The following is a 56,040-nucleotide window of genomic DNA, read 5'->3' as shown; positions in this document are numbered from 1 at the left end:
CGCCCCGGCTATTACCCATAACCCGCTGTCTGACCACCATCCAAAACTGCTGTCTAACTTCTTCGCCCAGACTGAAGCGCTGGCGTTCGGTAAATCCCGCGAGGTGGTTGAGCAGGAGTATCGCGATCAGGGTAAAGATCCGGCCACGCTGGACCACGTTGTGCCGTTCAAAGTGTTTGAAGGCAACCGCCCAACCAACTCCATCCTGCTGCGTGAAATCACCCCGTTCAGCCTGGGGGCGCTGATTGCGCTGTACGAGCACAAGATCTTTACTCAGGGTGCCATCCTGAACATCTTCACCTTTGACCAGTGGGGCGTTGAACTGGGCAAACAGCTTGCAAACCGCATTCTGCCAGAGCTGGGTGACGATAAAGCGATCACCAGCCACGACAGCTCGACCAATGGTTTGATTAACCGCTATAAAGCTTGGCGCGCGTAATTAAAACATCATGAAAATGTGCCGGCGAAATGCCGGCATTTTTTTATCGGATAATTCCTGATGTCTGTTAGTTAACTCAAATTCTGGATGTGAGTTTAATCCGAAAAAGACGGTTAACCCGTTAATTGCTGCGGTTTATTTTAAGAAAATACGTAGAAGTAAGATAATGGGCTTATATTATAAATTATTGATTTTTAGTGATTATATATTTTAATTATTTGCTTTTCATTTCGATTTTATCCATTAGTCCGAAAACCCATTCCCTATTTCCCCTCACGGTAATCCCGCTGCTTTAGTTGTGTATACTCGATTCCGCCTGAATTTCTTTTCGGGCAAATCTCCATTCATTCATTGAAGGGAAATTGTTATGAAGAAAGTACTGTATGGCATTTTTGCCATATCTGCACTTGCGGCGACATCTGTCTATGCAGCTCCGGTCCAGGTCGGGGAAGCAGCAGGGTCGGCAGCGACGTCTGCGTCTGCGGGAAGCTCTACCGCAGCCAGCACCAGCGCCGTAAGTTCAGCCGTGGGTGTCGCGCTGGCGGCAACCGGTGGCGGTGATGGCTCCAATACCGGAACCACGACCACTACGACAACCAGCACCCAGTAAGACCGGGTGTTTTAATCATAACCACACTTCGGTGTGGTTATTTCGCCCCTTCGGAGAAGAGTCGTGAAGCGACCTGCAATCATTCTGATTTGCCTGCTGTTGCAGGCGTGCTCAGCCACCACCAAAGGGCTGGGTCATTCACTGTGGGACAGCCTGTTCGGTACGCCGGGCGTGCAATTGACCGATGACGAACTTCAGAACATGCCCTACGCCAGCCAGTACATGCAGCTTAATGATGGCCCGCAACTGTTTGTGGTGCTCGCTTTCGATGAAAACGGGCAGCAGAAATGGGTGACGCAGGATCAGGCCACCATCGTGACGCAGCATGGCCGTATCGTGAAAACCCTGCTCGGGGGCGACAACCTGCTTGAGGTGAACAATATCGCGGCCGATCCGCTGATCAAGCCGAACCAGATTACCGACGGCGCTGGCTGGACGCGCACGATGGGCTGGACTGAACACAAGCAGGTGCGTTACGCCACGGCGCATTCCACCTTCCGCTGGGATGGCACCGACAGTGTGAAAGTAGGGAGCGATGAAACCCAGGTACGCGTGCTGGATGAAGAGGTAACAACCGACCAGGCCACCTGGCATAACCGCTTCTGGATCGACGAGGAAGGGCAAATCCGTCAGTCCCTGCAGTATCTCGGTGCCGGTTTCTTCCCGGTGAAAACCACGCTGATCAAGGCCGCAAAATCATGAAAACAATTATCCGCGTTGCGCTAATTGCGAGCCTTGCAACCCCTGCGGCATGGTCTGCAGGAACGGTGAAGGTCTACACGGCGGACAACGAGAAACCCAAAACGTTAACCAACGCTGAACATCTGCTCGATCTCGTCGGGCAGCCGAGGCTTGCCAACAGCTGGTGGCCGGGGGCGGTGATCGGCGAGCGTCAGGCAACGATTAAGGCAGAGCAAGAACATCTTGCACTGCTTGCCCGTCTGACAGGTCTGGCGGCGCAGGAAGACGGTGACGATGCCGCAGCAATCAATAGCATTCGCCAGCAGCTTCAGGCGCTGAAGGTGACTGGCCGCCAGAAGGTGAATCTTGATCCCGATGAAGTACGCGTCACGGAAAAGGGCAACCCAACCCTTGAAGGGGAGTACACCCTCTGGCTGCCCGTAAAACCGACGACGGTGACCGTGATGGGGCTTGTCAGCAGCCCGGGTAAAAAGCCCTTTACGCCAGGTCGCGACGTGGTGAGCTATCTCGACGAGCAAAGCCTGCTGAGCGGTGCCGATAACAGCTACGCCTGGGTCGTTTACCCTGACGGGCACACGCAAAAAGCGCCGGTAGCTTACTGGAATAAACGCCATATCGAGCCCATGCCTGGCAGCATCATTTTTGTCGGTTTTGCCGACCATTTCTGGACGAAGGCATATGACGGGCTTAACGCCGATATCCTTCACTCCCTGACACAGCGGATACCGGAAGAATGAAAAAAACCTATCTCTACAGCATGCTGGCGCTCTGTGTAAGCGCCGCCTGTCATGCAGAAACGTATCCGGCACCCATTGGCCCGTCTCAGTCAGACTTCGGCGGCGTCGGTTTACTGCAAACGCCCACCGCGCGCATGGCGCGTGAAGGGGAAATCAGTCTGAACTACCGCGATAACGACCAGTACCGCTACTATTCCGCCTCGGTACAGCTTTTCCCGTGGCTTGAAACCACGCTGCGCTACACCGATGTGCGAACGAAACAGTACAGCAGCGTCGAGGCGTTCTCTGGCGACCAGACTTACAAAGATAAAGCCTTCGACCTCAAGCTGCGCCTGTGGGAAGAGAGCTACTGGATGCCGCAGGTGTCCGTGGGGGCCAAAGATATCGGCGGGACCGGCCTGTTTGATGCGGAATACATTGTGGCCAGCAAGGCCTGGGGGCCGTTCGACTTCTCGCTTGGCCTGGGATGGGGCTATCTCGGTACCAGCGGTAACGTCAAAAACCCGTTCTGCACCTACAGCGATAAATATTGCTACCGCGATAACAGTTACCAGAAAGCGGGTTCCATCAACGGCGACCAGATGTTCCATGGCCCGGCCTCGCTGTTCGGTGGCGTGGAATACCAGACCCCCTGGCAGCCATTGCGCCTGAAGCTGGAGTACGAAGGAAACGACTACTCTCAGGATTTCGCCGGGAAGATTGAGCAGAAGAGCAAGTTTAACGTCGGCGCCATTTATCGCGTCACCGACTGGGCCGACGTTAACCTCAGCTACGAGCGCGGTAATACCGTGATGTTTGGTTTCACGCTGCGCACCAACTTTAACGACATGCGGCCACACTACAATGATAACGCGCGGCCAGCCTACCAGCCGGAGCCGCAGGATGCGATTCTGCAGCACTCCGTGGTGGCAAATCAGCTGACGCTGCTGAAATACAATGCCGGTCTGGCGGATCCGAAGATTCAGACCAAGGGCGACACGCTTTACGTCACTGGCGAGCAGGTGAAATACCGCGACTCGCGGGAAGGGATCGAACGCGCCAACCGGATCGTCATGAACGATCTCCCGGACGGGATCCGCACGATCCGCGTGACCGAGAACCGCCTGAACCTGCCGCAGGTGACGACGGAAACGGACGTTGCCAGCCTCAAGCGCCATCTCGAAGGCGAGCCGCTCGGGCATGAAACCGAGCTGGTGCAAAAACGCGTTGAGCCGGTCGTGCCAGACACCACCGAGCAAGGCTGGTATATCGACAAGTCGCGCTTTGATTTCCATATCGATCCGGTGCTGAACCAGTCCGTTGGCGGACCGGAAAACTTCTACATGTATCAGCTGGGCGCAATGGCGACGGCAGATCTGTGGGTCACCGACCATCTGCTGACTACCGGTAGCCTGTTCGGCAATATCGCCAACAACTACGACAAATTTAACTACACCAACCCGCCGAACGATTCAAAACTGCCGCGCGTAAGAACTCGCGTTCGTGAATACGTGCAGAACGATGTCTACGTGAATAACCTGCAGGCCAACTACTTCCAGTACTTCGGCAACGGTTTCTACGGCCAGGTGTACGGCGGATATCTGGAAACCATGTTCGGTGGCGCAGGGGCAGAGGTGCTTTACCGTCCTGTCGACAGCAACTGGGCATTTGGGATTGATGCTAACTACGTGAAACAGCGTGACTGGCGCAGCGCGCAGGACATGATGAAGTTCACCGACTACAGCGTCAAAACGGGCCATCTGACCGCCTACTGGACACCATCATTCGCGCAGGACGTACTGGTGAAAGCCAGCGTCGGCCAGTATCTGGCGGGCGACAAGGGTGGCACGCTGGATATCTCCAAACATTTCGACAGCGGCGTCGTGGTGGGCGGTTATGCCACCATCACCAACGTCTCGCCGGACGAGTACGGGGAAGGGGACTTCACTAAAGGGGTCTATGTGTCGATTCCGCTGGATCTCTTCTCGTCAGGCCCAACCCGCAGCCGTGCGGCAGTGGGCTGGACACCGCTGACGCGCGACGGGGGCCAGCAGCTTGGGCGTAAGTTCCAGCTGTATGACATGACCAGCGATAAGAACGTTAACTTCCGTTGATGCTTGTTTGCCCGGTGGCGCTGCGCTTACCGGGCCTACGAGAGTGTTTTTGTAGGCCGGGCAAACGCAGTGCCGACCGGCAAGAATGCTAATGCGGACAAAACATAAACAAAAAATATAGATCCCCGTCACATTTTTGCGTTATACAGGAACCTCGCCCTGGAGAATGAGGTGCTGTATGACATCCCTGACTCGCCCGCGCGTTGAGTTTATCTCAACGATCCTCCAGACCGTGCTAAATCTCGGTCTGCTAAGCCTTGGTCTGATTCTGGTCGTCTTCCTTGGCAAAGAGACGGTGCATCTGGCGGATGTGCTGTTCGCCCCTGAACAAACCAGCAAATATGCGCTGGTGGAAGGCCTGGTGGTCTACTTTCTCTACTTCGAGTTTATTGCCCTGATTGTGAAGTACTTTCAGTCGGGCTTTCACTTCCCGCTGCGCTATTTTGTCTACATTGGGATCACCGCGATTGTGCGGCTGATCATCGTCGATCATAAATCCCCCCTCGACGTGCTGATCTACTCGGCGGCGATCCTGCTGCTGGTGATCACCCTCTGGCTGTGTAACTCGAAGCGGCTGAAACGGGAATAAAAAAATGGCGCTCCGAAGAGCGCCTAACAACAGTCACAAGTTGGGTCAATACAATACGTCTAAAGTTGAGGGTTGCAGTGGCATAACAAATGAAACTTAACCTTTCACACCGCCCGCCGTCAGGCCGTTAACCAGCCAGCGCTGGGCCAGTAGGAACACCACGGTAATCGGGATGGCAGAGAGTACAGCCGCCGCAGCAAAGTCGCCCCACAGGTAGTTTTGCGGGTTGAGGTATTGCTGCATACCCACGGCCAGGGTGTAACTGTTCACGTCGCGCAGTAACAGAGAGGCGACCGGTACTTCGGTGATCGCAGCGATAAACGACAGGATAAACACCACCGCCAGGATAGGTACCGACAGCGGCAGCAGCACCAGACGGAAGGCCTGCCACGGAGTAGCGCCATCCAGCGCGGCCGCCTCTTCCAGCGAACCGTCGATGGTTTCGAAATACCCTTTGATGGTCCACACATGCAGGGCGATACCGCCAAGATAGGCGAAGATCACGCCGCCGTGGGTGTTCAGGCCGATAAACGGCACGTACTGACCCAGACGGTCAAACAGGGCATACAACGCGACCAGCGACAGCACGGCCGGGAACATCTGGAAAATGAGCATGCCTTTCAGCAGCGTCGCTTTGCCCGGGAAACGCATACGGGCGAAGGCGTAAGCACAGGTGGTGGAGAGCGTGACAATACCGATTGCGGTAATGGTCGCCACTTTCACCGAGTTCCACAGCCACAGCAGCACCGGGAACGGCGGAGGAGTTACGCGTCCATCCGCATGCTCCACGCTGAAGCCCAGCGCTAGCTTCCAGTGCTCCCAGGAGATTTCGTCCGGGATGAGACTCCCGGTCGCGAAGTTACCCGAACGCAGGGAGATAGCGATAACCATCAGCAGCGGGAACATGATTGCCGCGATGAAAATCAGCAGGCCTAAGTGTGTCGCCAGGAGGCGCAATTTCTGAGATTTGGGTTGTACCATAGCCATGATCGATGCCCTCCTTAGTCAAATTTCATACGTGTGGCTTTCAGGTTCACAATCGCCAGGGCACCAACCAGCAGGAAGATCAGGGTGGCAATGGCTGCTGCCAGACCGAAGTCCTGTCCGCCGCCGCCTTCGAAGGCGATACGGTAGGTGTAGCTCACAAGCAGGTCGGTATAGCCTGCCGGCGTAGTGGTGCCGAGACGGTCCGGGCCACCGTTGGTCAACAGCTGAATCAGCACGAAGTTGTTAAAGTTAAAGGCAAAGCTGGCGATCATCAGCGGGGTCAGCGGCTTAATGAGCAGCGGCAGCGTAATTTTAAAGAAGTTCTGGAACGGACCCGCGCCGTCCATCGCTGAAGCTTCGTACAGATCGTCCGGGATAGCCTTCAGCAGGCCCATGCACAGGATCATCATGTACGGGTAGCCCAGCCAGGTGTTCACGATAATAATCATCGAGCGGGCGGTGGTTGGGTCGCTGAACCAGGCCGGTTTGATACCGAACAGCGCGCTCAGCATCATGTTGATTTCACCGAAGCTCTGGTTAAACAGCCCTTTGAAAATCAGAATCGAGATAAACGACGGCACGGCATACGGCAGAATCAGCAGCACGCGGTAAATCGCTTTGCCTTTCAGGGATTCCCACTGCACGAGACAGGCCAGCACCATGCCCACGGCCACGGTCAGGATCACGGTGAGCACCGAGAAAATCACCGTCCAGACGAAGATGGCGAAGAAAGGTTTCTGGATGCCTTCGTCGGTGAACACGCGGGTAAAGTTATCCCAGCCGATGGTAACGGTATAACCCGGGCTGAGTTTGTCATCACCCCATTTGCCGTCGGCAGTAATGGACTGATAGAAACCAATGTCGTTGTTCGGGCGATACTTCACGCCGCTCTGATTGTTAGTCAGCGTGCCGTCTTTTGCCAGGGTATAGAGCGGCTGAGTGCCGGAGAACTGGCGCAGCGAGCTCATGGTCACTTTGCTTTCATCTGGCAGCACGGCGGTGAGCTGGGTCAACGCCTGGCGATTCTGGGTAATGATACGCAGGTTAGCACGTTCACCTTCCGGCAGGGCCGCAGCCTCTTTTAAGGCCAGCTTCTGCTCGCCGCCAAATTTAAACGCGTCGGAAATATAGTTTTTGCCGCTCTCACCGTCAGTGAGCGCTAACTTCCATTCGTCACCCGCAGGATACAGGCCGAAATTAAAGGTTTTTCCCGCCTGATAGGAACGGTCCAGAAGCACCTGTTGGGCGCGTTCCTGCGCAAGCTGGTTGGTGCTGCTGTAGTTGGTGAATGCAATGGCGATGGTACAGATCAGTGGGAACAGGACAAACAGCCCCATCCCGGCCACGCCAGGGTAAACATAGCGCCAGGCATAGGCTTTACGGTTGGCGAAAATATACAGGCCAGCAGAGCTTAAGATCAGCGTCATGATGGCAAAGAGATATTCCCCTTGTACGTACATTAAAACAACAAGGTAACCCACCAGCAGACACAGCAGACCTATCACTGACCATTTCAGCGCGTCGCTTTGCCACCAGTGCTTCTTTTTAATGACATCCATGGGGTTCTTCCTCTACAACGGTGGAAACTTTTCGTCAGGTGGCGCGGCGCTTACCTGACCTACGGATCGTGCCGTAGTCGTAGGGCGGGTAAGCGCACGCGCCACCCGCCGTTTTTCTGCTTACTTAGTAATACGACCCTGCGCATCCTTCAGCGCGGCATCAACAGTCTGACGACCGCTTGCTGCGTTGATGACTGCAGTACGGGTGGCGTACCAGAACGCTGCCATCTGTGGGATGTTCGGCATGATTTCGCCTTTCTGGGCGTTATCCATAGTGGCCGCGATGCGTGGATCTTTCGCCAGCTGATCCTGGAAGGATTTCAGCGCCACGGCGCCCAGCGGTTTATCCTTGTTCACTTCATCCAGACCCTGATCGGTCAGCAGGTAGTTTTCCAGGAACTCTTTCGCCAGCTCTTTGTTCGGGCTGGCGGCGTTGATACCCGCACTCAGCACGCCAACGAACGGTTTAGACGGCTTGCCGTTGAAGGTTGGCAGCAGCGTTACGCCGTAGTTGATTTTGCTCTTATCGATGTTGGTCCAGGCCCACGGACCGTTGATGGTCATCGCGGTTTCGCCTTTGTTGAACGCCGCTTCCGCGATGGAGTAATCGGTATCCGCGTTCATGTGTTTGTTCTTGATCAGGTCAACCAGGAAGGTCAGGCCTTTTTTCGCGCCTGCGTTATCCACGCCCACGTCTTTCACGTCATATTTGCCGTTTTCAAACTTGAACGCGTAACCGCCGTCGGCAGCAATCAGCGGCCAAGTGAAGTACGGCTCTTGCAGGTTGAACATCAGAGCGGATTTACCTTTCGCCTTCAGCTCTTTATCCAGTTTCGGGATCTCTTCCCAGGTTTTCGGTGGGTTTGGTACCAGGTCTTTGTTGTAAATCAGAGACAGGGCTTCAACTGCGATAGGGTAAGCGATCAGCTTGCCGTTGTAGCGAACGGCATCCCAGGTGAACGGGAAGAGTTTGTCCTGGAACGCTTTGTCTGGGGTGACTTCAGCCAGCAGGCCAGACTGCGCGTAGCCGCCGAAACGGTCATGCGCCCAGAAGATGATGTCCGGGCCGTCGCCGGTTGCTGCAACCTGCGGGAATTTCTCTTCCAGTTTGTCCGGATGTTCTACGGTAACTTTGATACCGGTGTCTTTCTCGAATTTTTTGCCCACTTCGGCCAGGCCGTTATAGCCTTTGTCGCCGTTAATCCAGATAACCAGCTTGCCTTCTTCAATTTTGGCGAGCGCCGGTGCGGAAACCATCATTGCTGCAAGGGCGGACAATGCGAAAACGCGTGCGCCAGTCTTGATATTCATATCTGCCATCCTTTTGGTGATGTCTCGTAGTATGACTTCAGTGGTTCAACGTGAATCAGTCTCCTTATTTGACATCCTCTTTCCATCCTCCCAACCCCTACGCCCCACCCCCCGTTTGTGTGATCTCCGTTGCATAAATTTAAGTTATGAGTGCTGGCGCACATAAAAACCCACCGAATTTTGCAGGCGGCTTCACGAATTTCGCCTCAGCCCCCCGGCTGCGGTCGCAGAGCCTGCTCTCTCATCCTCCCGCCTCCTCCCCCATAAAAAAGCCGGGGGGTGGAGGATTCGTGAAAGTTATAGATACCCCATAGTGAACTTATGTTGAATGTTTCTGTCGGTGACAGGTTGTAACGAAGGGAGAAGGGCATGGCGAGCGTACAGCTGCGTAATGTAACGAAAGCCTGGGGCGACGTAGTGGTGTCAAAAGACATCAATCTGGACATCACTGAAGGTGAGTTTGTGGTGTTTGTCGGCCCATCAGGCTGTGGTAAATCTACTCTGCTGCGTATGATTGCCGGTCTTGAAACCATCACCAGCGGCGACCTGCTGATCGGTGATACCCGAATGAACGACATCCCGCCTGCCGAACGTGGCGTCGGTATGGTGTTCCAGTCTTATGCACTTTATCCCCATCTTTCCGTTGCCGAGAACATGTCCTTTGGCCTGAAGCTGGCCGGCGCGAAGAAAGACGTGATTAACCAGCGCGTCACCCAGGTGGCGGAAGTATTACAGCTGGCGCACCTGCTGGAGCGTAAACCGAAAGCGCTTTCCGGTGGTCAGCGTCAGCGTGTGGCGATTGGCCGTACGCTGGTGGCCGAACCGCGCGTCTTCCTGCTCGACGAACCCCTTTCTAACCTGGATGCCGCCCTGCGCGTTCAGATGCGTATCGAAATCTCCCGTCTGCACAAACGTCTTGGCCGCACGATGATTTACGTCACCCACGATCAGGTCGAAGCGATGACGCTGGCCGACAAAATCGTGGTGCTGGATGCCGGTCGCGTGGCGCAGGTGGGTAAACCGCTGGAGCTCTATCACTACCCGGCAGACCGCTTTGTTGCAGGCTTTATTGGCTCGCCAAAGATGAACTTCCTGCCGGTTAAAGTGACTGCAACGGCCATTGAACAGGTACAGGTGGAGCTACCAAACCGCCAGCAAGTCTGGCTGCCGGTGGACAGCGCCAACGTACAGGTCGGGGCAAACATGTCCCTCGGTATCCGCCCTGAGCATCTCCTGCCGAGCCACATTGCCGATGTGACGCTGGAAGGTGAGGTTCAGGTCGTTGAACAGCTTGGTCACGAAACACAGATTCATATCCAGATCCCCGCCATTCGTCAGAACCTGGTTTACCGCCAGAATGACGTGGTGTTGGTAGAAGAGGGTGCCACATTCGCTATCGGCTTGCCGCCAGAGCGTTGCCATCTGTTCCGTGAGGATGGCACTGCATGTCGTCGGTTGCATAAAGAGCCAGGCGTTTAAGCAATCCCAAAAGAAGACACGAAACCGACAGGTGAAGTGTTCAAAGAAAAGCAATGATCTCAGGAGATAGAATGATGATTACTCTGCGCAAACTTCCTCTGGCAGTTGCCGTCGCAGCGGGCGTAATGTCTGCTCAGGCAATGGCCGTGGATTTCCATGGTTATGCTCGTTCCGGTATCGGCTGGACGGGGAGTGGCGGTGAACAACAGTGCTTCCAGGCAACCGGTGCTCAAAGTAAATACCGTCTTGGTAACGAATGTGAAACCTATGCGGAATTGAAGCTGGGCCAGGAAGTGTGGAAAGAAGGCGACAAGAGCTTCTACTTCGACACCAACGTAGCGTATTCCGTAGCACAGCAGAACGACTGGGAAGCCACTGACCCGGCGTTCCGTGAAGCCAACGTGCAGGGTAAAAACCTGATCGAATGGCTGCCAGGTTCCACCATCTGGGCTGGTAAGCGCTTCTATCAGCGTCATGACGTTCACATGATCGACTTCTACTACTGGGATATCTCTGGTCCTGGTGCGGGTCTGGAAAATATCGACGTAGGTTTCGGTAAACTTTCTCTGGCAGCAACCCGCTCTTCTGAATCAGGCGGTTCTTCCTCCTTCGCCAGCAACAGTATTTATGATTACACCACCCGCACCGCGAACGACGTCTTTGACGTGCGTTTAGCGCAGATGGAAGTTAACCCAGGCGGCACCCTTGAGCTGGGCGTTGACTATGGCCGTGCTAACCCACGTGATGACTATCGTCTGGTTGACGGTGCGTCTAAAGACGGCTGGATGTTCACCGCTGAACACACCCAGAGCATGCTGAAAGGCTACAACAAGTTTGTGGTTCAGTACGCCACTGACTCAATGACCTCTCAGGGTAAAGGCCTGTCTCAAGGTTCTGGCGTAGGCATTGATGGCAATACCGGTTTTGCCTATGACATCAACAACAACGGCAGCCTGCTGCGTATCCTTGACCACGGTGCAATCTCTCTGGGCGATCGTTGGGACCTGATGTACGTCGGTATGTATCAGGATATCGACTGGGATAACAACAACGGCACCAAGTGGTGGACTGTAGGTGTTCGTCCAATGTTCAAATGGACACCAATCATGAGCACCTTGCTGGAAGTGGGCTACGACAACGTCAAATCCCAGGAAACTGGCGAAACCAACAACCAGTACAAAATCACCCTGGCGCAACAGTGGCAGGCTGGCGACAGCATCTGGTCTCGTCCTGCTATCCGCGTCTTCGCAACCTATGCGAAGTGGGATGAGAAGTGGGGCTATGACTACAACGGTAACCCAGCGAATAACCCTAACTTCGGTAAAGCGGTTAAAGATGGCTTCAACGGTGGTTCCTTCGGTCGTGGCGACAACGACGAGTGGTCCTTCGGCGCCCAGATGGAAATCTGGTGGTAATCCCGTCTTAATCTGACGTAATGACCAAACTGAGGGGCGCAAGCCCCTCAATCCTTGGGACGGCGCGCTATTGCCTGGCTACCGCTGACCTGTGCATTTTGAGGTGATAACAATGAAAATGAACAAAACTCTTCTTGCCCTTTGTTTATCCGCAGGGCTGCTGGCAAGCGCGCCTGCTGTCACGCTCGCTAACGTGAACTTCGTTCCGCAGAATACAACATCTGCACCAGCCATTCCGGCGGCGACACTGCAACAGCTGGTCTGGACGCCTGTCGATCAGTCTAAAACCCAGACCACCCAGCTCTCAACGGGCGGACAAACGATTAATGTTCCGGGTATTAGCGGCCCGGTCGCTGCGTATAGCGTACCCGCCAATATCGGTGAACTCGCTATTACCTTGACCAGTGAAGTCAACAAGCAAACAAGCGTATTTGCGCCAAATGTGCTGATTCTTGATCAGAACATGACGCCATCCGCCTTTTTCCCAAGCGAATACTTTACTTATCAGGAGCCTGGCGTGATGAGCGCCGATCGTCTGGAAGGTGTCATGCGTCTTACGCCTGCGCTGGGACAGCAAAAACTCTACGTGCTGGTCTTTACCACTGAGCAAGATCTGCAGAAAACCACCACGCTGCTTGACCCGGCCAAAGCCTATGCGAAGGGCACCGGCAACGCCGTACCTGATATTCCAGACCCGATTGCACGCCACGTCACCGACGGAACGCTAAAGCTGAAGGTGAAAACGAACAGCGGTTCCAGCGTGCTGGTCGGCCCGCTGTTTGGCTCCTCCGGTAACGGCCCGGTAACCGTGGGTAATACCGCCGCACCTGCCTATACCGCACCAGTTGCCACCGCAGCCGCACCGGTAGCAGCCGCTGCACCAGCACCGGCGAAGAAAGCTGAGCCGGTACTGAACGACACCGAAGAATACTTCAACAACGCTATTAAGCAGGCGGTGAAGCGCGGCGATGTCGATAAAGCGCTGAAACTGCTTGATGAAGCCGAACGTTTAGGTTCAACCACTGCCCGTTCCACCTTTATCAGCAGTGTAAAAGGCAAGGGGTAACCGTTTCCCCACAGTGCTGATTTGTCAGTAGTTTAGTGCGCCTGAGTGGGCGCACTTTTTTTCGTGTCCGCCAGGCTGTTGCATCCATGTTGCGATCGTGATCGTTAAATAACGTTTGGCCCCCCTCAATCCGTGTTTCTGCGATACAATGCCATTACGTTATGTATCGGAGAGTCTGGCATGTCACACCCCGCGCTAACGCAACTGCGTGCGCTGCGCTATTTCGACCAAATACCTGCGCTTGATCCGCAGCAACTGGACTGGTTGCTGCTGGAAGATTCCATGACGAAACGTTTTGAACAGCAAGGTAAAACGGTCACGGTGACCCTGATACAGGAAGGGTTTGTCTCCGGCGATGAGATCGCCAGCGAGCTGCCGCTGCTGCCGCAAGAGGAACGCTACTGGCTGCGCGAAATTTTGCTCTGTGCCGATGGTGAGCCCTGGCTTGCCGGACGGACGGTAGTGCCCGAGTCCACCCTTTCCGGGCCTGAGCTGGCGCTGCAGCGGCTGGGGAAAACCCCGCTGGGACGTTATCTTTTTACCTCATCTGAGCTGACCCGGGATTTTATTGAGATTGGGCGTGATGCCGAACTGTGGGGACGCCGTTCCCGCCTTCGCCTGAGCGGTAAGCCGTTAATCCTGACGGAACTTTTTTTACCGGCATCACCGTTGTACTAAGAGGAAGAAAAAATGGAGTGGAGCCTAACGCAGAATAAGCTGTTGGCGTATCACCGCTTAATGCGTACTGATAAACCTATTGGCGCGTTACTGCTGCTGTGGCCGACCTTATGGGCGCTGTGGGTTGCAACGCCGGGCGTACCGCCGCTATGGATCCTGGGCGTATTTGTCGCCGGTGTCTGGTTGATGCGCGCGGCGGGCTGCGTGGTGAATGACTATGCCGATCGTAAATTCGACGGCCATGTAAAGCGGACAGCCAACCGTCCGTTACCCAGCGGCCAGGTGACCGGAAAAGAAGCCCGCGTGCTGTTCCTCGTACTGGTGCTGCTCTCATTCCTGCTGGTGTTAACGCTGAACACCATGACAATTCTGCTTTCCGTCGCTGCGCTCGCGCTGGCCTGGGTTTATCCGTTCATGAAGCGCTATACCCATCTGCCTCAGGTTGTGTTGGGCGCGGCATTTGGCTGGTCGATTCCGATGGCGTTTGCGGCGGTGAGTGAATCCCTACCGCTCAGCTGCTGGCTGATGTTCCTGGCGAATATTCTCTGGGCCGTGGCGTATGACACGCAATACGCGATGGTAGACCGCGACGATGACCTGAAAATTGGTATTAAATCGACCGCCATTCTCTTTGGACGTCAGGACAAACTGATCATCGGCATTTTACAGGTCGCGGTACTGGCACTGATGGTCGCGATTGGCCGTCTGAACGGGCTGAACTGGGAGTTTTACTGGTCGGTGCTGGTGGCGGGATTGCTGTTTGCTTACCAGCAAAAGCTGATTGCCAAACGCGAACGTGAAGCCTGCTTTAAAGCGTTTTTGAATAATAACTATGTCGGGCTGGTGCTGTTTTTAGGCCTGGCGATGAGCTATTTCTTATAAAAAAGTCGGGTGGCGGCTTCGCCTTACCCGACCTACGATCTGGCAGAACATGTAGGCCCGGTAAGCGTTAGCGCCACCGGGCGTTTTTTTATCGACGACGCAACAGCCTGAGCGCGTTCGCCGTCACCAGCACCGTTGCCCCCGTATCCGCCAGCACTGCCAGCCACAGCCCGGTCATGCCGAGCAGCGTCGTCACCAGGAAAATCCCCTTCAGTCCGAGCGCAATCCCGATGTTCTGGCGGATATTGGCTCGCGTCGCCCGCGCCAGGCCGATCATCTCTGCCAGCCCGGTCAGACGGTTATGCGTCAGCGCCGCGTCTGCCGTCTCCAGCGCCACGTCGGTGCCGCTTCCCATCGCAATGCCTATGGTGGATGCTTTCATCGCTGGTGCATCGTTAATGCCGTCTCCGACCATCGCGAGCGGGGCGTGGCTGTTCAGTTCGGTTACCGCACTGACCTTATCGGCGGGCAGCAATCCAGCTTTAAATTCCAGTCCCAGTTCACCCGCAATGGCTGACGCCGCACGTGGGTTATCCCCGGTCAGGATCACGCCCTGCACGCCCAGCTGATGCAGCGCCGCTACGGCTTCCTTCGCGTCATCACGCAGGGTATCGCGCAGCGCCAGCATCCCTTTCGTCACGCCGTCCTGCATAACAACCACGACAGTTTGCCCGGCCTGCTCTAACGCCTGAACCTGTGCGGAAGGGGAGTGACCCGCCGCGACAATCAGGACCTTTTTACCGTCGACGTTGGCCTCAATCCCAGACCCGACCAGCGCGCGCTGGGCGGTGGCCGCCGGAATCGGTAATCCGCGAGCCTGCGCTTCCCGCACAATGGCTTGCGCCAGCGGGTGGGTGGAACCCTGTTCGACGGCGGCGGCTAAGGTAAGCAGTTCATCTTCAGCGATATCCTGCGGATAAATGCCGGTCACCTGGGGTTTGCCGACGGTTAACGTGCCGGTTTTGTCGAAGGCGATATGCTGAACCTGGCTCAGCTGCTCCAGCGCCGCGCCGCCTTTAATCAGCGCCCCGCGACGTGCCGCTGCCGCCAGACCGGAGGTGATCGCCGCTGGCGTGGAGATCACCAGCGCGCACGGGCAGCCAATCAGCAGCAGGGTCAGACCTTTATAAATCCAGCCCTCCCAGGGCGCGCCAAAGAACAGCGGTGGAACGAGCGTAACCAGCAGAGCAATCAGCATAATGGCGGGCGTGTAAATCCGGCTAAAGCGATCGATAAAACGCTCGACGGGGGCACGACGCTCTTCAGCTTCTTCAATCAGCTTCAGGATACGGTCGATGGCGCTGTCGCCGGGCCCGGAAAGCACCTCAAGCTGCACCAGGCGGTCAACGCTGGTGGCGCCTGCAGGCACTTTTTCTCCCGCGGTACGCTCAACCGGAATGGATTCCCCTGTCAGGGCGCTTTCATCAAAGCTTGCGGTGGCGCTAAGCAGTGCGCCATCGGCAGGCAAGCGCCCCCCTGCGGCGACTTCAATGACGTCGCCCGGGCGCAGCGTGCTGATGGCGACCGTTTCACGTTTGCCTTCGTTAACCCGCGTCGCGGTTTCCGGCTTCAGTGCCATCAACGCGCTCACCCCTTTACGCGCGCGGCTGGCGGCCCAGCCCTCAAGTCGTTCGCCGATCAGGAACAGCAGCAGAACCATCGCCGCTTCCGCCGTCGCGCCGATAAACAGCGCGCCGATCGCCGCCACGCTCATCAGCGTTTCGATGGCGAACCAGCTGCCGCTTCTCATCAGACGTAATGCCTGGCGGGCAATCGGAAACAGTCCGACCAGCGTGGTGGCGATAAACGCCAGGTTGCCAAACGGATGGTTGATCCGTTCCAGACTCCAGCTCAGGGCCATCATGATGATGAGGGTAATGAGCGGCAGATTTTCTTTCAGGGAGGCGGTCTTTTCGACAGGGGCTGTTTCGCTGCGCAGGGTGTATCCCGCCTTGCTGACGGCGGCTTCAACCTGCTTACTGACATCCTTGTCGGCGCTGACTAACAGCTTTTCGGTCGCAAAAAGCACCTGAACGTGGCTGACGCCCGGCACCTGTTTGACCGCATTTTCCACTTTACGTGCGCAGGCTGCGCAGTCCATACCGTTGACGGCCCAGCTGTAGCGATTACCGCTTTCGGGCAGCGCGTCGGCTTGCGTTTCGCAGCTCCCCTCGCAGCAGCAGTCCTCTTTTGGCGGAACCGGGCTGAGCTTAAGTGCCGAAAATTGTGGGATTTTTTTAGGTGTTTCTGGAGTCGACATGGCAGTCTCCGGTAATGATAATTTTCTCATTAACCGCAGCATACACTCTGGAGTCGACTCCAGAGTCAAGCGTTATTTAGATATACAGCGAACGCACAATCAGGAAGTGCCCGGCAAAGTAGCAGGCGGAAGCAATCGCGTTGTCGGCGCGGAAGCGACGGCGATAGTGGCTGCCCAGCCAGACGATATTACCGAGTAAGAGCAGTGCTGCGCCGAAGAACGCAGACATCGCCTGAGACGTCGGGCGGAAGAACCAGAGCTCGCCAGCGAGCCACACCATCACCAGCGTCATGGCGATAAATGTACAGACCGGCAAACGCATCTCTTCCAGACGCGACCAGATCACCGCTATCAGCAGTGCGCCAATCACCAGCAGCACCAGCGGCAGCGGCCAGAAGAAGGAGAGCGTCATCTGGCTGGCGAAGTAGATGGTATACAGCAGATGCGACAGGAAAAACGCCCCAACGGCATACAGCAGACGCTGACGCGGGAGCAGGGTTAGGGCATCGCCAATCAGGGACGCGCACAGCCCGGCGAGAACCAGGTAGCTGATGGCGTTAAACATCGGCGCTTGCCAGGCAAGCAGCAGAAGGAGCAACAGCGTGACGGGTTTAAACAACCAGCGCTGCCAGGCTGGGCCACGGTAGGACGCATCAACATAAAGCCATGCGGAAAAACAGACAGCGATAAATGACCAAAGCATATTAACTCCCTGTAACTGTTAAGGCTGAATAATCAGTTTCTGATCCAGTGTAGTGACGCGGGCGGGCGTTTGGCAATGCCGGGGCAGGCGAGGTATCCTGAATTCCGCATAATCTGATGGGATGTTCCAATGAGCAAGATGCCGCTGTTTTTCATTATCGTGGTAGCGATTATCGTCATTGCCGCCTCGTTTCGCTTCGTGCAGCAGCGCCGGGAAAAGGCGGATAACGATGCCGCACCGCTGATGCAAAAGCGGGTGGTGGTGAGCAATAAGCGCGAGAAAGCCCTCAACGACCGACGCTCTCGCCAACAGCAGGTTACGCCTGCAGGCGCGACGATGCGCTATGAAGCCAGCTTTAAGCCGGAAACCGGCGGGCTGGAGATGACTTTCCGCCTGGAGGCGCAGCAGTACCACCAGTTGACGGTGGGTGAGAAAGGAATGCTGAGCTACAAAGGGTCGCGGTTTGAAGGTTTTAGGGCGGAATAATGCGCGATCGGTCCCCTCTCCCGGTGGGAGAGGGTTAGGGTGAGGGCATCAGGCCGCACCCTACTTCTTCACCTGCGCCTTAAACTTCTTCATCCACACCAGCAACTCAAACACGCCGAAAATAAATACCCGCAGTTGCTGCCAGCCGGTCATCGGCGGGCCATCTTTTGGCAGGCCGTTTTTCAGCATTACCATCTGCAGGGCGTGCATGAACGAGGTGAAAATCAGCGCCACGTTAACGAAGATGTTCAACGGGCGCGGGAACGGGTGCACCAGATTCAAAATCAAAAATGCCCAGACGCCCAGCATCAGCAAACGTCCCAGGTTAATCAGTACCGGCATCAGAGCCTCCTTGTACCTGACGGTGATAAAGACGATAAGCGACCTGACCGGCAACCTTTTCGCGGTGCAGATCCCAGTGCGCGGGCACTGGCGGAAGACCGTTTTCCACTTCGCTTTCAACGTAAATTAATGCGTCATCCGCCAGCCAGCCGTTTTGTTCCAGCAGGGATAACGTCTCTTCCAGCAGCCCCTTGCGGAACGGCGGATCGACAAACACCACCTGATGCGGCGTGCCTTTCTGCGCGAGGAAGCTCAGGGTATTGGTGTTTACGACTTTGGCGTTACTCGCTTTGAGCGTCGCCAGATTTTGCTGCAGCGTCTGTGCCACGCCGCGCTCCATCTCCAGCAGCGTGGCGCTGGCGGCGTAGCGCGACAACGCTTCGAGCCCTAATGCACCGCTGCCGGCGAAGCAGTCCAGGCAGTGGGCATCTACCATTGACGGGGCGAGCCAGTTAAACAGCGTCTCGCGAACGCGGTCGGTTGTCGGGCGTAAACCGGGGCTGTCCGGCACCGGTAATTTCCGGCCTCGCCACTGACCGCCGATAATTCGAATTTGACCGGCCGGGGCGCGGGTGGGTTTCTTCATCTCTGGAAAGCTCTGTTAACCATTGCCCTGCGATTGCGGGCGGTGATGTCAATTAAGTAAAGTGTTAGACTATTTCATCATTTTTTTAGCTTCCCTGTATATAGCGCCGCGAGGAGTGTAGTCGCAGATGGCAAAACAAAAAAAACGTGGCTTCTTTTCCTGGTTGGGTTTCGGTGAAAAAGAGCAAGAAACAGAACAGAAAACCGAAGAACAACAGGTTGTAGAAGAGCAGTCACAGCCTGAGACGCCTGTAGAAACCGCTGCGGTTATCGAAGCGGAAGAACCTGTCCACAGCAAAGAAGAGATTGAATCGTTTGCTGAAGAGGTGGTTGAAGTCACTGAACAGGTTCAGGAGAGCGAGAAGCCAGAACCGGTTGTGCCCGAAGCCGTTACCGACGCACCGCAGGCTGTTATCGAACATGAAGAGCTGCCGCTGCCGGAAGAGGTTAAAGCCGAAGAGGTATCTGCAGAAGAGTGGCAGGCCGAAGCGGAAACCGTTGAAATTGTTGAGGCGGTGGAAGAAGAGGCGGCGCTTGAGCCAGAGCTGACCGACGACGAGCTGGAAGCCCAGGCGCTGGCGGTGGAAGCGGCTGAAGACGCGGTTATCGTCGTGCCGGTGGAAGAGCAGGAGCAGGCTGAAGAAGAGATCGTTCAGGAGCAGGAAAAACCGACCAAAGAAGGTTTCTTTGCCCGTCTGAAGCGCAGCCTGTTAAAAACCAAAGAAAATCTGGGTTCCGGATTTATCAGTCTGTTCCGCGGCAAGAAGATCGACGACGATCTCTTTGAAGAGCTGGAAGAGCAACTGCTGATCGCTGACGTGGGGGTGGAAACCACCCGTAAAATCATCGCCAGCCTGACCGAAGGGGCAAGCCGCAAACAGCTGCGCGATGCCGAGGCACTGTACGGCCTGCTGAAAGACGAGATGGGTGAAATTCTCGCAAAAGTTGATGAACCGCTTAATATTGAAGGCAAAACGCCATTTGTTATTCTGATGGTGGGTGTTAACGGCGTGGGTAAAACCACGACTATCGGCAAGCTGGCGCGTCAGTTCGAGCAGCAGGGCAAATCGGTGATGCTGGCGGCGGGCGATACCTTCCGTGCGGCGGCGGTTGAGCAGCTGCAGGTGTGGGGCCAGCGGAACAACATTCCGGTGATTGCCCAGCATACCGGCGCGGATTCCGCGTCCGTGATTTTTGATGCCATTCAGGCGGCGAAGTCCCGTAACGTGGACGTGCTGATTGCTGACACCGCAGGGCGTTTGCAGAACAAATCGCACCTGATGGAAGAGTTGAAGAAAATCGTCCGCGTCATGAAGAAGCTGGACGAAGATGCACCGCATGAAATTATGCTGACTATCGACGCCAGCACCGGACAGAACGCCGTTAGCCAGGCGAAGCTGTTCAATGAAGCGGTAGGATTGACCGGGATCGCACTGACCAAGCTGGACGGCACCGCGAAAGGCGGGGTGATCTTCTCCGTAGCCGACCAGTTCGGCATTCCTATCCGCTACATCGGTGTGGGCGAGCGTATTGAGGATTTGCGTCCGTTTAAAGCGGACGACTTTATTGAGGCACTATTTGCCCGAGAGGACTAACAATGATTCGCTTTGAACACGTCAGCAAGGCCTATCTCGGTGGGAGACAAGCGCTGCAGGGAGTCACATTCCACCTGCAGCCAGGCGAGATGGCATTCCTGACCGGCCATTCCGGCGCGGGGAAAAGTACTCTGCTCAAGCTTATCTGTGGGATCGAACGGCCAAGCGCCGGGAAAATCTGGTTCAGCGGCCATGATATTAGCCGTCTTAAGAACCGTGAAGTGCCGTTCCTGCGTCGTCAGATCGGCATGATTTTCCAGGATCACCATCTGCTGATGGATCGCACCGTTTTCGATAACGTCGCTATCCCGCTGATTATTGCCGGTGCCAGCTATGATGATATCCGTCGTCGCGTCTCTGCGGCACTGGATAAGGTTGGGCTGCTGGACAAAGCGAAGAACTTCCCGATCCAGCTCTCCGGCGGTGAACAGCAGCGTGTGGGCATCGCCCGTGCGGTGGTGAACAAGCCGGCCGTACTGCTGGCGGATGAACCCACAGGTAACCTGGACGATGCGCTCTCCGAAGGGATTTTGCGTCTGTTTGAGGAATTCAACCGCGTTGGGGTCACAGTATTGATGGCGACGCACGATATCGGGCTGATTTCCCGTCGTTCGTACCGCATGCTGACTCTGAGCGATGGACATTTGCACGGAGGCCATGGTGAACAAGCGTGATGCAATGAACCAGATTCGGCAGTTCGGGAACCGGTTTGACCGTTTCCGTAAGCCGCAGGGTGGCGGTGATGGCAATCGTAACGCACCTAAGCGCCAGAAAGCGGCGCCAAAGCCGGCTTCGCGCAAAACCAACGTGTTTAACGAGCAGGTGCGCTACGCTTTCCACGGCGCGTTGCAGGATCTGAAAAGCAAACCGCTGGCAACGTTCCTGACGGTGATGGTCATCGCCATCTCCCTGACGCTGCCAAGCGTCTGCTACATGGTTTATAAGAACGTGAACCAGGCGGCGTCCCAGTATTATCCGTCGCCGCAGATCACCGTTTATCTGGATAAAGCGCTCGACGATAACGCGGCGGCGCAGGTGGTCGGGCAAATCCAGGCCGAGCAGGGCGTGGAGAAGGTCAACTATCTTTCCCGTGAAGAAGCGCTGGGCGAGTTTCGCAACTGGTCCGGTTTTGGCGGCGCGCTGGATATGCTCGAAGAGAACCCGTTACCTGCGGTGGCGGTGGTGATCCCGAAGCTCGATTTCCAGGGAACCGATTCGCTAAATACGTTACGCGATCGCATCTCCCGGATTAACGGAATTGATGAAGTGCGCATGGACGACAGCTGGTTTGCCCGTCTTGCCGCGCTGACCGGGCTGGTGGGACGTGTGTCGGCGATGATCGGCGTACTGATGGTGGCCGCGGTGTTCCTCGTCATTGGTAACAGCGTGCGCCTGAGCATTTTTGCTCGCCGCGATACCATTAACGTGCAGAAACTGATTGGCGCGACGGATGGCTTCATCCTTCGTCCGTTCCTCTATGGCGGCGCATTGCTCGGTTTTTCTGGGGCATTTCTTTCACTGATTTTGTCAGAAATTTTGGTGATGCGTTTGTCATCGGCCGTGACGGAAGTGGCGCAGGTTTTCGGAACTAAGTTTGATATCAGTGGCTTAGGCTTTGACGAGTGCCTGTTATTACTGCTGGTTTGCTCGATGATTGGTTGGGTGGCAGCCTGGCTGGCGACCGTTCAACATTTACGCCACTTTACTCCCGACTAATAAAAGCGTGATATAATCTTTCCCTGCACCGAGATGTTCGCTCTGCAGGGAAAGCGTCCCTGTTGTCTCTTCCCCTGTTATCATCTCCATGTCACATTTTGTGCGTAATTTATTCACTGTTGCACCTGGAACTTGTGGATAAAATCACTGTCTGATAAAAGAGTGAATGCTAATCTCGTTGCTCAAACGCTTTGGCATGGTTGTTGCCTGACGGGGACAACCTGGACCAGAAGAAACATTGAGAGGAATGAATGACCAAAGAAATGCAAACTTTAGCTTTAGCCCCTGTTGGTAACCTGGAATCTTACATCCGGGCTGCGAACACCTGGCCGATGTTAACGGCCGAGGAAGAAAAGGAGCTTGCTGAAAAGCTGCATTACCAGGGCGATCTGGAAGCAGCGAAAAAGCTGATCCTGTCTCACCTGCGCTTTGTTGTTCACATTGCTCGTAATTACGCGGGCTATGGCCTGCCGCAGGCGGACTTGATTCAGGAAGGTAACATCGGTCTGATGAAGGCTGTACGTCGCTTTAACCCGGAAGTGGGTGTGCGACTGGTCTCCTTCGCCGTACACTGGATCAAAGCAGAAATTCATGAATACGTGCTGCGCAACTGGCGTATCGTGAAAGTCGCCACGACAAAAGCGCAACGTAAACTGTTCTTCAACCTGCGTAAAACCAAGCAGCGTCTGGGCTGGTTCAATCAGGATGAAGTGGAAATGGTGGCGCGCGAGCTGGGTGTATCCAGCAAAGATGTGCGTGAGATGGAATCCCGTATGGCCGCGCAGGACATGACGTTTGATATGTCCTCCGACGACGACGGCTCTGACAGCCAGCCAATGGCCCCGGTTCTGTATCTGCAGGATAAAACCTCCAACTTTGCTGACGGCATTGAAGAGGATAACTGGGAAGATCAGGCCGCGAATAAGCTCACCCATGCGATGGAAGGCCTCGACGAACGTAGTCAGGATATTATCCGTGCCCGCTGGCTGGACGAAGACAACAAGTCCACGTTGCAGGAACTGGCCGACCGCTACGGCGTCTCTGCTGAACGTGTGCGTCAGCTTGAAAAGAACGCCATGAAAAAACTTCGCGCCGCTATCGAAGCGTAATTTCTGCGAAGTACACTGAGAACCCCTGGATGAGAGTCCGGGGGTTTTGTTTTTTTAGCGCCCGCTCTGGCGAATTCCTCCCCCCTGGCAAACACTTACTGATGCGCTAAGCAGGCGATTTTCTCAGGGGGACAGGGTGAAAAATAATGAACTGAACGACCGGCGTTTGCAGGCGACGCCGCGCGGTATCGGCGTCATGTGTAATTTCTATGCCGATAAAGCCGAAAATGCCACGGTGTGGGACGTAGAAGGCAACGAGTATATCGACTTCGCCGCCGGCATTGCGGTGCTGAATACCGGCCATCGCCATCCCAAAGTCATTTCCGCTATTGAAAAACAACTCCACGCCTTTACCCATACGGCGTACCAGATTGTGCCGTATGAAGGCTATGTGGCGCTGGCCGAGCGTATCAACCAGCGCGTGCCCATTGATGGCCCGGCCAAAACGGCCTTTTTCTCGACGGGCGCAGAAGCGGTTGAAAACGCGGTTAAAATAGCCCGCGCCTATACCCGACGTCCTGGCCTCATCACTTTCGGCGGCGCGTTCCACGGCCGTACTTTTATGACCATGGCGCTGACTGGCAAAGTTGCGCCGTACAAACTGGGCTTTGGTCCGTTCCCTGGCTCGGTGTATCACGCGCAGTATCCGAACGATCTGCACGGCGTTAGCACGAATGAGGCGTTAAAAAGCCTGGAGCGCATCTTTAAAGCGGATATTGCACCGGATCAGGTCGCGGCCATTATTCTCGAACCGGTTCAGGGGGAAGGCGGTTTCAATATTGCACCTGCCGATTTTATGCAGGCGCTGCGTGCCCTCTGTGATACCCACGGTATTTTGCTGATTGCCGACGAGGTACAAAGTGGTTTCGCCCGTACAGGCAAACTGTTCTCGATGGAACACCACTGCGTGAAGCCCGATTTGATCACCATGGCGAAAAGCCTCGCGGGTGGGATGCCGCTCTCTGCGGTATCGGGCCGTGCCGACGTGATGGACGCACCTGCGCCGGGCGGGCTGGGCGGTACTTACGCGGGGAACCCGCTGGCGATTGCCGCTGCGCATGCGGTGCTGGACGTGATTGATGAAGAAGATCTCTGTACACGTTCTGCGCATCTTGGTCATCACCTGGTAGAGGTGCTGAACAAAGCGAAGGAACACTGTCCGTATATCGCCGACATTCGCGCGCAAGGATCGATGGTGGCGGTAGAGTTTAATGACCCGCAAACGGGCCAGCCTTCGCCGGAATTCACCCGCCAGGTACAGGAACGCGCGCTGCAGGACGGTCTGCTTCTGCTGAGCTGCGGCGTTTACGGCAACGTTATTCGTTTCCTTTATCCGCTGACAATCCCCGAAGTGCAGTTCCGTCAAGCGCTGGACATTATCTCCGCCTCGCTGACACGTTAAAGCCGCGCGCCCGGTGAAATCTTTGCCGGGCTTATCATATATTCATTTCAAATTAGCTATTCCAAAATCATAAAAATGGGGTATGTTTTAGCAGAGTATGCTGAAAAAGCGCGAACAGCACACCAATAACTGAAATAAAGCGCTGCACAACAACATCACAACAATCGTAATAACCATAATAATGGGGAATCTCAGGATGAACATGAAGGGTAAAGCGTTACTGGCAGGATGTATTGCGTTGGCATTCAGCACCATGGCACAGGCAGACATTAAGGTGGCTGTGGTTGGCGCAATGTCCGGTCCGGTAGCACAGTACGGCGACCAGGAATTTACGGGCGCTGAACAGGCGGTTGCAGACATTAATGCTAAGGGCGGTATTAAAGGCGAAAAACTGCAGATCGTAAAATATGATGATGCCTGTGACCCGAAACAAGCGGTAGCGGTTGCGAACAAAGTGGTGAACGACGGTATCAAATACGTTATCGGTCACCTGTGCTCTTCCTCAACTCAGCCTGCGTCTGACATCTACGAAGACGAAGGGATTCTGATGATCACCCCGGCGGCGACCGCACCGGAGCTGACCGCGCGCGGCTACAAACTGACCCTGCGCACCACGGGCCTGGACTCTGACCAGGGTCCAACGGCGGCGAAATACATTCTGGATAAAGTGAAGCCGAAGCGTATCGCGATTGTTCATGACAAACAGCAGTACGGTGAAGGTCTGGCGCGTGCGGTGCAGGATGGTCTGAAGAAAGGCAACGCCAATGTGGTCTTCTTCGATGGGATCACTGCCGGTGAGAAAGACTTCTCCACGCTGGTGGCGCGCCTGAAAAAAGAGAATATCGATTTCGTTTACTACGGCGGTTACCACCCGGAGATGGGCCAGATCCTGCGCCAGGCGCGTGCAGCCGGTCTGAAAACCCAGTTTATGGGGCCTGAAGGCGTAGCGAACGTTTCCCTGTCTAACATCGCAGGTGAATCCGCTGAAGGCCTGCTGGTGACCAAGCCGAAGAACTACGACCAGGTCCCTGCGAACAAACCTATCGTAGATGCCATCAAGGCGAAGAAACAGGATCCAAGCGGCGCGTTCGTCTGGACCACCTACGCGGCGCTTCAGTCTCTGCAGGCGGGTCTGAACCAGTCAGCCGATCCGGCTGAGATTGCGACCTGGCTGAAAGCGAACACCGTCGAAACCGTGATGGGACCACTGTCCTGGGATGAGAAGGGTGACCTGAAAGGCTTTGAGTTCGGCGTGTTTGACTGGCATGCCAACGGTACGGCGACAGACGCCAAATAATTTTCCCGTCGCCTTTCGCGCCGCAGGTGCGTTGGCTGCGTTATTCAACCCCGGTCACTTACTTATGTAAGCTTCCGGGGATTTCATAACTTGCCGCCTTCCTGCAACACGAAATGCTTGGGAAAATACGGTGGAGAATGTAGGCCGGGTAAGGCGCAGCCGCCACCCGGCTTTCTTTTAGCGCTTCTCCCACCCACTCTCCTGCGCCGTAAACCCTAACGCCTGCATAAACGCCGCCATCACGCCGCGGTCTTCTACGCCTACGTCAGCCATCCACCATGAGGTCACGTTCGGGTTTTCGCGGATCACTTCTTCAATTAAATACTGCCCCACGCCGCGACGCCGGGTGACGTCACGTACACGCAGTGAGTCCAGCGCCCCTTCTGTACCGCTCAGGGTCACGCGAACCGCAGCCAGCAGGCGTTCGTTGAAACGCGCGGCATAAATGCGGTGAGTCTCGTCGACGCGTAGCGACGAAGGGGAATATTCCGGCCAGATCTTGCCCAGGTCGATATGATCCTGGTCGCTAAAGGTCACCAGACGCACGATAGTCAGTTTCATTAGCTACATGTCCAAATCAAATTGAGTAGGGGCAGTGTACTCAATTTATTCACTCAGCGGCTTCCTCTTTTTATTCTCATTAACCAGGTGATTAGTTTTTTGGTAACGCGCTGGGCAGTTTGAAAACACATGGATCGAAAAATAAGCAGAATTTTAACCTGAATGGTAGTGATTTATTCGGCGCTTTGTACCGTTATTTTATGCTGCAAACTGCACTTTTATTTGTTTATCTCTGCATGATTTCAGAATATTATCTTTGCTTAATCGCCTGAAAAATAGAGATTTTAGTCTGGTTTTTGGCAAAAAACTGCGCTAAACCATTAAAGGCACTGGTAAAAATAGCGTTGTGCATTAAAAGTACAGAATGCTTTTTAACCATAATAAAACAAAATATAAACACGACATCACGAATGGGGATTCTGAGATGAAAAGGAACGCGAAAACATTTATCGCGGGAATGGTTGCACTGGCGATCTCGCATGCAGCCATGGCGGAAGAGATCAAAGTTGCGGTCGTGGGCGCAATGTCCGGCCCTGTTGCCCAGTGGGGTGATATGGAGTTCAACGGCGCGCGCCAGGCCATCAAAGACATCAACGCCAAAGGCGGCATCAAAGGCGACAAGCTGGTGGGCGTGGAATATGACGACGCCTGCGATCCGAAACAGGCCGTCGCGGTCGCCAACAAAATCGTCAACGATGGCATCCAGTATGTGATTGGCCACCTGTGCTCATCGTCCACCCAGCCTGCGTCTGATATCTACGAAGACGAAGGTATTCTGATGATCACCCCCGGCGCCACTAACCCAGAACTGACCCAGCGCGGCTATCAGCACATTATGCGTACCGCCGGTCTCGATTCTTCCCAGGGACCCACCGCCGCCAAATTTATCCTCGAAACCGTAAAGCCAAAGCGCATTGCCATCATTCATGACAAGCAGCAGTACGGCGAAGGCCTGGCGCGTTCCGTTCAGGACGGCCTGAAAAAAGGTGGCGCGAACATCGTCTTCTTCGACGGCATCACTGCCGGTGAGAAAGACTTCTCCGCGCTGATTGCTCGTCTGCAAAAAGAGAACATCGACTTCGTTTACTACGGCGGCTACTACCCTGAAATGGGGCAGATGCTGCGTCAGGCACGCGCCACCGGTCTGAAAACCCAGTTTATGGGACCAGAGGGCGTGGGTAATGCCTCCCTGTCGAACATCGCGGGCGATTCTGCCGAAGGCATGCTGGTTACGATGCCAAAACGCTATGACCAGGATCCGGCGAACAAGGCTATCGTTGATGCGCTTAAGGCGCAGAAAAAGGACCCGAGTGGTCCGTATGTCTGGATCACCTACGCGGCTGTACAGTCTCTGGCGACGGCTCTGGAGCGTACCGGCAGCAAAGAGCCGTTGGATCTGGTGAAAGATTTAAAAGCACACGGGGCGAACACCGTGATTGGGCCGCTGAACTGGGATGAGAAAGGCGATCTGAAGGGATTTGAGTTTGGTGTCTTTAAGTGGCACGCCGACGGGTCTTCCTCGGCCGCCAAATAATTATCCCGCCGCCCGGACCACCGGGCGGGAATAAAAAGGTTTGCATATGTCCGAGCAGTTTCTCTATTTCCTGCAGCAGATGTTTAACGGCGTCACGCTGGGAAGCACCTACGCGCTGATTGCCATCGGCTATACGATGGTTTACGGCATTATCGGCATGATCAACTTCGCCCACGGCGAGGTGTACATGATCGGTAGCTACATCTCCTTTATGATCATCGCCGCCCTGATGATGATGGGCATCGACAGCAGCTGGCTGCTGGTTGCCGCCGGGTTTGTCGGCGCCATTGTGATCGCCAGCGCCTATGGCTGGAGCATCGAGCGCGTGGCCTATCGGCCGGTGCGCAGCTCCAAGCGTCTGATTGCGCTCATCTCCGCCATCGGTATGTCGATCTTCCTGCAAAACTACGTCAGCCTGACCGAAGGGTCGCGCGACGTGGCGCTGCCAAGCCTGTTTAACGGCCAGTGGATCGTGGGGGCCAGCGAAAACTTCTCTGCCTCTATCACCACTATGCAGCTCGTCATCTGGGTCGTGACCTTTATTGCGATGCTCGCCCTGACGCTGTTCATCCGTTATTCCCGCATGGGGCGCGCCTGCCGTGCCTGCGCGGAAGACCTGAAGATGGCGAGCCTGCTTGGCATCAATACTGACCGCGTGATTGCCCTGACCTTCGTGATCGGCGCCGCGATGGCGGCAGTGGCGGGCGTGCTGCTCGGCCAGTTCTACGGCGTGATCAACCCGTACATCGGCTTTATGGCCGGAATGAAAGCCTTCACCGCGGCAGTACTTGGCGGTATCGGCAGTATTCCTGGCGCGATGATCGGCGGCCTGATCCTGGGCGTGGCGGAAGCGCTCTCCTCGGCGTACCTGAGCACCGAATATAAAGACGTGGTGTCGTTTGCCCTGCTGATTCTGGTTCTGCTGGTCATGCCTACCGGTATTCTGGGCCGTCCGGAGGTAGAGAAAGTATGAAACCGATGCATTTTGCAATGGCGCTGCTCTCTGCCGCCATGTTCTTCGTGCTGGCGGGCGTCTTTATGGGCGTCCAGCTGGAGCTGAGCGGCACCAAACTGGTGGTGGATACCGCACCTGACATCCGCTGGCAGTGGGTGTTTATTGGCACGGCGGTGGTGTTCCTGTTCCAGCTGCTGCGTCCGCTGTTCCAGAAGACGCTGAAAAACGTTTCTGGCCCGAAATTCGTCCTGCCGGCAATCGACGGTTCCACCGTGAAGCAAAAGCTGTTCCTCGTGGCGCTGCTGGTGGCGGCCGTGGCGTGGCCATTCGTGGTCTCGCGCGGCACGGTGGATATCGCTACCCTGACCATGATTTACGTGATTTTGGGTCTCGGCCTGAACGTGGTGGTGGGGCTCTCTGGCCTGCTGGTGCTGGGCTACGGTGGTTTTTACGCCATCGGTGCCTACACCTTCGCGCTGCTGAACCATTATTACGGCCTCGGCTTCTGGACCTGTCTGCCGCTGGCGGGCCTGGTTTCTGCCGCTGCGGGCTTCCTGCTGGGCTTCCCGGTGCTGCGCCTGCGCGGTGACTACCTGGCGATTGTGACCTTAGGCTTTGGCGAAATCGTCCGTATCCTGCTGCTGAATAACACCGAAATCACCGGTGGTCCGAACGGCATCAGCCAGATCCCGAAACCGACCTTCTTCGGGCTGGAGTTCAGCCGTACCGCCCGCGAAGGCGGCTGGGATACCTTCAGCAACTTCTTTGGCGTGAAGTATGACCCGTCCGACCGCGTGATTTGGCTCTACCTGGTTGCGCTGCTGCTGGTGGTGGTGACCCTTTTCGTGATTAACCGTCTGCTGCGCATGCCGCTGGGCCGCGCGTGGGAAGCGCTGCGTGAAGATGAGATCGCCTGCCGCTCCCTGGGCCTGAACCCGACCCGCATCAAGCTGACCGCGTTTACCATCAGCGCCGCGTTTGCCGGTTTCGCCGGGACGCTGTTTGCCGCGCGTCAGGGCTTCGTCAGCCCGGAATCGTTCACGTTTGCCGAATCGGCCTTTGTGCTGGCGATTGTGGTGCTCGGCGGGATGGGCTCGCAGTTTGCCGTCATTCTCGCAGCCATCCTGCTGGTGGTCTCGCGCGAGCTGATGCGTGACTTTAACGAATACAGCATGCTGATGCTGGGTGGTTTGATGGTGCTGATGATGATCTGGCGTCCGCAGGGCCTGCTGCCGATGACCCGTCCACAGCTGAAGCTGAAGAACGGGAAAGCGAAAGGAGAGCAGGCATGAGTCAGCCATTATTATCCGTTAACGGTCTGATGATGCGTTTTGGCGGCCTGCTGGCGGTCAACAACGTGAATCTGGATCTGCATAAGAAAGAGATCGTCTCCCTGATTGGCCCCAACGGCGCGGGAAAAACCACGGTGTTTAACTGTCTGACCGGTTTCTACAAGCCGACGGGCGGCACCATCATGCTGCGCGATAAGCACCTGGAAGGGCTGCCTGGCCAGCAAATTGCCCGCATGGGCGTGGTGCGTACCTTCCAGCACGTGCGACTGTTCCGCGAGATGACGGTGATTGAGAACCTGCTGGTGGCACAGCATCAGCAGCTCAAAACCGGGCTGTTCTCCGGTCTGCTGAAGACTCCGGCCTTCCGCCGAGCCCAGGAGGAGGCCCTCGACCGCGCCGCCACCTGGCTCGACCGCATCGGCTTGCTGCAGCACGCCAACCGTCAGGCGAGCAACCTGGCCTACGGCGATCAGCGTCGTCTGGAGATTGTGCGCTGCATGGTGACGCAGCCGGAGATCCTGATGCTCGACGAACCGGCGGCGGGCCTCAACCCGAAAGAAACCAAAGAGCTGGACGAGCTGATTGCCGAGCTGCGCGATCACCACGACACCACCATCCTGCTGATTGAGCACGACATGAAGCTGGTGATGGGTATTTCGGACCGTATTTACGTGGTCAACCAGGGCACGCCGCTGGCAAACGGCACGCCGGAAGAGATCCGCAACAATCCGGACGTGATCCGCGCGTATCTTGGTGAGGCATAAGATGGAAAAAGCGATGTTAACGTTCGACAAGGTCAATGCGCACTACGGCAAGATCCAGGCGCTGCACGACGTCAGTCTGCACATCAATCAGGGTGAAATCGTCACCCTGATTGGCGCCAACGGCGCGGGCAAAACCACGCTGCTCGGTACCCTGTGCGGCGACCCGCGGGCTACCAGCGGGCGGATTGTGTTTGATGGCAAAGACATTACCGACTGGCAGACTGCAAAAATCATGCGTGAAGCGGTGGCGATTGTTCCGGAAGGGCGTCGCGTCTTCTCGCGCATGACGGTGGAAGAGAACCTGGCGATGGGCGGCTTCTTCGCTCACCGCGATGAATACCAGACCCGCATCAAGTGGGTATACGAACTCTTCCCGCGCCTGTGGGAGCGCCGTATTCAGCGTGCGGGCACCATGTCCGGCGGTGAGCAGCAGATGCTGGCGATTGGCCGCGCGCTGATGAGCCAGCCACGCCTGCTGCTGCTGGACGAACCGTCGCTCGGTCTGGCGCCGATCATCATCCAGCAGATTTTCGACACCATCGAGCAGCTGCGTAAAGAGGGGATGACTATCTTCCTCGTCGAGCAGAACGCCAACCAGGCGCTGAAGCTCGCCGACCGTGGCTACGTGCTGGAAAACGGCCGCGTGGTGCTTGAAGATACCGGCGATGCGCTGCTGGCGAACGAAGCGGTGCGGAGCGCGTACCTCGGAGGCTAAGCCGTCTGTGTTGCCCGGTGGCGCTTACGCTTACCGGGCCTACATGCCTTTCTCCCTCTCCCTGTGGGAGAGGGCCGGGGTGAGGGCATCAGACCGCACTCAATCACCCAACCCCCCAACACCCTTCACACAACCATCATCCCCCTGACGCTTTGCTGTCACTTATCTGTAAACAAACAGTTATTTTTCTGTCATTCGAGCATGTCATGTTACCTCGCGAGCATAAAACGCGTGATATCGCGCATCCGGCACAATAAGAGAGATGACAATGACATCGTTACGACACACAGCTTTGGGTCTGGCACTGGGTCTGGCTTTTGCGACGAACGCAATGGCTGTCACCACCATTCCATTCTGGCATTCCATGGAAGGGGAGTTGGGTAAAGAAGTTGACTCCCTGGCGCAGCGTTTCAACGACACCCACCCGGATTACAAAATTGTGCCGGTGTACAAAGGCAATTACGAGCAGAGCCTGAGCGCGGGCATCGCCGCCTTCCGTACCGGTAACGCCCCTGCACTGTTACAGGTTTATGAAGTGGGTACCGCGACCATGATGGCCTCCAAAGCCATCAAGCCGGTCTATGAAGTCTTCAAAGAGGCGGGCATCAACTTCGACGAGTCGCAGTTCGTGCCAACCGTGGCGGGCTACTACACCGATTCCAAAACCGGTCACCTGCTGTCTCAGCCGTTTAACAGCTCCACGCCGGTCCTGTACTACAACAAAGACGCCTTCAGGAAAGCCGGTTTAGATCCGGAGCAGCCGCCAAAAACCTGGCAGGATCTGGCCGACTATACCGCGAAGCTGAAAGCTGCAGGGATGAAGTGCGGCTACGCCAGCGGCTGGCAGGGCTGGATCCAGATTGAAAACTTCAGCGCCTGGCACGGCCTGCCTGTTGCCACCAAAAACAACGGCTTCGACGGCACCGACGCGGTACTGGAGTTCAACAAGCCGGAGCAGGTGAAGCACATTGCGCTGCTGGAAGCGCTCAACAAAAAGGGCGATTTCAGCTACTTCGGCCGTAAAGACGAATCCACTGAAAAGTTCTACAACGGTGACTGCGCTATTACCACCGCGTCTTCCGGTTCGCTGGCAGATATCCGTCACTACGCCAAATTCAACTACGGCGTGGGCATGATGCCGTACGACGCTGACGTGAAGGGCGCGCCGCAGAACGCCATCATCGGCGGGGCCAGCCTGTGGGTGATGCAGGGCAAAGACAAGGGCACCTACAAAGGCGTGGCCGAGTTCCTCGACTTCCTGGCGAAGCCAGAGATTGCCGCTGAGTGGCACCAGAAAACCGGCTACCTGCCGATCACCAAAGCCACCTATGACCTGACCCGCGAGCAGGGCTTCTACAGCAAAAACCCGGGCGCGGACATCGCGACGCGTCAGATGCTGAACAAGCCGCCGTTGCCGTTCACCAAAGGTCTGCGTCTGGGCAACATGCCGCAGATCCGCACCATCGTGGATGAAGAGCTGGAAAGCGTGTGGACCGGGAAGAAAACGCCTCAACAGGCGCTGGATTCAGCGGTAGAACGCGGGAATCAGCTGCTGCGCCGTTTTGAGCAGTCGACCAAATCGTAATTAAAACCTGCCCCTCACCCTAACCCTCTCCCCATAGGGGAGAGGGGACTGCACGGAGCCGTCTTTTCTCCCTCGCCCCTTTGGGGAGAGGGTCGGGGTGAGGGGTGAATACCTACAGAGCTAACCTATGTCATCATCCCGTCCGGTGTTCCGTTCCCGCTGGCTGCCCTATCTTCTGGTCGCGCCGCAGCTGGTCATCACCGTTATCTTCTTTATCTGGCCTGCGGGCGAAGCGCTGTGGTACTCGGTACAAAGCGTCGACCCGTTCGGGCTGTCCAGCCAGTTTGTTGGCCTGGACAACTTCACCGCGCTGTTCCACGACAGCTACTATCTGGACTCCTTCTGGACGACGATGAAATTCAGCGCGCTGGTCACCGTCAGCGGTCTGGTCGCTTCGCTGTTCTTTGCCGCGCTGGTGGATTACGTGGTGCGCGGCAGCCGCCTGTATCAGACCCTGATGCTGCTGCCTTACGCCGTCGCGCCTGCCGTCGCCGCCGTACTGTGGATCTTCCTGTTTAACCCGGGGCGCGGGCTGATTACCCATTTCCTGGCCGAATTGGGTTACGACTGGAACCACGCCCAGAACAGCGGTCAGGCGATGTTCCTGGTGGTGTTCGCCTCGGTGTGGAAGCAGATCAGCTATAACTTCCTGTTCTTCTTTGCCGCACTGCAGTCCATCCCGCGTTCGCTGGTGGAAGCCGCGGCGATTGACGGCGCAGGGCCGGTTCGCCGCTTCTTCAGATTATCGCTGCCGCTGATCGCCCCGGTGAGCTTCTTCCTGCTGGTGGTTAACCTTGTGTACGCCTTCTTCGACACTTTCCCGGTGATCGACGCGGCGACCGCGGGCGGCCCGGTGCAGGCGACCACGACGCTTATCTATAAGATCTACCGCGAAGGCTTTGCGGGGCTTGATCTCTCGGCCTCCGCCGCGCAGTCGGTGGTGCTGATGTTCCTCGTCATCATCCTCACGGTGGTGCAGTTCCGCTATGTTGAAAGTAAGGTGCGCTACCAATGATTGAGAACCGTCGCGGGCTGACGATTTTCAGCCATACCATGCTGATTTTAGGGATCATCGTCATCCTGTTTCCGCTGTACGTGGCGTTTGTCGCCGCCACGCTGGACACCAAAGCGGTGTTCGACACGCCGATGACGCTGATCCCAGGTTCGCATTTGTTTGAGAACATGAAGACCATCTGGACCCAGGGCGTGGGCGCGAACAGCGCGCCGTTCTGGCTGATGATGCTCAACAGCTTCATCATGGCGTTCGGCATCACCGTCGGCAAAATCACGGTGTCGATGCTCTCCGCCTTCGCCATCGTCTGGTTCCGTTTTCCGCTGCGCAACCTCTTCTTCTGGATGATCTTTATCACCCTGATGCTGCCGGTGGAAGTGCGTATCTTCCCGACGGTGGAAGTGATCGCCAACCTGAAGATGCTCGACAGCTATGCGGGCTTAACCCTGCCGCTGATGGCCTCGGCGACCGCCACCTTCCTGTTCCGCCAGTTCTTTATGACCCTGCCGGACGAGCTCATTGAAGCCGCGCGTATCGACGGCGCGTCACCGATGCGCTTCTTCCGCGATATCGTGCTGCCGCTGTCGAAAACCAATCTTGCGGCGCTGTTTGTGATCACCTTTATCTACGGCTGGAACCAGTACCTGTGGCCGCTGCTGATTATTCAGGACGTCAACCTCGGCACCGCCGTCGCGGGCATCAAAGGCATGATTGCCACCGGCGAAGGCACCACCCTCTGGAACCAGGTGATGGCGGCGATGCTGCTCACCCTTATCCCACCCGTAGTCATTGTTTTAGCCATGCAGCGCGCGTTTGTCCGCGGCCTGGTCGATAGCGAGAAATAAGATGGCAGGTTTAAAACTTCAGGCAGTAACCAAAAGCTGGGACGGCAAAACCCAGGTCATTCAGCCGCTGACGCTCGACGTAGCGGACGGGGAATTTATCGTGATGGTTGGCCCGTCCGGCTGCGGCAAATCCACCCTGCTGCGCATGGTGGCGGGGCTGGAGCGCGTGACCTCGGGCGATATCTGGATTGACCGCCAGCGCGTCACCGAGATGGAACCGAAGGATCGCGGTATTGCGATGGTGTTTCAGAACTACGCCCTCTATCCGCACATGAGCGTGGAAGAGAACATGGCGTGGGGGCTGAAAATCCGCGGCATGGGCAAAGGCCATATCGACGAGCGCGTCAAAGAAGCGGCACGCATTCTGGAGCTGGACGGCCTGCTCAAGCGCCGCCCGCGCGAGCTCTCCGGTGGTCAGCGCCAGCGCGTGGCGATGGGGCGCGCCATCGTGCGCGACCCGGCGGTATTCCTGTTCGATGAACCGCTCTCCAACCTGGATGCCAAGCTGCGCGTGCAGATGCGTCTTGAGCTGCAACAGCTCCATCGCCGTCTGAAAACCACCTCCCTGTACGTGACCCACGATCAGGTCGAAGCTATGACCCTTGCCCAGCGCGTGATGGTGATGAACAAAGGCATCGCCGAGCAGATTGGTACGCCGGTGGACGTTTACGAGAAACCGGCCACCCGCTTTGTGGCGAGCTTTATCGGCAGCCCGGCAATGAATTTGCTGGAAGGGCGTATCAGCAATGCAGGCACGCACTTTGAGCTGGAAAGCGGGATGGCATTACCGATCAACTGGTACTATCGTGGCTACGCCGGGCGTAAGATGACGCTCGGGATCCGCCCCGAGCATATCGGTTTAACCTCTCAGGCGGACGGCGGCGTGCCGCTGGTGATGGACACGCTGGAGATGTTGGGGGCAGATAACCTGGCGCACGGGCGCTGGGGCGAGCAAAAAATGGTGGTGCGTCTGGCACATCAGGAGCGCCCGAAAGCAGGCAGCACGCTGTGGCTGCACCTGCCGGAAAATCATCTGCACCTCTTTGATGGTGAAACAGGACAACGAGTATGAGCAACTGGCCTTATCCCCACATCGTCGCCCACCGTGGCGGCGGTAAACTGGCGCCGGAAAATACCCTGGCGGCGATTGATGTTGGCGCGCGCTACGGTCACACGATGATCGAGTTTGACGCCAAGCTGTCGAAGGACGGCGAGATTTTCCTGCTGCATGACGACAACCTCGAACGCACCAGCAACGGCTGGGGCGTGGCGGGTGAACTGCCGTGGCGCGATCTGCTGAAAGTGGATGCCGGAAGCTGGTACAGCGGTGAATTCAAAGGCGAACCGCTGCCGCTGCTGGCGGAGGTGGCGGACCGCTGTCGTCAGCACGGCATGATGGCAAACATTGAAATCAAACCGACCACCGGCACCGGGACGCTGACGGGTAAAGTCATTGCGCTGGCCGCGCGTGAGCTATGGGAAGGGATGACGGCGCCGCTGCTCTCCTCGTTTGAAATTGACGCCCTGGAAGCGGCCCAGGCTGCCGTGCCTGAACTCCCGCGTGGGCTGCTGCTGGACGAGTGGCGTGAGGACTGGCGCGAGCTGACGACCCGCTTAGGCTGTGTCTCTATCCATCTCAATCACAGGCTGCTGGACGAGGCGCGGGTGAAGATGCTCAAAGACGCGGGTCTGCATATTCTGGTTTATACCGTGAATAAACCCCAGCGTGCAGCCGAACTGCTGCGCTGGGGCGTGGACATCATCTGTACCGATGCCATAAACCTGATCGGCCCGAACTTTAGTTCTGCGGGTTAAGCATACTGCCATTCGACTGCGACGGCAGCATATGCTGCTGTCCGCTGCCTGACGACGTCATCCCACCTAACATCCCACCGTTTTTATTCGGCAGCGGCTGCTCACGCACCTGTCCCTGCTGCACGCGTTGGGTGTTGGCGTTCATCTGATTTTGCAGGCTCTGCTGCTGCATCTGGGTCTGTGTTTTCAACTGCTGGTTCAGCATCCCTTTTTGCTGTTGCTGCTGGCTCATCATCTCCGTCTGCATACGCTGCTGGCTCGGGATGACATAACCCTGCTGGTTCGGGTTGTTCATGGTGTTAAGTGGCTGTGCGAGCGCGGCAAACGGAATCAGCGCCGCAAGAATCAGTAAGCGTTTCATTGTCATTTCCTCCTGTTGAGGTCTCTCTTAAGTTTACCCTGATTTCACCATGACGATGATTTTTTAGGAGTTGTGAACCAGGCTTAAGCGGGGAATATGGATCCCTTCACCTGGAGAACAATAATGATGAAACCAACGTTTTTGCGCTGGGTCGCCATCGCCGCGCTGATGGCAGGCGGGACATTTAGCGTGGCGGCCAACCCGCCAGCGGCTCCGCCAGTATCGTATGGCGTGGAGGAAGATGTTTTTCATCCCGTGCGGGCAACCCACGGTATGGTGGCGTCCGTGGATGCGCTGGCAACCCATGTGGGCGTCGACATTCTCAAACAGGGCGGTAACGCGGTAGATGCGGCGGTCGCGGTGGGATATGCACTGGCGGTAACGCACCCGCAGGCGGGGAATCTGGGTGGCGGCGGCTTTATGATGCTGCGCACCAAAGACGGCAAAACGACCGCCATCGACTTCCGCGAAATGGCGCCTGCTCAGGCGTCCCGCGATATGTTCCTCGACGACCAGGGGAACCCGGACAGTAAAAAATCCCTGACTTCCCATCTCGCAAGCGGCACGCCGGGCACCGTGGCGGGCTTCTCGCTGGCGCTGGAGAAATACGGCACCATGCCGCTGAACAAAGTGGTGCAGCCAGCCATTAAACTGGCCCGGGACGGCTTTGTGGTGAATGACGCTCTGGCGGACGATCTCAAAACCTACGGCAGTGAAGTGATTCCCAATCACGAAAACAGTAAAGCCATCTTCTGGAAAGACGGCGAGCCGTTGAAGAAGGGCGATAGGCTGGTGCAGAAGAACCTCGCCAAAAGCCTTGAGCTGATAGCTGAAAACGGTCCGGACGCGTTCTACAAAGGGGCGATTGCTGACCAGATTGCTGAAGAGATGAAGAAAAACGGCGGGCTCATCACCAAAGCGGACCTGGCCGAGTACAAGGCGGTAGAGCGTGAGCCAATTAGCGGAACCTATCGCGGCTACGAAGTCTTCTCGATGCCACCGCCGTCCTCCGGCGGGATCCACATCGTGCAGATCCTCAATATTCTTGAAAACTTCGATATGCATAAGTTCGGCTTCGGCAGCGCGGATGCGATGCAGGTAATGGCGGAGGCCGAAAAACGCGCCTACGCCGACCGCTCGGAATACCTCGGTGACCCGGACTTCGTGAAGGTGCCGTGGCAGGCGTTGACCAACAAGGCATATGCCAAATCCATTGCTGATGAGATCGACATCAACAAGGCTAAACCGTCCAGCGAGATCCGCCCCGGCAAGCTGGCACCGTATGAAAGCAACCAGACCACCCACTTCTCGGTGGTGGATAAAGACGGTAACGCGGTGGCGGTGACCTATACGCTCAACACGACCTTTGGTACCGGGATTGTGGCGGGCAACAGCGGCATTCTGCTTAACAACGAGATGGATGACTTCTCTGCCAAGCCGGGCGTGCCGAACGTTTACGGTCTGGTCGGCGGCGATGCGAATGCGGTTGGGCCGAAGAAGCGACCGCTGTCATCCATGTCACCCACTATCGTGGTGAAAGACGGTAAAACCTGGCTGGTCACCGGCAGTCCTGGCGGAAGCCGGATTATCACTACGGTATTGCAGATGGTGGTCAACAGTATCGATTTTGGGATGAATGTCGCCGAAGCGACCAACGCGCCGCGTTTTCATCACCAGTGGCTGCCGGATGAACTGCGCGTTGAGAAGGGCTTTAGCCCGGACACCATCAAACTGCTGGAGCAACGTGGACAGAAGGTGGCGGTAAAAGAGGCGATGGGCAGCACCCAGAGCATTATGGTCGGGCCGGACGGCGCGCTGTTTGGGGCGTCGGACCCGCGCTCGGTGGATGATTTAACAGCGGGGTACTGATTTTGTTGCCCGGTGGCGCTGCGCTTACCGGGCCTACAACGGCACGAATGTAGGCCGGGTAAGGCGAAGCCTCCACCCGGCAACAAACTACTTCATTCTCGCCATATAATACGCATCCACATACTCACCGTTGCGCAGGGCGTAGCGCTTGCCAGTACCTTCAATCTCGAATCCGTGTTTTTTGTACACGGCTATTGCCGGCTCGTTATCCACAAACACCGTTAATTCGATGCGGTCGACGCGCAGCCAGTTGTCGCACATGTCGATCATGGTGCGGATCAGCGCGCTGGCGACGCCGCGGTTGTGCCACTGTGCGCCTACGCAGATACCAAAATCGGCCACGTGGCTGCGGCGCGGGCGCTGGGCAACATCAATGGTGAGGTGCCCAACCACGATATCGTCAATACAGGCAACCAGTTGCTTAATACCGGGCTGGTCGCCTAGCCGCATCTGCCACATTTCCAGCGAAGGGTGAGGAACCTGTAGCGTGTTGTGGTACACCTCCGGCTGGGCGTGGATCTGACGAATGGCGTCATAATCTTTCGGTTCCGCGTGGCGTATCACAATCTCACTCATCCCTTGTTCCTCAGTCAGTTAAATGTCCCTCTCAACATCAATGACTTTAAAATTTGAGTCAACCGCTATTTTTTGCAAAAAGTATTGGACAAGTGCGAATGAGAATGATTATTATTGCTCTGCATTCAGGAAGACCCCTACGGGAACCTGAAAGCACGACATTGCTCACATTGCTTCCAGTATTACTTTAGCCAGCTTTTAGCTGGCTTTTTTTTTGTTATGGTTAGACTCAATAACCTTCCAAAAGGACTGAGCCATGACACTACATTGCGCATTTATTGGATTTGGTAAAAGTACGACCCGCTATCACCTGCCGTATGTTCTCAACCGTAAAGACAGCTGGCACGTCGCGCACATTTTCCGCCGCCGCGCGAAGCCGGAAGAGCAACTCCCGCAGTACTCCCATATTCATTTCACCAGCGATCTCGATGAGGTGCTTAACGACCCGCAGGTCAAGCTGGTGATTGTCTGCACCCACGCCGACAGCCATTTTGACTATGCGAAACGCGCGCTGGAAGCGGGCAAAAACGTGCTGGTGGAAAAACCGTTCACCCCAACCCTTGCCGAAGCGAAAGCGCTGTTCGCGCTGGCAAAAAGCAAAGGGCTAACCGTGACGCCGTACCAGAATCGTCGCTTTGACAGCTGTTTCCTGACGGCGAAAAAAGCGATTGAAAGCGGTAAGCTCGGTGACATTGTGGAAATCGAAAGTCACTTTGATTACTACCGTCCGGTAGCGGAAACCCAACCCGGGCTGCCTCAGGATGGCTCTTTCTACGGGCTTGGCGTGCACACCATGGACCAGGTCATCTCCCTGTTTGGCCGGCCGGACCACGCTGCGTATGACATTCGCAGTCTGCGCAATAAAGCCAACCCGGACGATACCTTTGAAGCGCAGCTGTTTTACGGTGACCTGAAAGCCATCGTCAAAACCAGCCATTTGGTGAAAATCGACTATCCGAAATTTATCGTTCACGGCACCCGTGGCTCGTTCATCAAGTACGGTATCGACCAGCAGGAGACGAGTCTGAAGGCCAACATTATGCCGGGTGAACCGGGCTTTGCGGCGGATGATTCCGTGGGCGTACTGGAATATGTCAACGACGAAGGCGTAACGGTCAAAGAAGCGCTGAAGCCGGAAACCGGCGACTATGGTCGCGTCTACGATGCGCTGTTTGAAACGCTGACCCGCGGGGCACCCAATTACGTCAAGGAATCTGACGTTCTTACCAACCTCGAACTGCTCGAGCGGGCGTTCGAACAGGCTTCTCCTGCCACGATCACCCTCGCGAAATAAGCAAAAACGGCTCCTCTGCGCTTGTTCACAATTTTTGAACAGAGGAGTCAATTTTCACCCTCTATGATCCCAGGCTGTTTGCGTCCACACTTACTCCATCGAAACGAACTGAGGGTGAAAACAATGATCTATTTACGCAAAGCAAACGAACGTGGTCACGCGAATCATGGCTGGCTGGACTCATGGCATTCATTCTCGTTTGCCGACTACTACGACCCGAACTTCATGGGCTTCTCTGCACTGCGCGTCATTAACGACGACGTGATTGATGCAGGTCAGGGCTTCGGTACCCACCCGCACAAAGACATGGAAATCCTGACCTATGTGCTGGAAGGGGCGGTTGAGCACCAGGACAGCATGGGCAACAAAGAGCAGGTTCCGGCGGGCGAGTTCCAGATCATGAGCGCGGGTACCGGGGTGCGTCATTCCGAGTACAACCCGAGTAAAACGGAAAAACTGCACCTGTATCAAATCTGGATCATTCCAGAAGAGACCGGCATCACGCCGCGCTATGAGCAGCGCCGCTTCGACGCCAAACAGGGCAAACAGCTGGTGCTGTCCCCGGATGCGCGTGAAGGTTCCCTGAAAGTGCATCAGGATATGGAGCTGTACCGCTGGGCGCTGGCGAAAGATGAACAGTCTGTGCATCAGATTGCCGCTAACCGCCGCGTCTGGATCCAGGTAGTGAAAGGTGAGGTGTCCATCAACGGCACCAAAGCCACCACTGCCGATGGTCTGGCGATCTGGGATGAACAGGCACTCTCCGTGCATGCCGACAGCGAAAGTGAAATCCTGCTGTTTGACCTGCCGCCGGTCTAAATAATTTCTCAACCTTCCCTTTAAACGGGGAAGGTTGAGCTTTGTCCGTGATAAACTGAGCAAATCTCTCACTTCAAGATTTCTCAGGACGATGAAAAAGAAACGCCCCGTACTTCAGGATGTCGCCGATCGCGTCGGTGTGACCAAAATGACGGTCAGCCGCTTTTTACGTAACCCGGAACAGGTTTCCGTGGCGTTGCGTGGCAAGATTGCCGCAGCCCTTGATGAACTGGGTTATATCCCCAACCGCGCCCCCGATATTCTCTCCAATGCGACCAGCCGTGCGGTGGGTGTCCTCCTGCCTTCCTTAACCAACCAGGTTTTCGCCGAGGTGCTTCGCGGCATTGAAAGCGTCACCGATGCGTTTGGTTACCAGACCATGCTCGCCCACTACGGGTACAAGCCGGAGCTGGAAGAAGAACGTCTTGAATCCATGCTTTCCTGGAACATCGACGGCCTGATTTTAACCGAACGTACGCACACCGCCCGCACGCTCAAAATGATTGAAGTGGCGGGTATTCCGGTGGTGGAGCTGATGGACAGCCAGTCGCCGTGCCTCGACATCGCCGTGGGTTTTGATAACTTCGAAGCGGCACGTCAGATGACGGCGGCCATCATCGCCCGGGGACATCGTCATATCGCCTATCTGGGCGCGCGTCTTGATGAACGTACTATCATCAAACAGAAGGGATACGAGCAGGCGATGCTCGACGCGAACTTAACCCCGTACAGCGTAATGGTTGAGCAGTCCTCTTCCTATACGTCGGGTATTGAGCTGATGCGTCAGGCGCGACGCGAGTATCCGCAACTGGACGGTATTTTCTGTACCAACGATGACCTTGCGGTCGGTGCAGCGTTCGAATGCCAGCGTCTGGGGCTGAAGATCCCGGAAGATATGGCGATTGCGGGTTTCCACGGCCATGACATCGGCCAGGTGATGGAGCCGCGTCTGGCGAGCGTGCTGACACCGCGTGAACGTATGGGCCGCATTGGCGCAGAACGCCTGCTGGCGCGCATTCGTGGCGAGACGGTTACGCCTAAGATGTTAGATTTAGGTTTCACCTTGTCACCGGGTGGATCTATTTGAGCTGACAAATTTGAACTAGCTCACACTTATTCACTTCGCGCACGTTTGGATATTGCTTCTCTTTTGCCCCGGCAGGACAATGTTACCGATAACTGTTACCCGTAACAATTGACTGAGGGACACCCTTTGAGCACGACTAATCATGATCACCACGTTTACGTCCTGATGGGCGTGTCCGGTAGCGGTAAATCTGCCGTGGCGAGCGAAGTGGCGCATCAACTCCAGGCTGCGTTTCTTGATGGTGACTTCCTCCATCCGCGCAGCAACATCATGAAAATGGCCTCCGGCGAGCCGCTGAACGACGACGATCGCAAACCGTGGCTGCAGGCGCTGAACGACGCCGCATTCGCCATGCAGCGTACCAACAAAGTTTCGCTGATCGTCTGCTCCGCGCTGAAAAAAACCTACCGCGATCTGCTGCGCGACGGCAACCCGAACCTCTCTTTCATCTACCTGAAAGGCGATTTCGAGGTGATTGAAAGCCGACTGAAGGCACGTAAAGGTCACTTCTTCAAAACCCAGATGCTGGTGACGCAGTTCGACGCGCTCCAGGAGCCGGGTGAAGATGAGAAAGACGTCTTAGTGGTTGATATCGATCAGTCACTGGAGGGTGTTGTAGCCAGCACCATCGAGGTCATTAATAAAAGGCAGTAAGTTTTGAGTACATTAACGCTAGTTTTGACAGCAGTGGGTTCGGTATTGCTGCTGCTGTTTTTAGTGATGAAGGCGCGTATGCACGCCTTCGTTGCTTTGATGGTGGTTTCTATTGGTGCAGGTCTCTTTTCCGGTATGCCGCTCGACAAGATCGCTGCGACGATGGAAAAAGGGATGGGAGGTACGCTCGGCTTCCTGGCGATAGTGGTCGCGCTGGGCGCGATGTTTGGCAAGATTTTACATGAGACGGGCGCGGTCGATCAGATTGCCGTCAAGATGCTGAAATCCTTCGGCCACAGCCGCGCGCACTATGCGATTGGTCTGGCGGGTCTGATTTGCGCGCTGCCGCTGTTCTTCGAGGTGGCGGTTGTGCTGCTGATTAGCGTGGCATTCTCTATGGCGCGTCATACCGGTACCAACCTCGTGAAGCTGGTCATTCCGCTGTTTGCGGGCGTGGCGGCAGCGGCAGCGTTTCTGTTGCCTGGGCCCGCGCCGATGCTGCTGGCCTCCCAGATGCACGCTGACTTTGGCTGGATGATCCTGATTGGCCTGTGCGCCGCGATCCCGGGAATGATCATTGCCGGCCCGCTGTGGGGCAACTTCATTAGCCGTTACGTTGAGCTGCACATTCCGGATGACATCACCGAGCCGCATCTGGGCGAAGGCAAAATGCCGTCCTTTGGCTTCAGTCTGTCACTGATCCTGCTCCCGCTGGTCCTCGTGGGTCTGAAAACCATCGCAGCGCGTTTTGTGCCGGTGGGCTCTACCGCCTACGAATGGTTTGAGTTCATTGGTCACCCGTTTACGGCGATCCTGGTGGCGTGTCTGGTGGCTATTTACGGCCTGGCGATGCGTCAGGGAATGCCGAAAGACCGCGTGATGGAGATCTGCGGTGCCGCGCTGCAGCCTGCGGGTATTATCCTGCTGGTGATTGGTGCCGGTGGCGTGTTCAAGCAGGTGCTGGTGGATTCTGGCGTGGGCCCGGCTCTGGGTGAAGCGCTGACCGGAATGGGCCTGCCGATTGCGGTAACCTGCTTCGTGCTGGCGGCGGCTGTGCGTATTATCCAGGGTTCCGCCACCGTGGCGTGTTTAACCGCCGTGGGTCTGGTAATGCCGGTGATTGAACAGCTGAACTACTCCGGTGCGCAGATGGCAGCGCTGTCTATCTGTATCGCGGGCGGTTCAATTGTGGTCTCTCACGTTAACGACGCTGGCTTCTGGCTGTTCGGTAAATTTACCGGCGCCACCGAAGCGCAAACCCTGAAAACCTGGACGCTGATGGAAACCATCCTCGGTACGACGGGTGCGATTGTCGGGATGATTGCCTTTACGTTGCTGAGCTGAATGCGGTGATTTAACCCGGCTCAAAAATAAAGCCCGGTAGCGTTAACGCTGACCGGGCCTTAATCTTTTCATCTTATGGAGAACATCAGGCCGGGAAAGGTGAAACCACCACCCGGCTTTTTTACATCACTCGCCCTGCGTCGCGCTCTCAATCGTCAAGCGCACATCTGACGTAATCAGCTCTGCCAGCATCTGGTAAACCTTCAGCGTCTCTTCTGGCTCGGCATCGCCCGTATCACTGATGAAGCCTTCATCACGCAGCGTCAGCACGAGGGAACTGAAGACCGCTTTGTCGAAGAATTCTGGTGCGTTAATGCCGTGCAGCACAGACAGGCGCTGTGCCAGCGTCCGGCTCTCTTTCTCCAGCGTACCGCGGTTGATCGACGGGTTCGCACTCAGCAGCCAGAACGTAATGGCGTAGCGCTGCAGCGTTTCGCGCGCGCCGGCCGCCAGCAGCTGCAGGGTTCGGGAGCGTGACGGATTGATATGCAGCTCATCGTTGGCAACGGTGATCAGCCCCTGACGACGAAGTTCTTCCGTCAGTTTATCCAGCTCAACGGCCAGCTCATCTTTGCTCCAGCGCAGGAACAGCTCCGCTTTCAGCATCGGATAGAGCGTATCAACGTGACGCAATAGCTCCTGACGTGAAATGTGGCGATGCTGGGTAATGATGGCCGCCATCAGCGACGGCAGCATCAGCATATGCGCGATGTTGTTGCGATAGTACGTCATCAACACGGCCTGTTCGCGCGGCAGAATGATGATGTCGCCGATCGTGTCCTTCTCGACTTCAAACTTGTTCATCTGCAACGCGTGATCGATGAGCTCGCTGGCGGTAGCCGCAGGAACCGTTGAATCAACCGAGTAAGGCACGTTGCGCATCATGTCCAGGTAGCAGTCCAGCTGCTCCGTGAGCTGTTCACGGGTCAGGGAGCGCTGACGAGAAGCCAGTAGCGCGGTACAGCACAGGTTCATGGCGTTAGCCGCCCCCGCGTTGTTAATACGCACCATCAGCTCGGATGCAATGCCGTTAACCGTTGGCGTCAGCCAGGCAGGACGAACCGCTTCGATAGGATCGATGGATTCGCGCCACTCCGGAACGTGATGATTCAGGTACGTCATCAGCGGCATTGGCTCGCCAAAGTTCACGTAGCCCTGACCCAGGTTGCGTAACTTGCTCAGGCCGCGCAACATCTGCGGCAGGCTCTCTTTCTCTTTGGTTGCGCCACGCAGTTCTTTGGCATACGTACCCACTTCCATGACGTGCTCATAACCAATGTAGATAGGCACCAGCGTGATCGGACGGGTTCCGCCGCGCAGCATCGCCTGAATGGTCATCGACAGCGTGCCGGTCTTCGGATCAAGCAGACGTCCGGTACGGGAGCGACCACCCTCCACGAAGTACTCCACGGAATAGCCGCGGCTGAACAGTTCGCCCAGATACTCGCGGAACACGGTGGAGTAGAGCTTATTGCCCTTGAAGGTACGACGGATAAAGAAGGCGCCCAGGCGGCGGAAGATCGGGCCCGCTGGCCAGAAATTCAGGTTAATACCGGCCGCGATGTGCGGTGGTACCAGCCCCTGGTGATAGAGCACGTAGGAGAGAAGCAGGTAGTCCATGTGGCTGCGGTGGCAGGGGACATAGACAATTTCATGGCCATCATGCGCCAGCTGGCGTACACGCTCGGCGTTATGAACGTTGATGCCCTGATACAGGCGGTTCCAGGTAAAGCCGAGAATACGATCGGAAAGGCGAATCATCTCGTAAGAAAAGTTCGCGGCAATCTCTTCCATCAGCGCAATGGCGTTCTGCTGGGCTTTCTCATGCGAAATCTTCTTGCTACGCGCTTCGTCTTCAACGGCGCGGGCTATCGCTTTGGAGGCCAATAGTTTGTTGAACAGGTCCTGACGCGCCGGGAGTCGTGGCCCGACGGCCGCGAGGCGCTGACGGGCGAAGTGCATACGTGCTACGCGCGCCAGCTTCTGCGCGATGATCTTGTCGGTACCGTGCTCATCTGCCATTCGGCGCAGTGAAACGGAAGGGGAGAAGCGCACAAAGCTGTCGCGTCCCAGCCAGGAGACCGCGAAGAACTTCTGGATGCCGTTAAGCATACGCAGCGGCGGATTCTCTTCGCCTTTTTCACGGCCCGGACGGCGGCCAAACATCACCGATACCGGCACCATCTGCACATCCAGATCGGGATTGCTGCGGTGCAGGTCGAGATAGTCGTGGAACAGCTTAATGGACTCTTCTTTTGGCGTGTAATAGGTAAACACACGCGGCCCGCCATGAATGAACACGTAGCGCGGCAGCAACGTGCCGTCGACTTCCAGCGGTTCAAGCGGGTCAGGTAAGTCATGCGCCAGACATTGGGCGCGAAGGGTCAGTAAGTCTGCCTTCGAGTTATAAGGCAAAACGTACATAATAGGACGCGACGTATCGAGCCCCAATTCCAGCGCGGGTTCTGCTGGGATAGACTTGCTTTTTACCAGGATGCTTAATGGTAAATTAAGTAATTTGTAGTAAATTCGTGGCCAGCCGGACATAAACGATGTAAAGCCTCTGGTTAATAATGCAATTGCGGCGCAAGGATAACAGAAAGCGCGCAAAATTTCTGTTGTTACCCGTCATACTTCAGGCTGTAGCGAAACGCGCTACAGTTCCTGTTACTGACGCTTTTTTTCATAAAAGGTTCTTTTAATGGCCAATAATACCACTGGGTTAACGCGTATCATCAAAGCCGCCGGCTATTCATGGAAAGGTTTCCGTGCCGCGTGGATCAACGAAGCCGCCTTTCGTCAGGAAGGTGTCGCCGCTATCATCGCGGTCATCATCGCCTGTTTCCTTGATGTCGATGCTATTACCCGCGTACTTCTCATCGGTTCCGTGCTTCTGGTGATGATAGTGGAAATTCTCAATAGCGCTATTGAGGCCGTTGTTGACCGTATTGGCTCAGAGTTCCACGAGCTCTCCGGTCGCGCGAAAGACATGGGTTCTGCCGCTGTGCTGCTGGCGATTATCACTGCAGTCATTACCTGGGTCACGCTGCTTTGGTCACATTTCCGATGAGCCTCGAGGAATAATTAAGTCCCTGGTTTTTTGTGCAGTTTTTGGTTCCAAATTCACCTTTGACTGTATATACTCACAGCATAACTGTATATACACCCAGGGGGCGGAATGAAAGCATTAACGACCAGGCAGCAAGAGGTGTTTGATCTCATTCGGGATCATATCGGCCAGACGGGTATGCCACCCACGCGTGCGGAAATCGCTCAGCGTCTGGGCTTCCGTTCTCCGAATGCTGCCGAAGAACACCTGAAAGCGCTGGCACGTAAGGGCGTGATTGAAATTGTTTCAGGCGCGTCACGCGGTATCCGCCTGCTGGTGGAAGAAGAGACGGGCATTCCGCTGATAGGCCGTGTTGCTGCGGGTGAGCCGCTGCTGGCGCAGCAGCATATCGAAGGCCACTACCAGGTTGATCCTGGTATGTTCAAGCCGAGCGCAGATTTTCTGCTGCGCGTAAGCGGCATGTCGATGAAAGATATCGGCATTCTCGACGGCGATCTGCTGGCGGTACACAAAACGCAGGATGTGCGTAACGGCCAGGTGGTGGTCGCGCGCATTGATGACGAAGTGACCGTTAAGCGTCTGAAAAAGCAGGGTAACACCGTTCAGTTGCTGCCCGAAAACAGCGAGTTCTCTCCCATTGTGGTCGATCTCCGCGAACAGAGCTTCTCTATCGAAGGTCTGGCGGTCGGTGTGATTCGCAACGGTGAATGGCTGTAATCTCTTCCTGACAGGCTACGGTTCCGCTGTAGCCTGCCTTATTGACCACTCCCGGTGTTTCTCATGTCACTGCTGACGGCATCCGATAAGGCATTGTGGCGTCTTGCACTGCCGATGATTTTCTCCAATATCACCGTGCCCTTGCTGGGTCTGGTCGACACGGCCGTTATTGGGCATCTCGATTCCCCTGTCTATCTTGGCGGCGTGGCGATTGGCGCGACGGCAACCAGCTTCCTCTTTATGCTGCTGCTCTTTTTGCGCATGAGCACCACCGGACTCACGGCACAGGCGTATGGTGCAAAAGATCCGTTACGCCTGGCGCGGGCGCTGGTGCAGCCGCTGATTCTTGCGTTGGGCGCGGGCGCGTTAATCGTTTTACTCCGCGATCCCCTGATTGACCTTGCGCTCCATATCGTTGGCGGCAGTGAGGCGGTACTGGAGCAGGCGCGACGTTTTCTCGAAATCCGCTGGCTCAGTGCGCCCGCTTCGCTGGCAAATCTGGTTCTGCTGGGTTGGTTACTGGGCGTTCAGTATGCTCGTGCGCCAGTGATTCTGCTGGTCGTGGGAAACCTGCTCAACATCGTGCTGGATCTCTGGCTGGTGATGGGCCTCCATATGAACGTGCGGGGCGCGGCTCTGGCGACGGCGATTGCTGAATACGGGACCTTTGTGATGGGGCTGTGGATGGTCTGGCGCGTGCTGGCGATGCGCGGGATCTCCCTCGCGCTGCTGAAAACCGCATGGCGCGGCAATATCCGTAAGCTGCTGGCGCTTAACCGTGACATCATGCTGCGCTCGCTGCTTCTGCAACTCTGCTTCGGCGCGCTGACGGTCTTCGGTGCACGGCTGGGGCCTGAAATCGTCGCGGTCAACGCGGTATTGATGACGCTGCTGACGTTTACCGCCTATGCGCTGGACGGCTTTGCCTACGCGGTTGAAGCACATTCGGGGCAGGCGTATGGCGCGCGTGAAAGCGGGCAGCTTCATGATGTCTGGCGGGCAGCCTGCCGTCAGTCAGGACTGGTAGCGCTGGTGTTTGCCGTGGTCTATGCCTGCTTCGGCGAACAGATTGTTGCCTTACTGACCTCTCTTCCTGCGCTGCGCGAACTGGCGAGCCACTATCTCATCTGGCAAGTCATCTTACCGGTGGTGGGTGTCTGGTGTTATCTGCTGGACGGCATGTTTATTGGTGCGACGCGCGGGGCGGAAATGCGTAACAGTATGGCCGTTGCGGCGGCGGGATTTGGCCTGACGCTGCTGACGCTTCCCTGGCTGGGGAATCACGGTTTGTGGTTGGCGCTTGCGGTCTTTCTCTCTCTGCGTGGCTTGTCGCTGGCTTTTATATGGCGCCGCCACTGGCAAAACAATACCTGGTTTCCTTCGCGTCACGATATATCGTGATGGTTAAAGATTCCGAATATGAAATCAACCGCCGAATCCTTAACTACAATAATTATCACGTCCAGCAGAAAAGAACGTAACGGACGTTACGACCCGACGCTTAACTAAGAGGACACGATGATGAATAAAGACGAAATCGGCGGCAACTGGAAGCAGTTCAAAGGTAAAGCGAAAGAACAGTGGGGTAAGCTGACGGATGACGATATGACCGTCATTGAAGGTAAGCGCGATCAGCTTGTCGGTAAAATTCAGGAACGTTACGGCTACGCGAAAGATCAGGCGGAAAACGAAGTCAAAGACTGGGAAACCCGCAACGATTACCGCTGGTAACGCTGAATAACCTACTGGGGCGGCTTCAGGCCGCCTTTTCTTTTGCTGCTAACGCGGCTTTTTTTTCACCAGAATAGAGTGGTCATGCTGACACTCATCCTGATGTCGACACGCTTCCACCTCGACACACGCTGAACACAGCCCGTGTGCTTCAATCACATTATGACGCAGGGCAAACCCCATTCTTGCCGCCAGCGTATGCATAATGTCTTCCACGCCTTCCGCAGCTTCTTCTTTCACTACGCCACAACGGTCGCAGATAAACATGGCCGACGTGTGGGTGGGCTGATCGAAAAGATGGCACAGTACATAGCTGTTTGTGGATTCCACTTTATGAACAAATCCTTGTTCCAGCAGGAAATCCAGTGCGCGATACACTGTCGGCGGTTTAGCCTGCGGCTCGCTTTCGCGGAGCAGGTCGAGCAGGTCATAGGCGCTGATGGCACCCTGTTGCAGGCTCATCAGACGTAAGACTTCAAGGCGCTGCGGAGTCAGGCGCACATTGCGTTGCGCGCACAGCTTTTCGGCCTGTGCTAACAGCTCTTTTGTGGACTTATCCATTGAGCACCTCGGATGTTCTGGGACGTAAAACCCTCACTTTATCATGTTCTGGTAAAAACACCGATATCCGTCAGGCTGTGCTATACCTGACGCATCGCAAATCGGGAATATCATTATGAAAAAACCAGACTGTATTAAGCACTGGCGCGACATAGAAGGACCGGATGACGCCACCTACCCCGACAGTAATGAGCTCTTTTCTATCGGTGCACCGCTGGCCCGCAGCCTTGGCCTCCGACGTATCGGCATTCATCATGAGCGTTTATTGCCCGGGCGTCGGACATCCTATCCCCATGCAGAGAGTGACGAAGAAGAGTTTATCTACGTGCTTGAGGGCTATCCTGAAGCCTGGATTAATGGCTATTTGTGGAAACTTGAACCCGGCGACAGCGTGGGATTTCCTGCCGGAACCGGCGTCTGCCATACCTTTATCAACAACACGGATGAAGAGGTTCGGTTACTGGTGGTGGGCGAGGCTAACAAGAAGCACAACCGCATCTACTATCCGCTCAATCCGGTCTATGCCGCCACGCGGGAGGATCGCTGGGTTGACCATCCTCCGCAGTTTTTTGGCCCGCATGATGGAAAACCTGTGAAAAAATAATTTCCTCTTCTATAAATATTGAAGGCCGTCACAAATTACAACAGGCCGTAAGGGAATTTCACTTAGGGAAAGAAATAGCGGGTCTTTTGCTTCTTATTCACAGCAATAGTTCGTTCCTGTTTGGGTGATAACAGACAGGGGTTATCTAATAACAAACTATTACGGGCATACTGTGAAAAAACATTTTAAATTTTCGGTGGTTAGCATTGCTGTTTCCCTGTTTATGGCAAATCAGGCGGGAGCAGCCAATACCTGGACAGAATCACGTAGCGACGCCATGGGCGGGACGGGCGTAGCCGCTGGCAGTTATGGCAGCGGAGCGTTAATCAACCCCGCGCTGCTGGCAAAGGCAAAACCGGACGATGATGTGACGGTCATTTTGCCATCCGTTGGGGTGCAGGTGACGGATGAAGACAATCTTCAGGATGAGATTGATACCATCAACGACAAAATCAATCACTATAAGGATGTGGTTGATAACCTTACGCCTATTGAAGTCATCACCAATCCGTTAGGTTCGATCAACCAGTTCCAGGGCGCGGCCAAAGATCTTGCCGATGAACTGGACTATCTCAAGGGTAAAACTGCACGTGCAACGGCAGGGGCAGGACTTGCCGTGAGTATCCCTAACGATGTGCTTTCCGTGGCCTTTATGGCCAAAGGTTATGCTCATGGTCGGGTTAGCTCATCTATCGACCAGCAAGATATTGATTATCTGCGCAGTATTCAACGAAGCGATGTGGTTGCTGCCGGTGTTGCCCTGGATGCAGCGCTGAATGGCACGGATCAGATTACCAAAAACCTCAACTCAACGGCGTCTGGCCGGGCGGCGATTGTGTCCGACTACGGTATTGCGGTTGCCCGTCAGTTCGATCTCGGGGGCATCCCGGTTTCCGTTGGCGTCACGCCAAAACTGCAAAAAACCTGGATCTATAACTACACCACTTCCATCTACGATTACGACAGTAATAAGTGGAACGATAGCCGCTACCGTACAGACGATACGGGCTTTAACGTTGATGCTGGTATTGCCGCTGATTTTGGCGAAAACTGGACGGTCGGCCTGAGCGGGCAAAACCTGATGTCACGCGATATCGACAGCAAGGATATCCGCATCCGCAATGGGCGTACGGGAGAAGTGGTGAGCTATAAAGACACCTACCAGATCCGTCCGCTGGTCACCGCGGGCGCCGCCTGGCACAACGATCTTGTTACGCTGACCGCTGATGGCGATCTGACCGAAACCAAAGGTTTCAAGAGCGAAGATACGTCGCAGTATGTTGGGGTAGGTGCTGAAGTAACCCCGCTGAGCTGGCTGGCGGTACGCGCAGGTTATCGCGCTGACGTGAAGGGTAACGACAGCAACGTCTTTACCGGTGGTGTCGGCTTCGCGCCGTTCAACACCGTGCATGTTGACCTGATGGGCCTCTACGGTGAAGACGAAACCTGGGGCGCAGGGGCACAGCTAAGCATGACGTTCTAAAGTGCACCGGAGGCGCTGCGCCTCCGGCTTTTCTTTGTGCTATAGTAGCGCCCCTTTTCCACCAGATGCTTAAAACTTCGCCATGTTGTCAGAATACCAGACCGCTTTCCCAGCACACCGTTTCTCCATTGCGCCAATGCTCGACTGGACGGACAGACACTGCCGCTTCTTCCTGCGTCAGCTCTCCCACCATACGCTGCTGTACACCGAAATGGTGACCACTGGTGCAATCATTCACGGCAAGGGCGACTATCTCGCATACAGTGAAGAAGAGCATCCGGTTGCCTTGCAGCTGGGTGGCAGCGATCCGGCCGCGCTGGCGCAGTGTGCGAAGCTGGCGGAAGCGCGCGGCTATGACGAGATTAACCTCAACGTTGGCTGTCCTTCAGACCGTGTGCAAAACGGTATGTTCGGTGCGTGTCTGATGGGGAACGCGCAGCTGGTTGCCGACTGTATCAAGGCGATGCGTGATGTGGTCTCCATTCCCGTGACGGTCAAAACCCGTATCGGCATTGACGACCAGGACAGCTACGAATTCCTGTGCGATTTCATCAACACGGTGTCCGGCAAAGGCGAATGCGAGATGTTTATCATCCACGCCCGTAAAGCCTGGCTCTCCGGCCTGAGCCCGAAAGAGAACCGTGAGATCCCACCGCTGGACTATCCGCGCGTATATCAGCTTAAACGTGATTTCCCGCATCTGACGATGTCGATCAACGGCGGTATTAAGTCGCTTGAAGAAGCCAAAGCGCACCTTGAACATATGGACGGCGTGATGGTCGGACGCGAGGCGTATCAGAACCCGGGCATTCTGGCGACGGTCGACCGTGAAATCTTTGGCGTTGACGGCGCCGATACCGATCCGGTTGCCGTCGTGCGCGCCATGTATCCTTACATTGAGCGCGAGCTGAGCAACGGCACGTATCTCGGCCACATTACCCGCCATATGTTGGGCCTGTTCCAGGGCATACCGGGGGCGCGGCAGTGGCGTCGTTACCTCAGTGAGAACGCACATAAAGCCGGTGCGGATATCGAGGTGCTGGAACATGCGCTGCGACTGGTCGCAGATAAGCGATAATTTTCGCTAAAAGATCGTCAAATTCACCACGCCCTGCATATCATTGCGGGGCGTTTTTCTTTAAGAACAATGATTTAGTTTTGGCATGATTCTTGTAATACAAACTGTATTACTCGGGAACTCGTGGGAGAGCACCATGCTGGAACTACTTTTTGTCATTGGCTTTTTTGTCATGCTGTTAGCCACGGGCGTTTCGCTGCTTGGCATTCTCGTTGCGCTCGTCGTGGCGACGGTGGTGATGTTTATCGGCGGACTGTTTGCCCTGACCATCAAGCTGCTGCCGTGGTTATTACTGGCCATTGCGGTGGTGTGGGCGATACGGGCGATTAAATCACCAAAACTGCCGACTTATCAGCGCAATAACCGCTTCCGTTACTAAGGTATTGAGGGGTTCGTCACATACTTGTAACTTTCCCGGCAGCATTACTTAGAACAGAATAGGATTTACTTATCGAATCTGTCACTATGGCTGCCGCTACAGAATTCATCGAGCTGTACCCTACATACAGCCGAACTAAAAAAAGAAAGGGCTTCCCACGGGAAGCCCAATTTCTTTTTGGAGCTCAGGGAATGAGTAAACTTGAACCCTGTGTCGCCCGGCTTTCCAGCACCTCATGCGCACGCTGCGCATCGGTCAGCGGATATTTCTGCGCATCCGCCACGTCCACCTTAATCACGCCGCTGGCGATCAGCGAGAACAGCTCGTTGCTGGCTTCCTCCAGTTCTTCCCGGTTGGTGATATAGCCCTGCAGGGAAGGGCGGGTCACGTAGAGCGAGCCTTTCTGATTCAGGATGCCAAGATTGACGCCAGTGACAGCGCCTGACGCATTCCCGAAGCTCACCATCAGCCCGCGACGTTGCAGGCAGTCCAGCGACGCCTCCCAGGTGTCTTTGCCCACCGAGTCATACACCACGCGCACTTTTTTACCGCCAGTAATCTCTTTCAGGCGCTCGACGATGCTCTCTTCGCGATAGTTGATCACCTGCCACGCCCCCGCGTCCAGCGCACGCTGCGCTTTTTGGGCATTGCCCACGGTACCGATGAGTTTCGCGCCTAAGGCTTTCGCCCACTGGCAGGCAATCAGCCCCACGCCACCCGCTGCGGCATGAAAAAGAAACTGCTCGTCGGGTTTAATTTCATAGGTTTTGCGCAGCAGATAGTAAACCGTTAACCCCTTCAGGAACGAAGCGGCCGCCTGCTCGAAGGAGATAGCGCCAGGCAGCAGAGCGGCTTTATCCGCCGGAACGTTGTGGACGGAGCTGTAAGCGCCCAGCGCAGATTGCGCATACACCACGCGGTCGCCCTCTTTAATATGCTTAACCGCGCTGCCCACTTTAATGACGACACCGGCCGCCTCGGTGCCCAGACCACTCGGCATTGACGGAGGCGGGTAGAGACCGCCGCGAATATAGGTATCGATGTAGTTAATGCCGATAGCTTTGTTTTCAACCTGGATTTCGTTCTCGCCAGGCGCTGCGGGGGTAAACTCCACCGCTTTCAGTACGTCCGGACCGCCGTGTTTCTGGAACTCAATGCGCGTTGCCATGCTCCCTCCGTAAGAAAAATATGGTAATCTTTCGACCCACTCTTTATCTCGGTAACTCCATTCACTATGGCAGGAAACAAACCCTTCAACAAACAGACTGAACCCCGCGAGCGTGATTTCCAGGT

56 protein-coding genes (2 of these 56 only partly in view) are annotated in these 56,040 nt (G+C 55.9%); 43 read left to right on the top strand and 13 right to left on the bottom strand.

The genetic code is table 11. From position 1 onward, the window contains the following. From pgi to psiE, 6 genes are all read left to right on the top strand, one after another. Positions 1 to 439: the 3' end of a glucose-6-phosphate isomerase gene (gene pgi, locus ACOTYN_RS12900; RefSeq protein WP_071922698.1), read on the top strand. Its footprint begins 1,211 nt before the window's first position; 439 of the gene's 1,650 nt are visible here — the last part of the coding sequence; its start codon lies beyond the left edge, outside the window; its stop codon occupies positions 437 to 439. 367 nt (positions 440 to 806) lie between these two features. Beyond that, entirely contained in the window at positions 807 to 1,049 is a 243-nt protein-coding gene (gene yjbE / locus ACOTYN_RS12895; protein WP_003860341.1) for an exopolysaccharide production protein YjbE, read from the top strand. A gap of 63 nt (positions 1,050 to 1,112) precedes the next feature. Further along, positions 1,113 to 1,751: a YjbF family lipoprotein gene (locus ACOTYN_RS12890; RefSeq protein ID WP_014882097.1), complete on the top strand. Its 639-nt coding sequence runs from the start codon at positions 1,113 to 1,115 to the stop codon at positions 1,749 to 1,751. Further along, a complete protein-coding gene (locus ACOTYN_RS12885; protein ID WP_014882098.1) occupies positions 1,748 to 2,488 on the top strand; it encodes a capsule biosynthesis GfcC D2 domain-containing protein in 741 nt (246 codons plus the stop codon). The genes ACOTYN_RS12890 and ACOTYN_RS12885 overlap by 4 nt, the downstream gene beginning before the upstream one ends. Beyond that, the gene (locus tag ACOTYN_RS12880; protein WP_014882099.1) at positions 2,485 to 4,581 is read left to right on the top strand and encodes a YjbH domain-containing protein; all 2,097 of its coding nucleotides are present in this window, start codon (positions 2,485 to 2,487) and stop codon (positions 4,579 to 4,581) included. Before ACOTYN_RS12885 ends, ACOTYN_RS12880 begins: the two co-directional genes overlap by 4 nt. A 178-nt stretch (positions 4,582 to 4,759) precedes the next feature. Then, positions 4,760 to 5,170: a phosphate-starvation-inducible protein PsiE gene (gene psiE, locus ACOTYN_RS12875; protein WP_000202963.1), complete on the top strand. Its 411-nt coding sequence runs from the start codon at positions 4,760 to 4,762 to the stop codon at positions 5,168 to 5,170. A 96-nt stretch (positions 5,171 to 5,266) separates the two neighbouring features. Here psiE and malG read toward each other — a convergent pair whose 3' ends face one another. The 3 genes from malG to malE all read right to left on the bottom strand — a co-directional run bounded on the left by malG (position 5,267) and on the right by malE (position 9,027). Further along, positions 5,267 to 6,157: a maltose ABC transporter permease MalG gene (gene malG, locus ACOTYN_RS12870; RefSeq protein ID WP_003860332.1), complete on the bottom strand. Its 891-nt coding sequence runs from the start codon at positions 6,155 to 6,157 to the stop codon at positions 5,267 to 5,269. Positions 6,158 to 6,171: 14 nt separating this feature from the next. Then, the gene (malF, locus tag ACOTYN_RS12865; RefSeq protein WP_014882101.1) at positions 6,172 to 7,716 is read right to left on the bottom strand and encodes a maltose ABC transporter permease MalF; all 1,545 of its coding nucleotides are present in this window, start codon (positions 7,714 to 7,716) and stop codon (positions 6,172 to 6,174) included. Positions 7,717 to 7,836: 120 nt separating this feature from the next. Then, the gene (malE, locus tag ACOTYN_RS12860; protein ID WP_023331781.1) at positions 7,837 to 9,027 is read right to left on the bottom strand and encodes a maltose/maltodextrin ABC transporter substrate-binding protein MalE; all 1,191 of its coding nucleotides are present in this window, start codon (positions 9,025 to 9,027) and stop codon (positions 7,837 to 7,839) included. A gap of 369 nt (positions 9,028 to 9,396) precedes the next feature. Here malE and malK point away from each other — a divergent pair, with 369 nt between their 5' ends. The 5 genes from malK to ubiA all read left to right on the top strand — a co-directional run bounded on the left by malK (position 9,397) and on the right by ubiA (position 14,547). Then, positions 9,397 to 10,506 (top strand): maltose/maltodextrin ABC transporter ATP-binding protein MalK, encoded by a 1,110-nt coding sequence (gene malK, locus ACOTYN_RS12855; RefSeq protein WP_023331782.1) that lies wholly within the window; start codon positions 9,397 to 9,399, stop codon positions 10,504 to 10,506. Between the two features lie 71 nt (positions 10,507 to 10,577). Then, positions 10,578 to 11,921, top strand: a complete 1,344-nt coding sequence (locus ACOTYN_RS12850) for a maltoporin (protein ID WP_032637773.1) — start codon at positions 10,578 to 10,580, stop codon at positions 11,919 to 11,921. A gap of 112 nt (positions 11,922 to 12,033) precedes the next feature. Continuing rightward, on the top strand, positions 12,034 to 12,987 hold the full coding sequence (malM, locus tag ACOTYN_RS12845) for a maltose operon protein MalM (RefSeq protein ID WP_047624993.1): 954 nt from the start codon (positions 12,034 to 12,036) through the stop codon (positions 12,985 to 12,987). A gap of 180 nt (positions 12,988 to 13,167) precedes the next feature. Beyond that, positions 13,168 to 13,665, top strand: coding sequence for a chorismate lyase (gene ubiC, locus ACOTYN_RS12840; protein WP_014882105.1), 498 nt, complete (start codon positions 13,168 to 13,170; stop codon positions 13,663 to 13,665). 12 nt (positions 13,666 to 13,677) lie between these two features. Further along, on the top strand, positions 13,678 to 14,547 hold the full coding sequence (gene ubiA, locus ACOTYN_RS12835; RefSeq protein WP_014882106.1) for a 4-hydroxybenzoate octaprenyltransferase: 870 nt from the start codon (positions 13,678 to 13,680) through the stop codon (positions 14,545 to 14,547). An 88-nt stretch (positions 14,548 to 14,635) separates the two neighbouring features. Here ubiA and zntA read toward each other — a convergent pair whose 3' ends face one another. Both zntA and ACOTYN_RS12825 read right to left on the bottom strand, forming a co-directional pair. Then, the gene (zntA, locus tag ACOTYN_RS12830; RefSeq protein ID WP_332957870.1) at positions 14,636 to 16,807 is read right to left on the bottom strand and encodes a Zn(II)/Cd(II)/Pb(II) translocating P-type ATPase ZntA; all 2,172 of its coding nucleotides are present in this window, start codon (positions 16,805 to 16,807) and stop codon (positions 14,636 to 14,638) included. Positions 16,808 to 16,883: 76 nt separating this feature from the next. After that, positions 16,884 to 17,510, bottom strand: a complete 627-nt coding sequence (locus tag ACOTYN_RS12825; RefSeq protein WP_014882108.1) for a lysoplasmalogenase — start codon at positions 17,508 to 17,510, stop codon at positions 16,884 to 16,886. A 129-nt stretch (positions 17,511 to 17,639) separates the two neighbouring features. Here ACOTYN_RS12825 and ACOTYN_RS12820 point away from each other — a divergent pair, with 129 nt between their 5' ends. After that, positions 17,640 to 17,996, top strand: a complete 357-nt coding sequence (locus ACOTYN_RS12820) for a DUF2500 domain-containing protein (RefSeq protein WP_014882109.1) — start codon at positions 17,640 to 17,642, stop codon at positions 17,994 to 17,996. A 60-nt stretch (positions 17,997 to 18,056) separates the two neighbouring features. On the opposite strand, the gene ACOTYN_RS12815 is transcribed toward ACOTYN_RS12820, so the two are convergent. Continuing rightward, entirely contained in the window at positions 18,057 to 18,338 is a 282-nt protein-coding gene (locus tag ACOTYN_RS12815) for a DUF1145 family protein (protein WP_014882110.1), read from the bottom strand. Further along, on the bottom strand, positions 18,322 to 18,924 hold the full coding sequence (gene rsmD / locus ACOTYN_RS12810; RefSeq protein ID WP_045135381.1) for a 16S rRNA (guanine(966)-N(2))-methyltransferase: 603 nt from the start codon (positions 18,922 to 18,924) through the stop codon (positions 18,322 to 18,324). The genes ACOTYN_RS12815 and rsmD overlap by 17 nt, the downstream gene beginning before the upstream one ends. A 127-nt stretch (positions 18,925 to 19,051) precedes the next feature. Between rsmD and ftsY the strand changes: the two genes are divergently transcribed. The 6 genes from ftsY (at position 19,052) to livJ (ending at position 26,042) form a co-directional block, all read left to right on the top strand. Next, positions 19,052 to 20,518, top strand: a complete 1,467-nt coding sequence (gene ftsY, locus ACOTYN_RS12805; RefSeq protein ID WP_071922695.1) for a signal recognition particle-docking protein FtsY — start codon at positions 19,052 to 19,054, stop codon at positions 20,516 to 20,518. Positions 20,519 to 20,520: 2 nt separating this feature from the next. After that, complete coding sequence (gene ftsE / locus ACOTYN_RS12800) at positions 20,521 to 21,192, top strand: cell division ATP-binding protein FtsE (RefSeq protein WP_014882113.1); 672 nt, start codon at positions 20,521 to 20,523, stop codon at positions 21,190 to 21,192. Beyond that, complete coding sequence (ftsX, locus tag ACOTYN_RS12795) at positions 21,179 to 22,234, top strand: permease-like cell division protein FtsX (RefSeq protein ID WP_023331786.1); 1,056 nt, start codon at positions 21,179 to 21,181, stop codon at positions 22,232 to 22,234. The genes ftsE and ftsX overlap by 14 nt, the downstream gene beginning before the upstream one ends. 251 nt (positions 22,235 to 22,485) lie before the next feature. After that, positions 22,486 to 23,343 carry an RNA polymerase sigma factor RpoH gene (gene rpoH / locus ACOTYN_RS12790; protein ID WP_014882115.1) on the top strand — a complete coding sequence of 286 codons (858 nt, stop codon included), beginning with the start codon at positions 22,486 to 22,488 and terminating at the stop codon, positions 23,341 to 23,343. A gap of 136 nt (positions 23,344 to 23,479) precedes the next feature. Next, a complete protein-coding gene (locus ACOTYN_RS12785; RefSeq protein ID WP_045268812.1) occupies positions 23,480 to 24,745 on the top strand; it encodes a 4-aminobutyrate--2-oxoglutarate transaminase in 1,266 nt (421 codons plus the stop codon). Between the two features lie 196 nt (positions 24,746 to 24,941). Next, positions 24,942 to 26,042 (top strand): branched chain amino acid ABC transporter substrate-binding protein LivJ, encoded by a 1,101-nt coding sequence (gene livJ, locus ACOTYN_RS12780; protein WP_014882117.1) that lies wholly within the window; start codon positions 24,942 to 24,944, stop codon positions 26,040 to 26,042. A 177-nt stretch (positions 26,043 to 26,219) separates the two neighbouring features. On the opposite strand, the gene panM is transcribed toward livJ, so the two are convergent. Beyond that, positions 26,220 to 26,603: an aspartate 1-decarboxylase autocleavage activator PanM gene (gene panM / locus ACOTYN_RS12775; protein WP_014882118.1), complete on the bottom strand. Its 384-nt coding sequence runs from the start codon at positions 26,601 to 26,603 to the stop codon at positions 26,220 to 26,222. A 424-nt stretch (positions 26,604 to 27,027) separates the two neighbouring features. Between panM and livK the strand changes: the two genes are divergently transcribed. The 10 genes from livK to ugpQ all read left to right on the top strand — a co-directional run bounded on the left by livK (position 27,028) and on the right by ugpQ (position 37,120). Continuing rightward, complete coding sequence (livK, locus tag ACOTYN_RS12770; protein WP_014882120.1) at positions 27,028 to 28,137, top strand: high-affinity branched-chain amino acid ABC transporter substrate-binding protein LivK; 1,110 nt, start codon at positions 27,028 to 27,030, stop codon at positions 28,135 to 28,137. 46 nt (positions 28,138 to 28,183) lie between these two features. After that, on the top strand, positions 28,184 to 29,110 hold the full coding sequence (livH, locus tag ACOTYN_RS12765; RefSeq protein ID WP_014882121.1) for a high-affinity branched-chain amino acid ABC transporter permease LivH: 927 nt from the start codon (positions 28,184 to 28,186) through the stop codon (positions 29,108 to 29,110). After that, positions 29,107 to 30,384 carry a branched chain amino acid ABC transporter permease LivM gene (livM, locus tag ACOTYN_RS12760; protein ID WP_023331790.1) on the top strand — a complete coding sequence of 426 codons (1,278 nt, stop codon included), beginning with the start codon at positions 29,107 to 29,109 and terminating at the stop codon, positions 30,382 to 30,384. Before livH ends, livM begins: the two co-directional genes overlap by 4 nt. Next, positions 30,381 to 31,148, top strand: coding sequence for a high-affinity branched-chain amino acid ABC transporter ATP-binding protein LivG (gene livG / locus ACOTYN_RS12755; protein WP_014882123.1), 768 nt, complete (start codon positions 30,381 to 30,383; stop codon positions 31,146 to 31,148). Before livM ends, livG begins: the two co-directional genes overlap by 4 nt. A 1-nt stretch (position 31,149) precedes the next feature. After that, entirely contained in the window at positions 31,150 to 31,863 is a 714-nt protein-coding gene (livF, locus tag ACOTYN_RS12750; protein WP_006812273.1) for a high-affinity branched-chain amino acid ABC transporter ATP-binding protein LivF, read from the top strand. A gap of 268 nt (positions 31,864 to 32,131) precedes the next feature. Continuing rightward, on the top strand, positions 32,132 to 33,448 hold the full coding sequence (ugpB, locus tag ACOTYN_RS12745) for a sn-glycerol-3-phosphate ABC transporter substrate-binding protein UgpB (protein WP_332957876.1): 1,317 nt from the start codon (positions 32,132 to 32,134) through the stop codon (positions 33,446 to 33,448). A 127-nt stretch (positions 33,449 to 33,575) separates the two neighbouring features. Further along, on the top strand, positions 33,576 to 34,463 hold the full coding sequence (gene ugpA, locus ACOTYN_RS12740) for a sn-glycerol-3-phosphate ABC transporter permease UgpA (protein ID WP_023331792.1): 888 nt from the start codon (positions 33,576 to 33,578) through the stop codon (positions 34,461 to 34,463). Further along, a complete protein-coding gene (gene ugpE, locus ACOTYN_RS12735) occupies positions 34,460 to 35,305 on the top strand; it encodes a sn-glycerol-3-phosphate ABC transporter permease UgpE (protein ID WP_063434509.1) in 846 nt (281 codons plus the stop codon). Before ugpA ends, ugpE begins: the two co-directional genes overlap by 4 nt. A 1-nt stretch (position 35,306) precedes the next feature. Beyond that, positions 35,307 to 36,377 (top strand): sn-glycerol-3-phosphate import ATP-binding protein UgpC, encoded by a 1,071-nt coding sequence (locus ACOTYN_RS12730; RefSeq protein WP_014882127.1) that lies wholly within the window; start codon positions 35,307 to 35,309, stop codon positions 36,375 to 36,377. Further along, positions 36,374 to 37,120 carry a glycerophosphodiester phosphodiesterase gene (ugpQ, locus tag ACOTYN_RS12725; protein ID WP_069601621.1) on the top strand — a complete coding sequence of 249 codons (747 nt, stop codon included), beginning with the start codon at positions 36,374 to 36,376 and terminating at the stop codon, positions 37,118 to 37,120. Before ACOTYN_RS12730 ends, ugpQ begins: the two co-directional genes overlap by 4 nt. Here the strand turns inward: ugpQ and ACOTYN_RS12720 are convergent. Further along, complete coding sequence (locus ACOTYN_RS12720) at positions 37,104 to 37,481, bottom strand: DUF2756 family protein (RefSeq protein ID WP_023331795.1); 378 nt, start codon at positions 37,479 to 37,481, stop codon at positions 37,104 to 37,106. The two genes, ugpQ and ACOTYN_RS12720, sit on opposite strands and share 17 nt — an antisense overlap. A 123-nt stretch (positions 37,482 to 37,604) precedes the next feature. On the opposite strand from ACOTYN_RS12720, the gene ggt reads away from it, so the two are divergent. Next, positions 37,605 to 39,350: a gamma-glutamyltransferase gene (gene ggt, locus ACOTYN_RS12715; RefSeq protein WP_176261101.1), complete on the top strand. Its 1,746-nt coding sequence runs from the start codon at positions 37,605 to 37,607 to the stop codon at positions 39,348 to 39,350. Positions 39,351 to 39,437: 87 nt separating this feature from the next. Here the strand turns inward: ggt and yhhY are convergent, their stop codons facing one another. Further along, positions 39,438 to 39,926, bottom strand: coding sequence for an N-acetyltransferase (gene yhhY, locus ACOTYN_RS12710; protein ID WP_014882131.1), 489 nt, complete (start codon positions 39,924 to 39,926; stop codon positions 39,438 to 39,440). A 256-nt stretch (positions 39,927 to 40,182) separates the two neighbouring features. Between yhhY and ACOTYN_RS12705 the strand changes: the two genes are divergently transcribed. The 5 genes from ACOTYN_RS12705 (at position 40,183) to gntU (ending at position 45,124) form a co-directional block, all read left to right on the top strand. Continuing rightward, positions 40,183 to 41,220, top strand: a complete 1,038-nt coding sequence (locus ACOTYN_RS12705; protein WP_071922694.1) for an oxidoreductase — start codon at positions 40,183 to 40,185, stop codon at positions 41,218 to 41,220. Positions 41,221 to 41,343: 123 nt separating this feature from the next. Continuing rightward, positions 41,344 to 42,039, top strand: coding sequence for a pirin family protein (locus ACOTYN_RS12700; protein WP_000639796.1), 696 nt, complete (start codon positions 41,344 to 41,346; stop codon positions 42,037 to 42,039). A gap of 91 nt (positions 42,040 to 42,130) precedes the next feature. Next, positions 42,131 to 43,126, top strand: a complete 996-nt coding sequence (gene gntR, locus ACOTYN_RS12695) for a gluconate operon transcriptional repressor GntR (protein ID WP_014882133.1) — start codon at positions 42,131 to 42,133, stop codon at positions 43,124 to 43,126. Positions 43,127 to 43,252: 126 nt separating this feature from the next. Continuing rightward, positions 43,253 to 43,780: a gluconokinase gene (gene gntK, locus ACOTYN_RS12690; protein WP_014882134.1), complete on the top strand. Its 528-nt coding sequence runs from the start codon at positions 43,253 to 43,255 to the stop codon at positions 43,778 to 43,780. A 3-nt stretch (positions 43,781 to 43,783) separates the two neighbouring features. Then, on the top strand, positions 43,784 to 45,124 hold the full coding sequence (gene gntU, locus ACOTYN_RS12685; protein WP_014833577.1) for a gluconate transporter: 1,341 nt from the start codon (positions 43,784 to 43,786) through the stop codon (positions 45,122 to 45,124). A gap of 126 nt (positions 45,125 to 45,250) precedes the next feature. On the opposite strand, the gene plsB is transcribed toward gntU, so the two are convergent. Then, positions 45,251 to 47,671: a glycerol-3-phosphate 1-O-acyltransferase PlsB gene (gene plsB, locus ACOTYN_RS12680; RefSeq protein ID WP_014882135.1), complete on the bottom strand. Its 2,421-nt coding sequence runs from the start codon at positions 47,669 to 47,671 to the stop codon at positions 45,251 to 45,253. A gap of 154 nt (positions 47,672 to 47,825) precedes the next feature. Here plsB and ACOTYN_RS12675 point away from each other — a divergent pair, with 154 nt between their 5' ends. From ACOTYN_RS12675 to ACOTYN_RS12660, 4 genes are all read left to right on the top strand, one after another. Beyond that, a complete protein-coding gene (locus tag ACOTYN_RS12675) occupies positions 47,826 to 48,194 on the top strand; it encodes a diacylglycerol kinase (protein WP_014882136.1) in 369 nt (122 codons plus the stop codon). 108 nt (positions 48,195 to 48,302) lie between these two features. After that, positions 48,303 to 48,911, top strand: a complete 609-nt coding sequence (gene lexA, locus ACOTYN_RS12670; protein ID WP_014882137.1) for a transcriptional repressor LexA — start codon at positions 48,303 to 48,305, stop codon at positions 48,909 to 48,911. Between the two features lie 63 nt (positions 48,912 to 48,974). Beyond that, entirely contained in the window at positions 48,975 to 50,312 is a 1,338-nt protein-coding gene (dinF, locus tag ACOTYN_RS12665; protein ID WP_014882138.1) for an MATE family efflux transporter DinF, read from the top strand. 120 nt (positions 50,313 to 50,432) lie between these two features. After that, entirely contained in the window at positions 50,433 to 50,642 is a 210-nt protein-coding gene (locus ACOTYN_RS12660; RefSeq protein WP_014882139.1) for a CsbD family protein, read from the top strand. Positions 50,643 to 50,690: 48 nt separating this feature from the next. Here ACOTYN_RS12660 and zur read toward each other — a convergent pair whose 3' ends face one another. Next, positions 50,691 to 51,203 carry a zinc uptake transcriptional repressor Zur gene (zur, locus tag ACOTYN_RS12655; protein WP_014882140.1) on the bottom strand — a complete coding sequence of 171 codons (513 nt, stop codon included), beginning with the start codon at positions 51,201 to 51,203 and terminating at the stop codon, positions 50,691 to 50,693. A gap of 115 nt (positions 51,204 to 51,318) precedes the next feature. Between zur and ACOTYN_RS12650 the strand changes: the two genes are divergently transcribed. The 4 genes from ACOTYN_RS12650 (at position 51,319) to pspG (ending at position 54,747) form a co-directional block, all read left to right on the top strand. Beyond that, positions 51,319 to 51,807 (top strand): cupin domain-containing protein, encoded by a 489-nt coding sequence (locus ACOTYN_RS12650; RefSeq protein ID WP_014882141.1) that lies wholly within the window; start codon positions 51,319 to 51,321, stop codon positions 51,805 to 51,807. 223 nt (positions 51,808 to 52,030) lie between these two features. Then, positions 52,031 to 53,290 (top strand): conjugal transfer protein TraF, encoded by a 1,260-nt coding sequence (traF, locus tag ACOTYN_RS12645; RefSeq protein WP_176602214.1) that lies wholly within the window; start codon positions 52,031 to 52,033, stop codon positions 53,288 to 53,290. Between the two features lie 82 nt (positions 53,291 to 53,372). Continuing rightward, positions 53,373 to 54,368, top strand: a complete 996-nt coding sequence (gene dusA / locus ACOTYN_RS12640; RefSeq protein WP_063944083.1) for a tRNA dihydrouridine(20/20a) synthase DusA — start codon at positions 53,373 to 53,375, stop codon at positions 54,366 to 54,368. Positions 54,369 to 54,504: 136 nt separating this feature from the next. Continuing rightward, on the top strand, positions 54,505 to 54,747 hold the full coding sequence (gene pspG / locus ACOTYN_RS12635; RefSeq protein WP_071922693.1) for an envelope stress response protein PspG: 243 nt from the start codon (positions 54,505 to 54,507) through the stop codon (positions 54,745 to 54,747). Between the two features lie 184 nt (positions 54,748 to 54,931). On the opposite strand, the gene ACOTYN_RS12630 is transcribed toward pspG, so the two are convergent. Continuing rightward, positions 54,932 to 55,915: a quinone oxidoreductase gene (locus tag ACOTYN_RS12630; RefSeq protein WP_014882145.1), complete on the bottom strand. Its 984-nt coding sequence runs from the start codon at positions 55,913 to 55,915 to the stop codon at positions 54,932 to 54,934. A gap of 66 nt (positions 55,916 to 55,981) precedes the next feature. Between ACOTYN_RS12630 and dnaB the strand changes: the two genes are divergently transcribed. Continuing rightward, positions 55,982 to 56,040, top strand: the start of a protein-coding gene (gene dnaB / locus ACOTYN_RS12625) for a replicative DNA helicase (protein ID WP_008503375.1). It continues 1,354 nt past the right edge of the window; the window shows 59 of its 1,413 coding nt (coding positions 1-59); its start codon is at positions 55,982 to 55,984; its stop codon lies off the right edge, out of view.

It is taken from the genome of Enterobacter cloacae complex sp. IR5458 (assembly GCF_049238025.1).
In the GTDB taxonomy this organism is placed as follows: Bacteria; Pseudomonadota; Gammaproteobacteria; order Enterobacterales; family Enterobacteriaceae; genus Enterobacter; species Enterobacter kobei.
Note: the sequence above shows the minus strand (reverse complement) of the source record. Positions and strands in the feature narration are given on the sequence as shown.

What these genes read in the sequence shown, in the direction of transcription:
- yjbE (WP_003860341.1), top strand. Translation starts at nt 807, where the DNA reads ATGAAGAAAGTACTGTATGGCATTTTTGCCATATCTGCACTTGCGGCG.
- ACOTYN_RS12885 (WP_014882098.1), top strand. Translation starts at nt 1,748, where the DNA reads ATGAAAACAATTATCCGCGTTGCGCTAATTGCGAGCCTTGCAACCCCT.
- ACOTYN_RS12880 (WP_014882099.1), top strand. Translation starts at nt 2,485, where the DNA reads ATGAAAAAAACCTATCTCTACAGCATGCTGGCGCTCTGTGTAAGCGCC.
- psiE (WP_000202963.1), top strand. Translation starts at nt 4,760, where the DNA reads ATGACATCCCTGACTCGCCCGCGCGTTGAGTTTATCTCAACGATCCTC.
- malG (WP_003860332.1), bottom strand. Translation starts at nt 6,157, where the DNA reads ATGGCTATGGTACAACCCAAATCTCAGAAATTGCGCCTCCTGGCGACA.
- malF (WP_014882101.1), bottom strand. Translation starts at nt 7,716, where the DNA reads ATGGATGTCATTAAAAAGAAGCACTGGTGGCAAAGCGACGCGCTGAAA.
- malE (WP_023331781.1), bottom strand. Translation starts at nt 9,027, where the DNA reads ATGAATATCAAGACTGGCGCACGCGTTTTCGCATTGTCCGCCCTTGCA.
- malK (WP_023331782.1), top strand. Translation starts at nt 9,397, where the DNA reads ATGGCGAGCGTACAGCTGCGTAATGTAACGAAAGCCTGGGGCGACGTA.
- ACOTYN_RS12850 (WP_032637773.1), top strand. Translation starts at nt 10,578, where the DNA reads ATGATGATTACTCTGCGCAAACTTCCTCTGGCAGTTGCCGTCGCAGCG.
- malM (WP_047624993.1), top strand. Translation starts at nt 12,034, where the DNA reads ATGAAAATGAACAAAACTCTTCTTGCCCTTTGTTTATCCGCAGGGCTG.
- ubiC (WP_014882105.1), top strand. Translation starts at nt 13,168, where the DNA reads ATGTCACACCCCGCGCTAACGCAACTGCGTGCGCTGCGCTATTTCGAC.
- ubiA (WP_014882106.1), top strand. Translation starts at nt 13,678, where the DNA reads ATGGAGTGGAGCCTAACGCAGAATAAGCTGTTGGCGTATCACCGCTTA.
- zntA (WP_332957870.1), bottom strand. Translation starts at nt 16,807, where the DNA reads ATGTCGACTCCAGAAACACCTAAAAAAATCCCACAATTTTCGGCACTT.
- ACOTYN_RS12825 (WP_014882108.1), bottom strand. Translation starts at nt 17,510, where the DNA reads ATGCTTTGGTCATTTATCGCTGTCTGTTTTTCCGCATGGCTTTATGTT.
- ACOTYN_RS12820 (WP_014882109.1), top strand. Translation starts at nt 17,640, where the DNA reads ATGAGCAAGATGCCGCTGTTTTTCATTATCGTGGTAGCGATTATCGTC.
- ACOTYN_RS12815 (WP_014882110.1), bottom strand. Translation starts at nt 18,338, where the DNA reads ATGCCGGTACTGATTAACCTGGGACGTTTGCTGATGCTGGGCGTCTGG.
- rsmD (WP_045135381.1), bottom strand. Translation starts at nt 18,924, where the DNA reads ATGAAGAAACCCACCCGCGCCCCGGCCGGTCAAATTCGAATTATCGGC.
- ftsY (WP_071922695.1), top strand. Translation starts at nt 19,052, where the DNA reads ATGGCAAAACAAAAAAAACGTGGCTTCTTTTCCTGGTTGGGTTTCGGT.
- ftsE (WP_014882113.1), top strand. Translation starts at nt 20,521, where the DNA reads ATGATTCGCTTTGAACACGTCAGCAAGGCCTATCTCGGTGGGAGACAA.
- rpoH (WP_014882115.1), top strand. Translation starts at nt 22,486, where the DNA reads ATGACCAAAGAAATGCAAACTTTAGCTTTAGCCCCTGTTGGTAACCTG.
- livJ (WP_014882117.1), top strand. Translation starts at nt 24,942, where the DNA reads ATGAACATGAAGGGTAAAGCGTTACTGGCAGGATGTATTGCGTTGGCA.
- panM (WP_014882118.1), bottom strand. Translation starts at nt 26,603, where the DNA reads ATGAAACTGACTATCGTGCGTCTGGTGACCTTTAGCGACCAGGATCAT.
- livK (WP_014882120.1), top strand. Translation starts at nt 27,028, where the DNA reads ATGAAAAGGAACGCGAAAACATTTATCGCGGGAATGGTTGCACTGGCG.
- livH (WP_014882121.1), top strand. Translation starts at nt 28,184, where the DNA reads ATGTCCGAGCAGTTTCTCTATTTCCTGCAGCAGATGTTTAACGGCGTC.
- livM (WP_023331790.1), top strand. Translation starts at nt 29,107, where the DNA reads ATGAAACCGATGCATTTTGCAATGGCGCTGCTCTCTGCCGCCATGTTC.
- livG (WP_014882123.1), top strand. Translation starts at nt 30,381, where the DNA reads ATGAGTCAGCCATTATTATCCGTTAACGGTCTGATGATGCGTTTTGGC.
- livF (WP_006812273.1), top strand. Translation starts at nt 31,150, where the DNA reads ATGGAAAAAGCGATGTTAACGTTCGACAAGGTCAATGCGCACTACGGC.
- ugpB (WP_332957876.1), top strand. Translation starts at nt 32,132, where the DNA reads ATGACATCGTTACGACACACAGCTTTGGGTCTGGCACTGGGTCTGGCT.
- ugpA (WP_023331792.1), top strand. Translation starts at nt 33,576, where the DNA reads ATGTCATCATCCCGTCCGGTGTTCCGTTCCCGCTGGCTGCCCTATCTT.
- ugpE (WP_063434509.1), top strand. Translation starts at nt 34,460, where the DNA reads ATGATTGAGAACCGTCGCGGGCTGACGATTTTCAGCCATACCATGCTG.
- ACOTYN_RS12730 (WP_014882127.1), top strand. Translation starts at nt 35,307, where the DNA reads ATGGCAGGTTTAAAACTTCAGGCAGTAACCAAAAGCTGGGACGGCAAA.
- ugpQ (WP_069601621.1), top strand. Translation starts at nt 36,374, where the DNA reads ATGAGCAACTGGCCTTATCCCCACATCGTCGCCCACCGTGGCGGCGGT.
- ACOTYN_RS12720 (WP_023331795.1), bottom strand. Translation starts at nt 37,481, where the DNA reads ATGAAACGCTTACTGATTCTTGCGGCGCTGATTCCGTTTGCCGCGCTC.
- ggt (WP_176261101.1), top strand. Translation starts at nt 37,605, where the DNA reads ATGATGAAACCAACGTTTTTGCGCTGGGTCGCCATCGCCGCGCTGATG.
- yhhY (WP_014882131.1), bottom strand. Translation starts at nt 39,926, where the DNA reads ATGAGTGAGATTGTGATACGCCACGCGGAACCGAAAGATTATGACGCC.
- ACOTYN_RS12705 (WP_071922694.1), top strand. Translation starts at nt 40,183, where the DNA reads ATGACACTACATTGCGCATTTATTGGATTTGGTAAAAGTACGACCCGC.
- ACOTYN_RS12700 (WP_000639796.1), top strand. Translation starts at nt 41,344, where the DNA reads ATGATCTATTTACGCAAAGCAAACGAACGTGGTCACGCGAATCATGGC.
- gntR (WP_014882133.1), top strand. Translation starts at nt 42,131, where the DNA reads ATGAAAAAGAAACGCCCCGTACTTCAGGATGTCGCCGATCGCGTCGGT.
- plsB (WP_014882135.1), bottom strand. Translation starts at nt 47,671, where the DNA reads ATGTCCGGCTGGCCACGAATTTACTACAAATTACTTAATTTACCATTA.
- ACOTYN_RS12675 (WP_014882136.1), top strand. Translation starts at nt 47,826, where the DNA reads ATGGCCAATAATACCACTGGGTTAACGCGTATCATCAAAGCCGCCGGC.
- lexA (WP_014882137.1), top strand. Translation starts at nt 48,303, where the DNA reads ATGAAAGCATTAACGACCAGGCAGCAAGAGGTGTTTGATCTCATTCGG.
- dinF (WP_014882138.1), top strand. Translation starts at nt 48,975, where the DNA reads ATGTCACTGCTGACGGCATCCGATAAGGCATTGTGGCGTCTTGCACTG.
- ACOTYN_RS12660 (WP_014882139.1), top strand. Translation starts at nt 50,433, where the DNA reads ATGAATAAAGACGAAATCGGCGGCAACTGGAAGCAGTTCAAAGGTAAA.
- zur (WP_014882140.1), bottom strand. Translation starts at nt 51,203, where the DNA reads ATGGATAAGTCCACAAAAGAGCTGTTAGCACAGGCCGAAAAGCTGTGC.
- ACOTYN_RS12650 (WP_014882141.1), top strand. Translation starts at nt 51,319, where the DNA reads ATGAAAAAACCAGACTGTATTAAGCACTGGCGCGACATAGAAGGACCG.
- traF (WP_176602214.1), top strand. Translation starts at nt 52,031, where the DNA reads ATGGCAAATCAGGCGGGAGCAGCCAATACCTGGACAGAATCACGTAGC.
- dusA (WP_063944083.1), top strand. Translation starts at nt 53,373, where the DNA reads ATGTTGTCAGAATACCAGACCGCTTTCCCAGCACACCGTTTCTCCATT.
- pspG (WP_071922693.1), top strand. Translation starts at nt 54,505, where the DNA reads ATGCTGGAACTACTTTTTGTCATTGGCTTTTTTGTCATGCTGTTAGCC.
- ACOTYN_RS12630 (WP_014882145.1), bottom strand. Translation starts at nt 55,915, where the DNA reads ATGGCAACGCGCATTGAGTTCCAGAAACACGGCGGTCCGGACGTACTG.